The 57494-nt window shown below is 65.2% G+C and carries 54 protein-coding genes and 2 pseudogenes (1 of these 56 running past the window's edge); 25 read left to right on the top strand and 31 right to left on the bottom strand.

Annotated elements, in window-relative coordinates; all coding sequences use genetic code 11:
* Nucleotides 1-1268 carry the 3' portion of a DUF1214 domain-containing protein gene (locus tag AC1DWC_RS11630; protein WP_477908181.1) on the top strand. 115 nt of this gene lie to the left of the window's left edge, so 1268 of the gene's 1383 nt are visible here — the last part of the coding sequence; its start codon lies beyond the left edge, outside the window; the stop codon is at nt 1266-1268.
* A gap of 58 nt (nt 1269-1326) precedes the next feature.
* Here AC1DWC_RS11630 and AC1DWC_RS11625 read toward each other — a convergent pair whose 3' ends face one another.
* The 3 genes from AC1DWC_RS11625 to AC1DWC_RS11615 all read right to left on the bottom strand — a co-directional run bounded on the left by AC1DWC_RS11625 (nt 1327) and on the right by AC1DWC_RS11615 (nt 4626).
* A complete protein-coding gene (locus AC1DWC_RS11625) occupies nt 1327-1842 on the bottom strand; it encodes a hypothetical protein (RefSeq protein WP_477908179.1) in 516 nt (171 codons plus the stop codon).
* Nucleotides 1843-1948: 106 nt separating this feature from the next.
* Nucleotides 1949-3880 carry an FtsX-like permease family protein gene (locus AC1DWC_RS11620; protein WP_477908177.1) on the bottom strand — a complete coding sequence of 644 codons (1932 nt, stop codon included), beginning with the start codon at nt 3878-3880 and terminating at the stop codon, nt 1949-1951.
* A complete protein-coding gene (locus tag AC1DWC_RS11615) occupies nt 3877-4626 on the bottom strand; it encodes an ABC transporter ATP-binding protein (protein ID WP_477908175.1) in 750 nt (249 codons plus the stop codon). Before AC1DWC_RS11615 ends, AC1DWC_RS11620 begins: the two co-directional genes overlap by 4 nt.
* A gap of 109 nt (nt 4627-4735) precedes the next feature.
* Between AC1DWC_RS11615 and AC1DWC_RS11610 the strand changes: the two genes are divergently transcribed.
* Entirely contained in the window at nt 4736-6016 is a 1281-nt protein-coding gene (locus AC1DWC_RS11610) for a sensor histidine kinase (RefSeq protein ID WP_477908173.1), read from the top strand.
* Complete coding sequence (locus tag AC1DWC_RS11605; protein ID WP_477908171.1) at nt 6009-6710, top strand: response regulator transcription factor; 702 nt, start codon at nt 6009-6011, stop codon at nt 6708-6710. Before AC1DWC_RS11610 ends, AC1DWC_RS11605 begins: the two co-directional genes overlap by 8 nt.
* A gap of 3 nt (nt 6711-6713) precedes the next feature.
* On the opposite strand, the gene AC1DWC_RS11600 is transcribed toward AC1DWC_RS11605, so the two are convergent.
* Nucleotides 6714-7106 carry a hypothetical protein gene (locus AC1DWC_RS11600; protein ID WP_477908169.1) on the bottom strand — a complete coding sequence of 131 codons (393 nt, stop codon included), beginning with the start codon at nt 7104-7106 and terminating at the stop codon, nt 6714-6716.
* 183 nt (nt 7107-7289) lie between these two features.
* Here AC1DWC_RS11600 and AC1DWC_RS11595 point away from each other — a divergent pair, with 183 nt between their 5' ends.
* Nucleotides 7290-7832, top strand: a complete 543-nt coding sequence (locus tag AC1DWC_RS11595) for a putative immunity protein (RefSeq protein ID WP_477908167.1) — start codon at nt 7290-7292, stop codon at nt 7830-7832.
* A gap of 371 nt (nt 7833-8203) precedes the next feature.
* Here the strand turns inward: AC1DWC_RS11595 and AC1DWC_RS11590 are convergent, their stop codons facing one another.
* Nucleotides 8204-8638 carry a GNAT family N-acetyltransferase gene (locus tag AC1DWC_RS11590; RefSeq protein WP_477908165.1) on the bottom strand — a complete coding sequence of 145 codons (435 nt, stop codon included), beginning with the start codon at nt 8636-8638 and terminating at the stop codon, nt 8204-8206.
* A 53-nt stretch (nt 8639-8691) separates the two neighbouring features.
* On the opposite strand from AC1DWC_RS11590, the gene AC1DWC_RS11585 reads away from it, so the two are divergent.
* The 3 genes from AC1DWC_RS11585 (at nt 8692) to AC1DWC_RS11575 (ending at nt 10844) form a co-directional block, all read left to right on the top strand.
* Nucleotides 8692-8832: a hypothetical protein gene (locus tag AC1DWC_RS11585; protein ID WP_477908163.1), complete on the top strand. Its 141-nt coding sequence runs from the start codon at nt 8692-8694 to the stop codon at nt 8830-8832.
* 325 nt (nt 8833-9157) lie between these two features.
* Nucleotides 9158-9952 (top strand): thioesterase family protein, encoded by a 795-nt coding sequence (locus tag AC1DWC_RS11580; protein WP_477908161.1) that lies wholly within the window; start codon nt 9158-9160, stop codon nt 9950-9952.
* Between the two features lie 586 nt (nt 9953-10538).
* A complete protein-coding gene (locus tag AC1DWC_RS11575; RefSeq protein WP_477908159.1) occupies nt 10539-10844 on the top strand; it encodes a hypothetical protein in 306 nt (101 codons plus the stop codon).
* Between the two features lie 42 nt (nt 10845-10886).
* On the opposite strand, the gene AC1DWC_RS11570 is transcribed toward AC1DWC_RS11575, so the two are convergent.
* On the bottom strand, nt 10887-11327 hold the full coding sequence (locus AC1DWC_RS11570) for a hypothetical protein (protein ID WP_477908157.1): 441 nt from the start codon (nt 11325-11327) through the stop codon (nt 10887-10889).
* 564 nt (nt 11328-11891) lie between these two features.
* Between AC1DWC_RS11570 and AC1DWC_RS11565 the strand changes: the two genes are divergently transcribed.
* From AC1DWC_RS11565 to AC1DWC_RS11555, 3 genes are all read left to right on the top strand, one after another.
* Nucleotides 11892-13079: a glycosyltransferase gene (locus AC1DWC_RS11565; protein WP_477908155.1), complete on the top strand. Its 1188-nt coding sequence runs from the start codon at nt 11892-11894 to the stop codon at nt 13077-13079.
* A gap of 817 nt (nt 13080-13896) precedes the next feature.
* Nucleotides 13897-14397, top strand: a complete 501-nt coding sequence (locus AC1DWC_RS11560) for a hypothetical protein (protein WP_477908153.1) — start codon at nt 13897-13899, stop codon at nt 14395-14397.
* A gap of 64 nt (nt 14398-14461) precedes the next feature.
* Complete coding sequence (locus AC1DWC_RS11555) at nt 14462-14950, top strand: hypothetical protein (protein WP_477908151.1); 489 nt, start codon at nt 14462-14464, stop codon at nt 14948-14950.
* 940 nt (nt 14951-15890) lie between these two features.
* Here the strand turns inward: AC1DWC_RS11555 and AC1DWC_RS11550 are convergent.
* The 7 genes from AC1DWC_RS11550 to AC1DWC_RS11520 form a co-directional block, all read right to left on the bottom strand.
* Entirely contained in the window at nt 15891-16703 is an 813-nt protein-coding gene (locus tag AC1DWC_RS11550; RefSeq protein WP_477908149.1) for a tyrosine-protein phosphatase, read from the bottom strand.
* Nucleotides 16704-16977: 274 nt separating this feature from the next.
* Nucleotides 16978-18759 (bottom strand): alpha/beta hydrolase, encoded by a 1782-nt coding sequence (locus tag AC1DWC_RS11545; protein WP_477908147.1) that lies wholly within the window; start codon nt 18757-18759, stop codon nt 16978-16980.
* Between the two features lie 105 nt (nt 18760-18864).
* Complete coding sequence (locus AC1DWC_RS11540) at nt 18865-19506, bottom strand: hypothetical protein (RefSeq protein ID WP_477840874.1); 642 nt, start codon at nt 19504-19506, stop codon at nt 18865-18867.
* A gap of 133 nt (nt 19507-19639) precedes the next feature.
* Complete coding sequence (gene gad / locus AC1DWC_RS11535) at nt 19640-21016, bottom strand: glutamate decarboxylase (protein WP_477908145.1); 1377 nt, start codon at nt 21014-21016, stop codon at nt 19640-19642.
* A 96-nt stretch (nt 21017-21112) separates the two neighbouring features.
* A complete protein-coding gene (locus AC1DWC_RS11530) occupies nt 21113-23098 on the bottom strand; it encodes a YhgE/Pip family protein (protein WP_477908143.1) in 1986 nt (661 codons plus the stop codon).
* A 3-nt stretch (nt 23099-23101) separates the two neighbouring features.
* Complete coding sequence (locus tag AC1DWC_RS11525) at nt 23102-23521, bottom strand: hypothetical protein (protein WP_477908141.1); 420 nt, start codon at nt 23519-23521, stop codon at nt 23102-23104.
* A 413-nt stretch (nt 23522-23934) separates the two neighbouring features.
* Nucleotides 23935-25215, bottom strand: coding sequence for a metal-dependent hydrolase family protein (locus AC1DWC_RS11520; RefSeq protein WP_477908140.1), 1281 nt, complete (start codon nt 25213-25215; stop codon nt 23935-23937).
* Between the two features lie 269 nt (nt 25216-25484).
* On the opposite strand from AC1DWC_RS11520, the gene AC1DWC_RS11515 reads away from it, so the two are divergent.
* Nucleotides 25485-25691 carry a hypothetical protein gene (locus tag AC1DWC_RS11515; protein ID WP_477908138.1) on the top strand — a complete coding sequence of 69 codons (207 nt, stop codon included), beginning with the start codon at nt 25485-25487 and terminating at the stop codon, nt 25689-25691.
* A gap of 23 nt (nt 25692-25714) precedes the next feature.
* A complete protein-coding gene (locus tag AC1DWC_RS11510; protein ID WP_477908136.1) occupies nt 25715-25936 on the top strand; it encodes a hypothetical protein in 222 nt (73 codons plus the stop codon).
* A gap of 277 nt (nt 25937-26213) precedes the next feature.
* Here the strand turns inward: AC1DWC_RS11510 and AC1DWC_RS11505 are convergent, their stop codons facing one another.
* Both AC1DWC_RS11505 and ccsA read right to left on the bottom strand, forming a co-directional pair.
* Nucleotides 26214-26609, bottom strand: coding sequence for a hypothetical protein (locus AC1DWC_RS11505; RefSeq protein ID WP_477908134.1), 396 nt, complete (start codon nt 26607-26609; stop codon nt 26214-26216).
* 425 nt (nt 26610-27034) lie between these two features.
* Nucleotides 27035-27478: pseudogene (ccsA, locus tag AC1DWC_RS11500) on the bottom strand (cytochrome c biogenesis protein CcsA); the annotation flags it as partial.
* A 96-nt stretch (nt 27479-27574) separates the two neighbouring features.
* Between ccsA and AC1DWC_RS11495 the strand changes: the two are divergent.
* The 4 genes from AC1DWC_RS11495 to AC1DWC_RS11480 all read left to right on the top strand — a co-directional run bounded on the left by AC1DWC_RS11495 (nt 27575) and on the right by AC1DWC_RS11480 (nt 33335).
* The gene (locus AC1DWC_RS11495) at nt 27575-28285 is read left to right on the top strand and encodes a response regulator transcription factor (protein WP_477908202.1); all 711 of its coding nucleotides are present in this window, start codon (nt 27575-27577) and stop codon (nt 28283-28285) included.
* 26 nt (nt 28286-28311) lie between these two features.
* Nucleotides 28312-29721 carry a sensor histidine kinase gene (locus AC1DWC_RS11490; RefSeq protein ID WP_477908200.1) on the top strand — a complete coding sequence of 470 codons (1410 nt, stop codon included), beginning with the start codon at nt 28312-28314 and terminating at the stop codon, nt 29719-29721.
* A gap of 270 nt (nt 29722-29991) precedes the next feature.
* A complete protein-coding gene (locus AC1DWC_RS11485; RefSeq protein WP_477908132.1) occupies nt 29992-31227 on the top strand; it encodes a bifunctional glycosyltransferase family 2/GtrA family protein in 1236 nt (411 codons plus the stop codon).
* Nucleotides 31224-33335, top strand: a complete 2112-nt coding sequence (locus AC1DWC_RS11480; protein WP_477908130.1) for a glycosyltransferase family 39 protein — start codon at nt 31224-31226, stop codon at nt 33333-33335. Before AC1DWC_RS11485 ends, AC1DWC_RS11480 begins: the two co-directional genes overlap by 4 nt.
* A 400-nt stretch (nt 33336-33735) precedes the next feature.
* On the opposite strand, the pseudogene AC1DWC_RS11475 reads toward AC1DWC_RS11480, so the two are convergent.
* From AC1DWC_RS11475 to AC1DWC_RS11455, 5 genes and pseudogenes are all read right to left on the bottom strand, one after another.
* A pseudogene (locus AC1DWC_RS11475) lies at nt 33736-33893 on the bottom strand (alanine dehydrogenase); the annotation flags it as partial.
* Nucleotides 33894-34497: 604 nt separating this feature from the next.
* Nucleotides 34498-35154 (bottom strand): hypothetical protein, encoded by a 657-nt coding sequence (locus AC1DWC_RS11470; RefSeq protein ID WP_477908128.1) that lies wholly within the window; start codon nt 35152-35154, stop codon nt 34498-34500.
* Nucleotides 35155-35919: 765 nt separating this feature from the next.
* The gene (locus AC1DWC_RS11465) at nt 35920-36162 is read right to left on the bottom strand and encodes a hypothetical protein (RefSeq protein ID WP_477908126.1); all 243 of its coding nucleotides are present in this window, start codon (nt 36160-36162) and stop codon (nt 35920-35922) included.
* Nucleotides 36163-36418: 256 nt separating this feature from the next.
* Nucleotides 36419-36778 (bottom strand): MmcQ/YjbR family DNA-binding protein, encoded by a 360-nt coding sequence (locus tag AC1DWC_RS11460; protein ID WP_477908124.1) that lies wholly within the window; start codon nt 36776-36778, stop codon nt 36419-36421.
* Nucleotides 36775-37161, bottom strand: coding sequence for an MmcQ/YjbR family DNA-binding protein (locus tag AC1DWC_RS11455; protein WP_477908122.1), 387 nt, complete (start codon nt 37159-37161; stop codon nt 36775-36777). The genes AC1DWC_RS11460 and AC1DWC_RS11455 overlap by 4 nt, the downstream gene beginning before the upstream one ends.
* Nucleotides 37162-37196: 35 nt before the next feature.
* Here AC1DWC_RS11455 and AC1DWC_RS11450 point away from each other — a divergent pair, with 35 nt between their 5' ends.
* The gene (locus AC1DWC_RS11450) at nt 37197-37832 is read left to right on the top strand and encodes a TetR/AcrR family transcriptional regulator (protein ID WP_477908120.1); all 636 of its coding nucleotides are present in this window, start codon (nt 37197-37199) and stop codon (nt 37830-37832) included.
* 538 nt (nt 37833-38370) lie between these two features.
* Here AC1DWC_RS11450 and AC1DWC_RS11445 read toward each other — a convergent pair.
* From AC1DWC_RS11445 to AC1DWC_RS11430, 4 genes are all read right to left on the bottom strand, one after another.
* A complete protein-coding gene (locus tag AC1DWC_RS11445) occupies nt 38371-39222 on the bottom strand; it encodes an alpha/beta fold hydrolase (protein WP_477908118.1) in 852 nt (283 codons plus the stop codon).
* Nucleotides 39219-40253, bottom strand: a complete 1035-nt coding sequence (locus AC1DWC_RS11440) for an NADP-dependent oxidoreductase (RefSeq protein WP_477908198.1) — start codon at nt 40251-40253, stop codon at nt 39219-39221. Before AC1DWC_RS11440 ends, AC1DWC_RS11445 begins: the two co-directional genes overlap by 4 nt.
* Nucleotides 40254-40318: 65 nt before the next feature.
* Complete coding sequence (locus AC1DWC_RS11435) at nt 40319-41032, bottom strand: SDR family oxidoreductase (protein ID WP_477908116.1); 714 nt, start codon at nt 41030-41032, stop codon at nt 40319-40321.
* 30 nt (nt 41033-41062) lie between these two features.
* The gene (locus AC1DWC_RS11430; RefSeq protein WP_477908114.1) at nt 41063-42172 is read right to left on the bottom strand and encodes an alkene reductase; all 1110 of its coding nucleotides are present in this window, start codon (nt 42170-42172) and stop codon (nt 41063-41065) included.
* 117 nt (nt 42173-42289) lie between these two features.
* Between AC1DWC_RS11430 and AC1DWC_RS11425 the strand changes: the two genes are divergently transcribed.
* The gene (locus tag AC1DWC_RS11425) at nt 42290-42892 is read left to right on the top strand and encodes a TetR/AcrR family transcriptional regulator (protein WP_477908112.1); all 603 of its coding nucleotides are present in this window, start codon (nt 42290-42292) and stop codon (nt 42890-42892) included.
* Nucleotides 42893-43149: 257 nt separating this feature from the next.
* On the opposite strand, the gene AC1DWC_RS11420 is transcribed toward AC1DWC_RS11425, so the two are convergent.
* Both AC1DWC_RS11420 and AC1DWC_RS11415 read right to left on the bottom strand, forming a co-directional pair.
* Nucleotides 43150-43959 (bottom strand): hypothetical protein, encoded by an 810-nt coding sequence (locus AC1DWC_RS11420; RefSeq protein ID WP_477908110.1) that lies wholly within the window; start codon nt 43957-43959, stop codon nt 43150-43152.
* Nucleotides 43956-44546: a GNAT family N-acetyltransferase gene (locus AC1DWC_RS11415; RefSeq protein WP_477908108.1), complete on the bottom strand. Its 591-nt coding sequence runs from the start codon at nt 44544-44546 to the stop codon at nt 43956-43958. Before AC1DWC_RS11415 ends, AC1DWC_RS11420 begins: the two co-directional genes overlap by 4 nt.
* A gap of 29 nt (nt 44547-44575) precedes the next feature.
* On the opposite strand from AC1DWC_RS11415, the gene AC1DWC_RS11410 reads away from it, so the two are divergent.
* The 3 genes from AC1DWC_RS11410 (at nt 44576) to AC1DWC_RS11400 (ending at nt 47145) form a co-directional block, all read left to right on the top strand.
* Nucleotides 44576-45601, top strand: coding sequence for an alpha/beta hydrolase family protein (locus AC1DWC_RS11410; RefSeq protein ID WP_477908106.1), 1026 nt, complete (start codon nt 44576-44578; stop codon nt 45599-45601).
* 212 nt (nt 45602-45813) lie between these two features.
* Nucleotides 45814-46479 carry a 4'-phosphopantetheinyl transferase Npt gene (gene npt / locus AC1DWC_RS11405; protein ID WP_477908104.1) on the top strand — a complete coding sequence of 222 codons (666 nt, stop codon included), beginning with the start codon at nt 45814-45816 and terminating at the stop codon, nt 46477-46479.
* A 285-nt stretch (nt 46480-46764) separates the two neighbouring features.
* The gene (locus AC1DWC_RS11400; protein ID WP_477840906.1) at nt 46765-47145 is read left to right on the top strand and encodes a hypothetical protein; all 381 of its coding nucleotides are present in this window, start codon (nt 46765-46767) and stop codon (nt 47143-47145) included.
* A 1590-nt stretch (nt 47146-48735) separates the two neighbouring features.
* Here the strand turns inward: AC1DWC_RS11400 and istB are convergent.
* Nucleotides 48736-49557 (bottom strand): IS21-like element helper ATPase IstB, encoded by an 822-nt coding sequence (istB, locus tag AC1DWC_RS11395; protein WP_477908102.1) that lies wholly within the window; start codon nt 49555-49557, stop codon nt 48736-48738.
* The gene (istA, locus tag AC1DWC_RS11390) at nt 49554-51224 is read right to left on the bottom strand and encodes an IS21 family transposase (RefSeq protein ID WP_477908100.1); all 1671 of its coding nucleotides are present in this window, start codon (nt 51222-51224) and stop codon (nt 49554-49556) included. Before istA ends, istB begins: the two co-directional genes overlap by 4 nt.
* 381 nt (nt 51225-51605) lie before the next feature.
* Here istA and AC1DWC_RS11385 point away from each other — a divergent pair, with 381 nt between their 5' ends.
* On the top strand, nt 51606-51983 hold the full coding sequence (locus tag AC1DWC_RS11385) for a hypothetical protein (RefSeq protein ID WP_477908098.1): 378 nt from the start codon (nt 51606-51608) through the stop codon (nt 51981-51983).
* Nucleotides 51984-52588: 605 nt separating this feature from the next.
* Complete coding sequence (locus AC1DWC_RS11380; RefSeq protein ID WP_477908096.1) at nt 52589-53023, top strand: hypothetical protein; 435 nt, start codon at nt 52589-52591, stop codon at nt 53021-53023.
* Nucleotides 53024-53789: 766 nt separating this feature from the next.
* Here the strand turns inward: AC1DWC_RS11380 and AC1DWC_RS11375 are convergent.
* On the bottom strand, nt 53790-54086 hold the full coding sequence (locus tag AC1DWC_RS11375) for a MerR family transcriptional regulator (protein WP_477908094.1): 297 nt from the start codon (nt 54084-54086) through the stop codon (nt 53790-53792).
* 855 nt (nt 54087-54941) lie between these two features.
* Here AC1DWC_RS11375 and AC1DWC_RS11370 point away from each other — a divergent pair.
* Both AC1DWC_RS11370 and AC1DWC_RS11365 read left to right on the top strand, forming a co-directional pair.
* The gene (locus tag AC1DWC_RS11370; protein WP_477908092.1) at nt 54942-55442 is read left to right on the top strand and encodes a hypothetical protein; all 501 of its coding nucleotides are present in this window, start codon (nt 54942-54944) and stop codon (nt 55440-55442) included.
* Between the two features lie 722 nt (nt 55443-56164).
* Nucleotides 56165-56452 (top strand): hypothetical protein, encoded by a 288-nt coding sequence (locus AC1DWC_RS11365; protein ID WP_477641398.1) that lies wholly within the window; start codon nt 56165-56167, stop codon nt 56450-56452.
* Here the strand turns inward: AC1DWC_RS11365 and AC1DWC_RS11360 are convergent.
* Nucleotides 56449-57174 (bottom strand): hypothetical protein, encoded by a 726-nt coding sequence (locus tag AC1DWC_RS11360; protein WP_477908090.1) that lies wholly within the window; start codon nt 57172-57174, stop codon nt 56449-56451. The genes AC1DWC_RS11365 and AC1DWC_RS11360 overlap by 4 nt on opposite strands.
* A 182-nt stretch (nt 57175-57356) precedes the next feature.
* Nucleotides 57357-57494: integrase core domain-containing protein (locus AC1DWC_RS11355; RefSeq protein WP_477908196.1), on the bottom strand; the 138-nt coding region annotated here is incomplete at its 5' end.

The following is a 57494-nucleotide window of genomic DNA, read 5'->3' as shown; positions in this document are numbered from 1 at the left end:
GGCATCTGGTATTCGCGAAACTCCCGGGCCCGGGCCTGATCGACGGAGTCGTTCCCGCCTCCTCGCCCGGTCGGCTGAGCATGCTGCACGACTACATCTCCCCGGACCAGAAGCACGTGGCCTGCCCGAACCAGGATGTCGTGTACGGCGCCGGCATGCTCCACGCCGCGCTGGGGCCCTCCGTTCTCCAGGTTCCTGACTTCCAAGACCGGTTCTGGGTCTACCAGGGCGTCGACCAGCGCACCGAGTCATTCATCCGTCTCGGAACGATGTACGACACAAAGCCGGGCATGTACCTGCTCGCCCCGGCGGGCTGGTCCGGTGACGTTCCGCCCGGCATCGAGGAAGTCTTCACCTTCGACACGGCTGTCGCGATCGTGCTGCCGCGCGTCTTTCTCGACGACAACGCGACCGACCGGGCGGCGATCCAGCCGTTGCTCAACCAGGTCACCATGTATCCGCTGGCCGACTACACCGGGGAGATGCAGACCCACGACTGGTCCACCCTCCCGGCCTTCCCGGGCAGCAGCGGGGGCAACGCCGGTGAGCAGGAAACCCAGTTCGTCATCCCCGAACAGTTCTTCGCCGAGTTCCCTGCCATCCTCGACGAGGTCCCGGCGCGCCCGGGTGAGGAAGCGTTGTATGCCTGGTTCGCATCACTGACGACTGCCGCCGCCAAGTCCGAGCACATCGCGGACCTGTTGCGACAGACCGCGATCGAGGCCAACGACACCCTTGTCGCCGAACTGTTCCGGTTCCGCAACATCGGAGTCCCCAGCGCCCATCACTGGACTACCCAGCGAAACGGCGCATCCTTCGGCACCGACTACCTCTCCCGCACCGCGATGGACAAGGCAAACATCTTCGTCAACACCCCGAATGAGACCGCGTACTTCTACCAGGACCTCGACGACGCCGGGGAACGGATCAACGGTTCGCGCGCCTACTCGGTCACCTTCCCCGCGGGCGGTGGACTTCCTCCGGTCCGAGGGTTCTGGTCGCTGACCCTCTACAACGAGCACCACTTCTTCAACCCGAACAGCCTCGGGCGCTACTCCCTCGGCACCAAGAACGACGACCTCCGCTACAACGACGACGGGTCCCTGACCCTGATTGCGTCCGTCGAGCCGCCGTCCGACGAATCGATGCGTACCAACTGGCTGCCCGCCCCCGCCGACGACTTCTCGTTGTACCTGCGCGCCTACTGGCCCGACGAGGCGATTCTCGACGGCGACTGGACGCCACCTCCGGTGCGCCGCCTGGGCTGACGACGATTGTGGAAGCGAGAATGCCACTGGTGATTCTGTTCTCGCGCGCTGTTCCGACCTAGGGGACCGGGAAGACTCCGACCCCCGGGGTGACCGTGATCAGGTAGCCGCCGGACATGCCGACGGTCGCGGTCGCGGCGATCGTGCCGCTGCCGGTGGCCGCCGTCGCGGGGGCGTATCGGCACGAGTCCTCCGGCGCGACGGGCCGACTGTAGTCGGGTGTCACGCGTCGGAGCACGGTGGTGCCGGCGGCGCCGGAGGTCAGGTTCAGCCAGTGCACCGACACGTCGAGGCACCACAACCCGGGCGGAGGGGGCTCCGTCGCGAAGGTCGCCGCACCGGGTGCACTCGGCGCCGCAGTCGGCGTCACCGTCGTCAGCTGCGGCACGCAGATCCACACGGCCAGCCCGCATCCCGCGACGTACCTGACCGGAACCTGGAACGCCGTGGTCGTCACCGGATCCGGCGGCGGGTTCGCTGTTGCCGCGGCGGCCGAGCCGGGCGGAAGGGCCAGGATGGCCGCGGACGCGACGGCCCCGGCGAGGACCGAACGACGAATTCTGTTACAGCGCATGGCGTGACCCTCCGCGTGGGACCTGCCCCGACCCTGCTGTTGTGTCACGGTACTCGCGCCGGTGGTCCGGCGTCGATGCGTCCATCGGGGGCTGCGCGTGTACCTTTCATTCCTGGCGTCCGAGCGCCTGGATGGCCGGGGTCTTGATGGCAGATCGCGTGGCCACGATCGCTGTGATGGTGGTGAGTGCGGCCGTGAGCAGTGTGATGCCACCCAGCAGGGTCCAGTGGATCGCGATCACCGGGGTGCCATAGACGCGGTAGGTCGCGGCCCAGAGGCCCACGAGAGCAAGGACAGCGGCGATCGCGCCGAGGATGAGGCCGATTGTGGTCGCGGCGAGAGCTTCGACGACGGCGGTGTGTTGGATCTGACGCCGGGTGAGGCCGGCGAGTCGGAGTGTCGCCATCTCGCTCCGCCGTAGACCGATCGCGATTGCGATGGTGCTCAGCACGCTGATGAGGGCATACAGGCTACCGAGCCCAACGATCGCGGCCATCACTCCGCGGTTCTCGCTGTCCTTGACGCTGTCTTGTCTTTCGGAGGACTCTGCGGGCGTTTGCACCGTGGTCGCGCCTGCAGCGGTGAGTTCGCGTTCGACCACGCCGGTATCGGCTCCGGGCTCGAGTTGGATGAGGACGGTGGTAGGCCGGTCGAGCAGGTCGGGTGGCAGAACGGAGCGGTCGATGTAGAAGCCGTCGACCCCGGCGATGGTTTCTCCCAAGCGGGCTGCCTCATAGAGCGTGACGGTGTCTCCGGCGATGGTCACGGTGATCTCGTCGTAGTGAGGGTGGACCATCGTGCTGTCTAGGCCCGGGCCGAAGACGATGCTGTCGGAACCGAAGTCGGCGATGTCACCGATACCGGGTCGTTGAAGATGGGTGGCTCGGAAGGCGACGGGATCGACCGCGACGACGGTGCCCGGACCGTCAGTGGTGGCGCCGCCGCGGGTGAGCTGAACGGCGAGCGGCACGACGGTCTCGGGCGCGGCCAAGGAGACGCCGGCGATGGTGTGCAGCGCATCGAGGTCGATGCCGTCTCCTGTCGCGATCAGATCGGCACGCAGCAGGTGGGTGGCCTCGGTGGCGGCGGCTCTCGTCTGGGTGTCGAGGATCCCTTGTAGCCCCATGACGAGACTGACAAGCACGATCATCGGTGCGGCGCACGATGCGGTGCGGCGGACGGCGTCGCGCAGATTGGCGACAGCGAGGTCCGTGACTGGTGAGCGGCGTGCCAAGGGTGTGAGTGCTCGTGCAGCGGCCGGCACGAGCAACGGCGACAGCCGGCTCATCGCCACCGAAGCGGTGATGACGATTCCCATGCCGAGCAACAGCGGGATCAGCATTCCTCCAGCGGTCGCCGAGAAGTAGGTCTGGACAGCGGTCAGCGCGATGGCAACGACCGCGGCGGTCCATCGGCGGGTGGTCATCAGACGCTGCTCACTGTTGCTTCGGCGTAGGGCGTCCAGAGGACTGATCTTCGTGGCCCGGCGGGCGGGACCCCACGCGCCCGCAAGACAGACCGTGACTGCGACCACGAGATCGAGCACCAAGACCGCCGGCCGGACGGGCACCACCAGTCCGGTCGGAAAGGTGCCGAGCGAGGTCAGGATGACGCGTTGTACAGCGGTGAGTCCGATCCCGAGCAGAGCGCCGGCCACGGTGCCGAGGACGGCGGCGAGGAACGCCTCGGCGAGCAGAAGCCCACTTACCTGGCGGGAAGTGACACCGCTGAGCCTCAGGATCGCGAGGTCTCCTCGGCGTTGATCGACAGCGAAGCTGAAGGTCGAACCGACGACGAAGACCGTCAAGAATGCTCCGAGCATCACCATCATGCCGGTCAGGGTGCTGGCGCCGTTGGCGGCTTGCCGGAACGCCTCGGCCTGCTCAGGAGTCGAACCGCTTGGCGCCTCAGCCTTCTCGACTCCGAGGATGATTGTCATCCCGGCATGGACGATGGCGACACCGGCGGTCACCGCCAGGACTGTCCCGACGAAGAGTTGCCAGCGGTCGAAGAAGGTGCGGACGGCGAGGCGGATCACCGCAGGGTCTCGAGATCGGCCAGGGTCGACGCGATCTGATTCGCACTCGCGCCGTCCAAGGTCGTGACGAGGCGGCCATCGCGAAGAAATGCCACGTGGTCGGCACGCGCCGCGGCGTGGGGATCGTGGGTGACCATCAGAATCGTCTGCGCCTGCTGGTCGACGATGGCGCGAAGGAGGCCCAACACTGTGCCGGCGGACTTGCTGTCCAGCGCACCGGTCGGCTCGTCGGCGAACAGGATGCTCGGTCGGGTCGCGAGGGCTCGTGCGATGGCAACGCGCTGCTGCTGGCCGCCGGACAGCTCGCGTGGCTTGTGGTGCACGTGATCACGCAGGCCAAGGGCGTCCAGGGCTTCTGCCGCGGTAGCGTCTGCATCCGTGCGTCCCGCCAGTCGCAGCGGGAGAGTGACGTTCTGTGCCGCAGTCAGGGCTGCAACAAGGTTGAACTGCTGGAAGACGAAACCGATTGCGGTGCGCCGCATCCGGGTGAGCACGTCATCGCTGAGGCTCGCGATATCGCGGCCGCCGAGGAGTACCTGTCCCGAGTCAGGCGTGTCCAGTCCGGCCGCGCAGTTCAACAGGGTGGACTTTCCCGACCCCGACGGGCCCATGACCGCTGTCCAGGAACCACGACGGCAGCCGATCGTGATGCGGTCGAGTGCCGTGAGAGTGGACTTCCCAGACTGGTAGGTGCGTGTCACATCGCGGAGATGCAAGACGGTGCTGTGCGGGGCTGGTTCGTTCATGGCACTGAGCACACCGCGGTGCACCGGTGCGGCGCAGTAGGGCCGACCGGTCAATCAGGGTATGGCTGGCTCTACGGTGTCCTCGCGATCCTGTCCTTACGATGCGGAGGTGAGCCGTGTGGAGTTGGAACCGGATGCGCTGCCGACCATTGGGCGGTGGCGAGGGGTGCGCTACACCGCCGCCGCCGGCGCACGGGCACTCGCCTCGATAGCCGGAGTTGCGTTGCTGGGCACACCGATCGTCCTCGCAGTCACCGGTCCTGAGCGCGGCACCGGCGGCGTGGGGGCCCTCCTGGTCGCGGGCTTGGCGCTGCTCGGTCTGGGACTTCCGCTCATCGCGGTCGTCCTCGCGCGCACCGATTGGAGTGGGTCCGCGGCTCTGCTCGACCTGGCAGCAGGGGGCCGCCCCGAGACCCAATTGAGCGAGCCTCGAACCCTGGTCAGGCCGCTCGCCTACACGGTCGTCATGCTGACGCTCGGCGGCGCCGTTGCCGTGCTTGCCGCTCTGATCGTCGTGGGATTGTTGGTCGCGTTGATCAGCCCGTTCCTGGCGGCGATCGGTGACCAGGCCGTCGTCGGACCGTTCACGGTGAGCACCGTGCCCCAATCCTTGCTGGCAGCCGTCATTGCAGTGGTCGTGTTGGCAGGTCTCGTCTGCGCTACACCCGTGGTCGCGCGGGCTCACGCCTCGTTGGTCCTTCAGGTTCTGACCCGTCCGGAACAGCGCTTGCAGCGCGACCTGAGCGTGACGGCGCAATCGCGTGCCCGCCTGGTGCGGGCCTTCGATGTCGAGCGCCGGCGCATCGAACGCGATCTGCATGATGGCGTCCAACCGCAACTGCTGTCGGTGAGCATGACGCTGGGACTCGCCCTTGCGGCGATGCCGGCCGATGCACCCGGCCGCCACGACGTGGCCCGCGCCCAGGAGCAGGCTCGTCAGACTCTGGAATCTCTACGCCAGTTCGTGCGCAACATCCATCCGCAGGTACTCATCGATCACGGCCTCGGCGCGGCGGTCGGTGAACTCGTCGACACCTTTGCTGTCCCCATCACCGTCGACGATCAGCTCGGCGACCGACTGCCTGCCGACACTGAGACCAACCTGTACTTCTGCGTAGCGGAACTCCTCGCGAACGTCGTCAAACACAGCGGGGCCAACCACACCGGCGTCACTCTTCGCCGGCCTCAGCCCGAACTCGTACAGATCAGAGTCCACGACGACGGCTGCGGCGGAGCCGGCACTAGCCGGCACGAGAACGGTGGGCTCGACGGGATCGCTGACCGCATCGCCGCACTGGACGGAGACCTGGTGATCGACTCACCTCTCGGCGGACCGACGACCGTCGTCATCACACTTGCCGCGCACGGGGAAGGTCGGGCAAATGACTGAAGCCATCACCAGGACAGGCGCGTCGTCCTCGATACCGGAACCGCTCCGCGTCGTTCTCGCCGAGGACAACACGCTCCTGCGCGAGGGGCTCCAAATGCTGCTCGAACGCAACGGATTCGTCACCGTCGCTGCGGTGGGCACAGCCGAAGAGTTGATCGTCGCGGGCCGGGAAACCGATCCGGACCTCGTGATCACCGATGTTCGGATGCCGCCGTCGTACCGATCCGAAGGTCTCGTTGCCGCCGTCAGTTTGCGCGAGGAGAACCCGGCCCTTCCCGTGGTGGTCCTCAGCCAGTACGTCGAACAGAGCTACGTCGCCGAGCTGCTCGACAGCGCCGGCGGAGCAGGGATCGGATACCTGCTCAAGGATCGAGTCAGTGACATCAACGACTTCGCCGACACCCTCCGGCGTGTTCACGCCGGCGGCACAGCGGTCGACCCCGCCGTCATCAACCAAATGATCAGACGTCGCCGCGATCCACTCCAACGTCTCACCCCCCGCGAGCGAGAAGTCCTGGCAGTCACGGCCGAAGGACAATCCAACGCTGCCATCGCACGGCGCCTGTACGTCTCCGAAGCGGCGATCGTCAAGCACATCGGCAACATCATGATGAAACTCGACCTCCCGCCCAACGACGACCAGAACCGCCGCGTCGCGGCAGTGCTGACCTACCTACGCGGACAGGGGGACTGACGGTCAGCCGACCGTCGTCGGCCGACCGTTGACCATCACCTTCGTTCCCACGGGAACCCCGATCGAATAACTCGCCTCGCAGTACCCGACGACGCTGCCGCCGCACGGGCTGTCGAGGTTCAAGGTGTCATCGGTCAACGACCAGGCCGGAGTCCTTGGACGCTTTCCCAAGGTCTGGGTGCGGACCTCAACGATCACCTCACTGCCCTTCCCGACGGCGCCGGTGTGCGCCGACACCGTCACGGGCATGTTGGCATTGTCACGTACCACGTTGAGCGTCGTGCCGGTGAACGCGAACGACTCGTGCTCAGAGTGCTCAGTCGAGGAACACCCCGACAGGGCGAGGCTCGCGACGAGAACCGTTCCGATGGCGCAGCGGCGAAGAATCTTGTTCATGCCACCATTCCAACGAGGATCGGATGCGTGCGACATACGCCGAACCTGAGTCTTCTTGGTAGGGCCAGCCCGACCTCGAGTGACTGCCACGGGGTGTCCCCATGCTCTGAATGGGACTGCCCCCGCTTTGGTTGATGCGCAGACCAAACCGGGGAAGTCGCCGCCAAGTGGGAAGCTCTTGTCATGACGACCGTGTCCGGCGACTTTGAGTTGACCGCCGACGAACTTCGAGCTGTCGCGCGCTACGTGGCGGAAAGTGCCCAGGAAGTTCTAGCGGTGTTCGAGGCTGCGCAGCCCGATGATCCTCGGCCCCGCGCGGCGATCGATGCAGCGTGGGAGTTCGTGCACGGTGCGAGACGGACCAACCTGCAGCGCGTGACTTCGGTGGGCGCGCATCGCGCGGCGAAGGTGGCATCCACCGAGGCCGCGCGTCTCGCGGCACGCGCCGCTGGCGATGCGGCCGCTGCCGCTTACCTGCATCCGATCGCCAAGGCACACCAGGTCGGTCACATCCTGCGGGCAGCGGCGTGCGCGGCGCGCATCGGCGAGTTGAGCGCAGGTGACGATCCCGACGTCGGGAACCAGCTCATCGCACAGGCCGGACGCCGCGCCGCCCCCACTGTGGTTGATGTCCTTGGCCGGTATCCCGTGGCTCCAGCGGGCAAGGATCGCGTCGCGCAGCTCATGAGTTCCCTGGACGCGGCACTTCGGCAGCCGAGTGAGTAGAGGTTCCTCGCTGAGCTGGTGAGCTGGCAACTCGGCGGGGCGCGTTCGGCAGTCGCCGCTCGATTCGGAAACGAGCCCTGACTCAAGGTGCTGGCGGTGCCTTCACTGCCGCGACGGCGAGCGCGACGTCCTGCTCCAGTAGGTGGTGGTTGAGCGCGATGGCGGCCTTCGTGCCGGCCCCTGCGGCATTGATCATCTGAGCAGGTGAATCGGCGACGTTGCCGGCGGCCCACACCCCGGGAACGCTGGTACGGCCCGTTGGATCGGGTGGATGCCCGGGGCGAGTCCTGATCGCGGCGCGACGACACCCATCACAGAACCGCCATCTGGCCACGCGAGAACACCGCCACTTATCGCCGCGAGTCAGATCCTCAGCCGCCCAGCCCGATTCGTGTCCGAGAAAGGACGGTATCTGAAGCGAGTCGCGAGAAGACTTGATGGTCATGCCGTTCGCCGCGCACTACACGATGTCCTCGGTGGGTCCCTTCGCGATTCATCCCAGTCTTTTCGAGTACCCGGGCCGAGGCGATGTTGTCGACGTCGCACGTAGCGGCGATCCTCTCCAACCCGAGGCGCTCAATGCCGAGGCGGAAGAGCAGTCGAGCAGTCTCGGTCCCGTAGCCGCGGCCCCATTGATCTTTGCGTAGCACGTATCCGAGTTTGCCGGTTTTGTGCTCTGCGTCGGTGGTCCACACCGAAGCCGATCCGACAAGGTTCCCACCAACGAGAACCGCTAGGTCTAGACGATCAGGGCCGGCACCGATGCTGCGTGCGAGAAACTCTCTCGTGTCTGACTCCGATCGCATTCGCAGGGGCCTCGGCGGGCAGGCGCAGGCAGTGACCGAGTTCTAGTTCGGCCGTGACGAAGTTCGTCTGCAGCCACGACACGGTGGTGCTGACCTGCTCGAAGTTCCTGACCACCAGCGACTACGCGCCCCGGCTGCGCCAGCGCCTAGCCACCGAACACACGCTGATCGCCGACGCCTCCGCACGCGGCTAGGACCACGAGGTCGAACGCCACCAACGCACCGCCGATCGCCTCACCTCGATCTTGGCCGACCTCGGCGAGGAGCCAGGTGCCTGCACCCACGCCAGTCTGATCGCAGCGCGTCACTGAACAGGTGACTGAATAACCATGGTCTCGTCTCCGACGGGGTAACGGCGGGCCGATAGTCGGCGGGCCCGAATTGGTTCTCACCTCCATGATCGACCGGTTTGATGCCGATGAAACCGGTTTGATGCCGATGAAGAGGAACATGAGACAACGGTCGCCCCACGCGATAACGTGTTCTAGTTTTGCATGTCTGGACTATGGGAGGAACCGGATGGTCAGCTTCTTCAGCAAGCGTGGGGATCTGCTGGTGGCGGAAGAACTTGCCGTCAGTCCCTGGTCGAAGTCCCAGCTCAGTGGCACCGGCATATGCGGCCTGCTGGCACGTCAGCTCGAGACCCACTGCCCAACGGGATTCATTCCCGCCAGGCTGACCGTGGACCTGTTCAGCCCCGTTGTGAACGAACCGATCCAGGTAGGTAGCGAAATCGTCCGTCAGGGCACACGGATCACGGTCGCGGACGCGTCCATCGTGCAGGACGGAAAGGTGCGGGCACGGGCCTCGGTGGCGTTCCTGACCACAGGCGTCGAACCGGAAGGGCGGGTGTGGAGCCCCGCACCGGAACTGCCCATGCCGCCAGAAGGGTGCGTGTCCCCGGAGGGATCACCGCCGCTGTTCAAGAGTGGTGATCGCGATTGGACACACGACTTCGCAGCGAACCAGAACGCCGATCGCAAGATTTCGTGGCACACTCTTCCCCCACTCGTTGAAGGCGAGCCGATCTCGCCGTTCCAACGCGCCGCGTTCCTCAGCGATGCCGCCAACCACGTGTGCCATTGGGGCTCGCACGGCGCCGGGTACATAAATACCGACGCGACCCTCACGCTGTCGAGACTTCCACTCGGGTACGAGCTCGGGCTGCGGGCCGACAGCACCGTTGCCTCAGAAGGCATCTCGATCGGCACCGCCACCCTCTATGACCGCGTCGGCCCGCTGGGAACCTGCGTTGTCACCACAATGTCCAACGCCCGCCGTCAAATTGACTTCACCGCCCCGAGCCCATCCTGACCACTTCGTTCGAAGGCCGCTACAAGCGACGTCCCCTGTTGGCTATGTCGCTCGTTCAGCGATGGTTGGCAGCCGACGTCAGCGGTGCAAATAACTGACGCACCATCGGCCGAATTCGTGTCCGGGTGACGTTCGGACGGTCCCCTGACCGAATCGGCAGCCGCACCCGGACCGCCTGGAGGGCTGGGGTGAATCGCGTCGGGTTGTCGCCCGTGATGATCCCGTAGGTCACGCCCGTGGACTGCGACGGTGAGCAGTAGAGTGACCGAACCTGGTTCCTTCAGCTTTGTCGCCCCAGGGCCGACGACTCGCCGCCGGTTGAACGATTTGTCGGGCCTCGGATCAGTCCGACGACGGTCCGAACGACGCCGGGAACGAGGCAGGCCAACGCTTTCGCGTGCCGTAGTCTTCTCGAGTGATGAGACTGCTTCGCAGAGCACTGATTCCGGCGACCCTAGCGGCATCGACGCTGGTCCTATCGGCTCCCACCGCCTCCGCCCACCACCAGGAGTCGACACCCCTCCCGACTGCACACACCCTCGGCAGGGGCAACTCGGTCCCGTGCAGCGGTCAGATCACCGGCACTGTGCAGACGCCACACAATCGGCCGGGAATCGCGCTGGTCACGCTGTCCTGGACACCGTTGTTCAACAGTCCCTGCGAGATCACGGCCTACGTGAACTTCTGGAACTCCGCCACCCACCAGGGCGGCACGATGCTTGCGAACATGGCCAATGAATCCAGTGGCCTCGCCACACCCCGCGGGAACTGGACTCAGCAGGTCAGCATCCCCATCGGCTCCGGCCCCGCCGGTCTGACCGTGACCACCGAGGCGTTCAGCACCGGCAACGTCAACCCGAACCTGGTGATGACCCGGTTCGTGGTGGCCTGAGACGAGGTCAGCACCGCGGCAACCCCCGCTACCGGAACCCCATCATGGTGCGACAATGCAACCCGGACCGAGGGGAGTGGCGGGGTTGACGGTGACCGTCTGAATGGGTCCGCCGGCTGAGGTCTGATATGCCATCAGCGAATGCTCACCCGGCGCCGTCGGAGTCCACAATGTGACCTTGTGTCCGAGGATCACCGGCGTGCTGTAGTACGGGTCGATGTTCCAGGCGAGGTCCTGGGGAAACATGGTCGACTCGTTGGTGTAGTCGACAATGTCGGTGCGCGGCTCGGCCAGTTTTTCGGTGCGGGCCACCACCAGATATGTGCATCCGACGCCGAACGGGGTGGTCGGTCCCGCACTGAGGCCGGGGGCAATGGTCAGGTCGACGACCTCGGCGGAGGCCGTAGGCGCGGCCCCCAGCGCTGCAGCGGCACAGGCCGCAAGGGCAATGAGGGACAGGTGAGCCGGAGGCAAGATCTTCATACCGATGAGTCGGTTTCGGCGGGATGTGTGTTACTCGTAGCCGCATCGACGACGACGGGCTACGAGAGCATCGCCGGAACCGGCGCCTTTGTCGTGCCGTGAGCGCACAACGCCTAGCGTTCGAACGTTGAACTCGCCCTGCCAGCACGGTGGCGGCGATCAAGCTTGAAGCCGGGTCGTCGTGGCGCGCGTGCTCTCTGGGTGCCTCGCGGCGCGTGTGGTCGAATGTCGTGTCGGTATCGGGTGCCAGTACTGCGTGATGCAGAACCACCCGTTGGGTGGAGGAGCGGTAACGGGCATGCTCCTGCGCGGCCTTGGTGGTGATGATGGAGTGCCGGAGTTGCCGAGGATCAGTGCAAAAGGGCATCATCGCGCGGAATTTCGTGGACAGATGTCGTGGAAAGACCTTGAAATCCCCATGTTGCCAGGACAAGTAGATCCGGAACCTACAAGACGACGGGCGACACCGTGAGATTTGGACATGCGCCGTCGACTTGCCTGTAAGCCACGACATCCCAGCTCGGCCTCCGTCCGCTGCCTGATCAGCAGGACAGAATGGTGGGCGTGCAACGCGACAGAAGAGTCCTCGTCTCCTTCGCCGGCGGGGTTGGTCACCTTAATCCGATACTACCGATCGCTCGTGCACTCCGAGCTGTCGGCCACCGCGTGGGTGTGTGCGGTCAGGCAAACATCGTCGACGAGATCAGTGGGTTCGACGCCAGTTTTCCTGTCGGGACTTCGGGGTCAGTTCCCAGTGGCGAGTCGACGGGCAGGCTCGTCAAACCTGATCTCGACCATGAGTTGTCGGTGATCGGCTCACATTTTGCGGGCGCACTCGCCACCCGGCGCTTCGGCCACGTTCGCGGGGTCATCGATCAGTGGGAACCGGATCTGGTGATCTGCGACGAGATGGACTTCGGGGCCATGCTCGCGGCCGAACAGGCGTGGGTCCCGCGGGTCGTCGTCAATGTCATTGCTTCCGGCGCCTTGACCCGCATGGAACGGATCCGTGAGCCGTTGGCGCATCTCCGGGCAGTCCACGGACTGCAAGATGATCCTGCTGGCGCCGAACTGACTCGAGATCTCGTCGTTTCACCCTTTCCGTGTTCCTTCCGGCACCCCGACTTCCCGCTCCCCGCGACCGCGCTGTCGATCCAGTCCGAATCAGAGCCCGACACCGGACGATATGCTGCCGTCGACTGGCTTGCCGCCGGCGACGAGCCGCGGCGCGTGTACTTCACTCTCGGAACCGTCTTCAACACCGAGTCCGGCGACTTGTTCGCACGCGTACTGGAAGGACTGCGCACCTTGCCTGTGCGGGTCCTCGCGACCGTCGGCAGAAACATCGATCCCGCTACCATCCCGGTCGTCGCCAATAACATCCGGATCGAACAATTCACACCGCAATCGGTAGTGCTGCCGCACTGCGATCTTGTCGTCAACCACGCCGGGTCCGGAAGTGTCATTGGCGCGTTGGCCCACGGTGTCCCCGTGATCGCTCTGCCCATGGGGGCAGACCAAGAACTCAATGCCCAGCGCCTGACAGCCCTGGATGCCGGGATCGCTCTCAATCCGATCACAATGTCGCCCGACGAGCTCCGCGAAGCAGCACGTACCGCCCTCGCCTCGGAGACGCTGCGGGGCGGGGCCCAGCGTGTGCGCAACGAGATCGCAGAGCTGCCCTGCCCCGCATCGATAACAACAGACTTGGAGAACTTGATGGGTCCGCGGATACGAAGCAAATTGGCGTGAGGGCTGGCGCCCGGTGCGCCGGCCCGCCCTCAGACCTGCCCGACTACCGGCCAACTCTGTCGTGCAGGAGGTTACCTCCGACCGTGGCACCCGACGCAGGTTCAGTGTCCCGCTTGACGGTCCGTCAAACGGGACACCTCTGGGCCGCGCAGTCAGGATCTGTGCCCCTCAGAGTCAGGGGACCGTCCAGGCGGATCGAACGCCGCCCGCACCGTGGGGATACCACGGTGTGAAGGACACCTCGGATAACGGGGCGGCACGAAGAGTGAGACATCTCATGCGCACCGTCGACTACATCAAGGGTACGCATAACCCCAGCTCAGGGGAACCTCGGTTCGAATACGCGCCGACATGCCGTACAAGCCGGAAGCCGGCGCGTTTGCGCCGATCGCAGGGCCGCCTGAGACCCGGATGGGGTGGCAGGAACCGGCACCGAGTGTCGGCGGCGTCCGCGATGGTGGTCTCTCGGGGCTGCGGAAGGGTGACGGTGGAGACCGAGAGTCAGCGTGGCCGCGATGATCTGGCCTCGACTTGGACCAGGGCTGTGGAGAGGGACATCTTCGCCCGGAATTTCATGGACAAGTGTCGTGGAAGTTCTTGAAGATCTCAGGTGGCTCGGACAGGTAGGCCCGGAACCTACAGAAGCAGAGTAGGTTCCGGATCTAGTTGGCCTTTTCCGGACCCATATGTCCCGCACTTGTCATGATTCAAGCCTATTTGTCCCTTGGAACTGCAACTCTTCCATGTCGGCAAGCCCACGAGGCGATCGTCATTGTCTTCCTTGCGGAGGGACACGCGACGACACAGTATTCCGGGCATGGGATTCTCGCTGATCTTCGTCCGCGTCCAAGGAGACAAGCAGCGCGACGCGGATCGCGATGCCGTCGCCGCCTTCCTCGAGGCGCGCGGCCTGCGCGCGATGGACAGCGACGGCCAAGGTTCGCTTCTCGTCGATGCGGACGGGCAGGCGCTCTCGTTCGACGGCCACTGGACCGACCTGTACCTCGACCCGCTCGATCAGGAGGAGCCGCTGAGCGGTGGGATCGATCACGCCTCGCTGTCGGAGGAGGAGACGACATTCATCTATGAGCTGTGCGTCGCAGCGGGGTTCCTCATCGTCAATCCGCAGGGCAACCCGACCTATGTCGTCCCCGGCGCCAACCATGCCCCGGGAGACGTGCCGGACCCGGAGGACATGGACTGGGTGAACGGCGCTGCCGAGCTGCGGCAGGCGCTCGCCGGCAAGTTCGACGACTTCCGCGATTGGCGTGACCGCGTGGTCGCGCAGTACGCGGACGGGCGGGCCGACGGCGAGTAGCGCGCGCCAACCCGGCGGCTTCTCGATCCGGGGAACCGTCGTCCCCGGTCGTTAGGCTGTCGGGATGTCGATGAACTTCATGCTGGGCTTCGTGCCGAACACCGACCTCTCGGCCTTCGGAGCTGACGCCGAATCGGCCATCGACTTCGACGGCGCGAGCCGCAGCACCGCGGCCGGCCCGTCGGCCGCGCAGGTCGGCGCGCACGTGGTGCTCGTGGATCCAGGTCTCGATCTCCAGCAGCTTCCGCAGCTCTCCGAGCCGCCCGCGGGAACGGTGCTCGTCACCCTCGGTGGCACGAGTGACGTCTACGTGGTCCAGTCGTTCGGCGACGACCCCCGCCTCCGAGTGCTCGCCGAGCGCGAGGTGGCCGAAGACCGCGGCGCCCCGATCGACGCCGAGGCGGTGTTCGAGACCGAGGACGACCCGGAGGACGCGCATCTGGAGTTCGTCTGCCGCCTCGCCGGGATCACGGTCGAGGAGCTGTGGAATCTCGAGTGGGCGCCGCTCGCGTCGGGCAGGGGCGGGTTCTTCGGCCGTCTCTTCGGTCGCTGAGGCTCAGTTCGGATCGCGCTGAGTGACGCGGCCGGCGTCGGCCCGCGGTAGGCGCGCGAGGCGGCGATCACCTGTGCGCTCAGCTCTGCGAGTCGGTCGCCTCCCAGCGCGGCCCCGACATGGTCGGCTCAGGCATGCTGCTCGACGGTCATGGCGCTCAGGAACTCTCTGTTCAGCTCGAAGGCCGGGAGCACCAGTGCCGTCAGCGCGTCGGCCCAAAGAAGTGGCGCTCGCAGACGTGGCCAGGAACAGCGGGGGATCATGCCCGCTGGCGCGCCGAGTACGAGGCGCTGGAGGCACTGTGCCGAGCGCGTATCGCTGGATGGATGCGAACGGATGGGGCCCTGCTACTGAGTGTCCGGTTTGACGATCGGCGAGCGGGGAGAGACGGGCGTCGGAAATCTCGTAGCGCAGTGGCTTGGCGTCGGTTTGCGACGTCGCGGTTTTCCCGCCGCCGGTGACGGTGTCGTGCCCGCTGCGCTGCGCAAAGTCGGTGACCGCGTTCAGGCTCTCCGGCGACGATACGGCGACGGCCGCAGTGAATGACTGCTTGTTGAAGGAGCGGTAACGGTTCAACTTTCCGGGATGTTCAAGGGGTGATCCTTGTGCACTGAGATCCGCAGGACCTGTGGAAATGGACATCTCCGAGCGGACTTTCGTGGACAAGCATCGTGGAAGATCTTGAAAAATCCCAGGTCGCACCAACAAGTGGATCCGGAACCTACAACTACCCTCCTAAGCAGTGGCAGGACTGTAAGAGAAGTGTGCTCTTCGAGGTGGTCTGCCCGTGCCCGGCGGCGATCCGACACAGTTGCCGTTCGTCGGACTACCCGAAAGCCTGCTGGTGCCGACAGGTGCTCTCGGCGGCCGCCAAATCTCAGGTGCAGGTGCGGCGATACCGATCGAGTGCGTGGTCGTCGACTACGGCAGGGTGTTCATGTCAGCGAGGTTCGAGTAGTTGCTCTTTGAGTGCGGTGATCGCGTGCTCCTCGAGCTTCAGTCCATCTACGAAGTATCCTTCGATATTGCCGTATCGCTTGTCCATCTCGTCGAAAGCTGCATCGAGATAGGACCTGTCGACTCCGAGGACATGGCGTAGCACATCTGGATCGCCGCCGGCAGCTTCGAACTTGGCGAACACGGGATGCAGTGCAGGGATCAGTTGGTCATTGGTAAGCAGGTAGTCGCGGTAGACCTCGGATCGATCAACTCCCAGAATGCTCAGCAACGCTGCTGCAGCCCAACCTGTTCTGTCCTTGCCGGTGGTGCAGTGGAAGAGCGATGGGCTTGGATATCCGCCGGCCAGTCCCTCGAAAAGAGACCTGTAGGAAGCCAGTGCACTGGGCAGAGAAATTATCTGGCGGTAGGTGTCGACCATCATCTCACCTGCTCGACCACCGCCGAGCGCTTCTCCGATTCTTGGGATGGTGCCCTGGTCGTCGATCGCTGTGGCGAGATTTGCCGGGAGCGCAGTGGCGGAGTCGGCGAGTACGTCCAGGGCGCACGAGCTGACTCCGTCCAACTGCGGGTCGGGTGCCGCGATCCGCTCAGCGGCGGTGCGTAAATCGTAAATCGTTTTGATGCCGAGGAGGCCGAACTTGTGGTCGTCGGCGGGGAGGCGGTGTAATTCGATGGAACGGTAGACAATTGACGGGCGAACTCGCCAATTGTTTCCAGCGTGCGCTCCTCCGATGTCTCTCAAGTTGGGAAGTACGGCCAGGTTGTCGGAATGTGCGCCTTCGTCATTCGCCATACCCAATTGTTGCAGAGGGCTGGTGGCGGCGAATGCTGATTGGCGTGTGACTTATCTCGACGAGGTACCTGTCAGGAGTCAGCGTCCACAATCTCGATGAACCCACGGCTTCTGCAGCGGTACCGTGGCCCGCGAACTGATGGCCGTGACATGGCCTCGCTGTCCTACTGAATCAGGTGGTCCGATGGGCTACTCATGCGCCAGGTTCCCGAAATTTGATTGATCCTCGTAGAAGACGCAGGTCATAACTACCTGGCGGTTTGTTCATCAGTGCTTACTCGGAGTTCATTCTTTCAAAAATTCGATCGACGAGCCCGGAATCGTCGATTCCGAGGATATCCGCCCAGAAGAGTGCTGCTTCTGTCGTATAGGAGTGCCCGTGTCCCGCAGGAACCTCGGCGGCGAACACCATGTCCAACGTGACCTGCCAGAACGTCACGAAGGGGATCCATGACATGCCCTTGTCGATGTCGGAGCCGTGTTCCTCGGCAAGCCAGTCAGGGCGGTGGAAAATCAGGTCTGAAGACCACCACACGATGGGGTCGCTCGGGTGTTGCCAGTACACGATCCGGGGGGAATCCCATACGCCGAGACCGGCGGTATCGCCCAGATCAGCGGGTGTGGCCGCGAAACGTACGTTCCGACCTCCGTACACAACCGGCAGGATCTCGCGACTCCCCGGGTCGCGCGAATCCGTGATGCGACGCCACTGCTCGGTGAAATTGGGGGTTCCCACCCACAGAGCGCCATCCGTTCTGGTGATCATGTCCTGTACGCCGGAGAATGCCGACTGGCCGCCGTACGACCCGAGGGATTCACCGAAGGTGAGCAACTTCGGCCGCGATTGCGGTGGGAGCTGACTCCACCGGTCGTACACGGCCTCGAACAGAGCGCGCCCGGCAGTTCGCGGTGACACCCGGTCGGCGAGGAAAGCCAAAGGGCTGGCGAGGAACGAGTACTGCATGGCCGCGATCGCCGAATTGCCGCCCGCGAGGTACTCCAGAGCGGCGGCGACATCCTGATTGACCCAACCCCGTCCCGTGGTGGTGACCACGGCCAGGTACTCCCGTTCGAATGCGCGGGTGCGCTCGAGTTCCGCGACGACATGATCGGCGAGAATCTCCATCGACTCGTCACCAGGCTCGGCACCGGTTCCTTCGAGGGATCGATAGCCTGCGTAGACACGAATAGGTGTGAGTGCCGGTTCGCCGGTGACCTCGGAGAGTTCCTGCGGATCCGGGCCGCCGGCGACAAACGTGCGTCCTTCGCGGCCAAGCGAATCCCACCGTTCGAGCGAGGCAGCGGAGCCGGAACGTTCCGGGGCAGCTGGTTGAGTGACGCCGTCCGGGGTGCCCTCGTCTGCGGCGATTGCCGAACCATTTGCGATCCGAGCAATCTCGGTCGACACCAACCCCTCGACCATTAGAACCACGACAACGCCGACGACGACGACGCTCAGGCCTCGGGCGACAGGTGCGGGAAGAAACCGGATCGTGAGTCGATTCAGCAGGTGTGCCAGACGGCGAAGCCCGCGCCCAGCCATCAACAGGAGCAACGCGACAAGCACCGCCACGGCGAGCACTCCGGGATAATCCCAGTCGCTTCCCGGCTCCATACCGACGAACTCGCGACTGATGTCCTGCCACCACGAACCGAGAACAAGAAACAGCGGGACGATGACGAGGGCGATAGCGGCGAGCAGGTACCAACCGATCCTCTTCATGGAGGTGGACCAGGGCATGTGTACCCCGAGTTTGTGCACGATCCAGGCGATGAGAACACCCAGCCCGTACCCGGTGACCAGGCTGATTCCAGTGGCTACACCCTGCAGATACCAGACGCGCGGGAGCAGGGACGGAGAGAGCGACCAGCAATAGAACAGCAAGGCTCCGGCCAGGCCGACTGGGTGGAAACGCCTGAGCCACCTCAAGAACCGAGACAGGGTACGCGACGGTAGTCCCGGCGTTCGCGGGTCAGATGGACTCGGCGGTGTGCCCGTCTGTGGCACCGCCTTGTCCGGCGGATCCATCTCCGGCGTGGACGTCGTGATGGTCATGGGTGTTGATACCTCCGGCTCACTCTGATTCTGCTTGCTCTCGCGCTTACGAGACGCTCACGCCGACTCACTCAGCGGTGGATCAGGGCTGCGGGTGCGCGTCACTCAGGTCGCGGCGGTGAACTCCTCGGCCAGCCGCTCGTCCTTGCCGAGGAAGAGGGCCGAAGCCGCGAGGAAGCAGAGCGCACCGACGAACGTGCCGCCGGTAGCCAGGACGTCGTCCATTACGGTGCCGTTGCGGGTGATGAACGCGCCCACGGCGGACACTCCGAAGGCGATCGACCCGAGCATGTTCAGCCACACGCTCTGCCAGTCCTTCGACCGCGGTTCCCAGATCTGGTTGGCCCGCAGCAGCATCAGGACGGCCAGGGCGCTGCTGAGCAGGAAGGCGACCGATCCCTCGGCGTTGGGATTCCACACGAGGTGGGTCTCACTCTTGATCGTGTGTGCGTGCAGCGCAGCGCCGGTGCTGATGTTGAACAGCAGTGTGCCGAGCAATTGGATTGCCGCGGAGAGCCACTCGGCTCGAATCGCCGGTGTGCCGTGGTCGGTGGTGGTCGCCGCCCCGCTCAGCATCAACTGCACGAACGCCGCGCCGGTGAAGAACCACGAACCGACGAAGAAGGAGGTGTTCGCGGCGGCGGTGCCAATCGCCACTGATATCCAGGGTGCGGATCCGAGGGCGAACAGGAGAGATCCGATGACGAATCCCCAGCACTGTATGCGCAGAGTTGGATGAATCAGCATGTGGCACTCTCTTGAATAGAGGAACAGGTGGGTTGTCCGGCTTCCCCTGCACGTGCGGCGATCTCGTCCCTTACTCGCACGTCAGGGGAGGCGCAGGTGCTCATCCGCACCTGCGCCTCATCTGCCCGTCAGCTCAGTGCGCGAACCCCTTCGCGGTGTGCTCGGCACCTGCCTTGAGCCGAGCCGCGACGTCCCTGATCGCCAGTACCAGCTTGTAGGCCATGTCCCGGCTGAAGCCCTCTCGCAATACGATTCGCAGTACCGCGACATCCTCCGCATCGGCCGGCATGGTGTACGCAGGTACCTGGAAGCCGCGGGCCCGCAGTTCGTGGGAGATGTCGAACACGGAGAACCCCGGGTCGCCCTCGACCTCGAACGCCAGCACGGGAATCGCGCTGCCGTCGGTGATGATCCGCATGTGGTCGATCTTCGCGATCTCGGACGAGAGCATCAGTGCGGTGTCACGCAGCGACTCCATGATCTGGGTGTAGCCGGCGACACCGAGCCGGATGAAGTTGTAGTACTGCCCGATGACCTGGTTGCCCGGACGCGAGAAGTTCAGAGTGAAGGTCGGCATGTCACCGCCGAGGTAGTTGACCCGGAAGACCAGGTCCTCGGGCAGGTGCTCCTTCGAGCGCCACACGACGAAGCCGATGCCCGGGTACGTCATGCCGTACTTGTGGCCACTGACGTTGATCGAGACCACCCGGGGGAGGCGGAAGTCCCACTTGAGTTCCGGATGCAGGAAGGGCGCCACGAATCCGCCGCTTGCGGCGTCGACGTGCAGCGGGACGTCGGGGCCACCCTTCGCGGCGATCTCGTCGAGGACGTCGGAGATCTCGGCGACCGGCTCGAGTTCACCCGTGAACGTCGTACCGAGAATTGCGACCACACCGATGGTGTTCTCGTCCACGGCCTCCCGGACCTGTTCCGGCGTGATGACGTAGCGGCCCTTCTCCATCGGGAGGTACTTCGGTTCGACGTCGAAGTACCGGCAGAACTTCTCCCACACGACCTGGACGTTGCTGCCCATGATGAGGTTGGGGCGGGCCGAATCCTTGCCTGCCGCCCCCCGTGCCTCACGCCAACGCCACTTCAGCGCGAGGCCGGCCAGCATCACCGCCTCCGACGAGCCGACCGTGGACACCCCCGTTGCGGACGCGGGATCGGACTCGTCGAGCCCCTCCGCATTGAACAGGGCGGCAACCATGTTCACGCAGCGCGTCTCGATCTCGGCGGTTTGCGGGTACTCATCCTTGTCGATCATGTTCTTGTCGAACGTCTCTGCCATCAGGCGATCTGCCTGGGGGTCCATCCAGGTTGTGACGAATGTCGCCAGGTTCAACCGCGAGCTGCCGTCCAGCATCAGCTCGTCGTGGATGAACCGGTAGGCGGCCTCCGGATCGGTTTCGGCCTTCGGCATCCGCAGTGCCGGGATGGCGTCGGTTCCGAGCCGTCCCGTGTATGCGGGAGCGAGGGTTTCAGCGGGAGCCTCAAAGAAGTTCGACATCTTTTCTCCAATACTGAGTTCCAGTGATCACGAATGTTGGGGCATTCCCGGGCGCGATGACGCGCAGCCGCCCGGTTCTCGGGTGCGTCTGTTGGGTCACACCTCCACGGGTGGGTAGAGCCGCTCCATCGTGTACTGCCGGTTGCGGCGGACGGAGAGCGCGCTGGCGGTGAGACTGACGAGCAGGATCCCGACCAGCACCGCGATCGCGATCCACAGCCGGGAGTCGACGTGCTCGCCGACGGTCAGTTGCCGCAATCCGTTGACCGTGTAGGTCATCGGGTCGAACGGGTGGATGTACTGGAAGGGCTTGGCCGTTGTCTGCACGGGATAGATGCCGCCCGCGGAGACCAGTTGGAGCATCAGGAATGCGAGGGTGGCCACGCGTCCGACGGCGACCCCGAGCACCGCGTTGAAGGCCTGGATCATCGCGAGGTAGGTCGCCGAGATGAGCATCAGGAAGGCGACCGTGCCGAGGACGTGCTTCGCCTCGAGTCCGACCCCGAAATGGACGACGGTGTACATGATGAGCACCTGCAGGATCCCCACCAGCAACGCCGGCCAGTACGATGCGAGCACGGTTCGGTACAGTCCCACGCCACCGACTGTCGGCCGGGACTGCAACGGCGTCAGCAACATCCAGGTGATGATGCCGCCGACGAACAAGGCCAGGGAGAGGAAGAACGGAGCGAACCCGGTGCCGAAGGTGGGAGCAATGTTCGTGTAGTCCTGCTGGAGCTTGACCGGCGTCGAGAGTGTGTCGGCCGTAGCGGTCTTCTGCTCGTCCGTCCAGCTCGGTACCTGCCCGGCTCCCTGGTCCAGCGCGGTGGCGAGCTCGCCAGAACCGGACTGCAGTTCGACCATGCCGGATGCGAGCTGGTCGGCGCCGCCGGCGAGCTGATTGCTGCCTTCGGTCAGCTGGACCAGGCCCGAGCTGAGAGTCGCGGCACCGCTGCTGAGCTCGTTGGCGCCACTACGCAACTGGTTCAAGTCTGACGCGATCCCGCCGTTCTGCAGCAGTGCCAGACCCGACTGGAGAGGGCTGTTAGGGTCCGTGAGCTGGTATTCGACCGCGCGGGCGTCACCGCTGAGTCGACCGATCTCCGCCTGCAGCTCTGCGGTGTCACCGCGCACCTGCTGGGAGGTGAGCGGTGACAGTGCCGCCATCGCCCGCTGGACCAGGGGATCCGAGCTTTGCCTGAGGATGTCGAGCGCTTGCGTGACCGCGGTGGCTTGTGCGGGCTGCGCCGGCTCGGGCAGCCGGTTCCCGAGAGCCTCGAGGGATTGCCGGAGATCGGACACCTGGCCGCCGATATTCGGGACGGCGCCGCTGTCGAGGGCGTTGATCAACGGTGTGGTGGCCCCGTCGATCGCGGTCGCGAGTTGGGATGCGCCGCTGGCCAGTTGCGCCGATCCGGATTCCGCGGTAACCATGTTCGTCGCCAGTTCGTTCGCACCCGAACTGAGTTGGTCCGCACCGCTCTTGGCGGTGTCGATTCCGGCGGACAGCTGTTCGGCGCCGTCGGCAGCCTGCTTCAGGCCGGACCCGGCGCTCTGCAGACCGGTGAGGACCTGCCCGACCCCCTGCGCGCCGATGGTCGAGTTCACCTGGTTGATTACCTGCTCCGACGCATCCTGCCCGATGACGGTCGCCAGATAGTTGTTGGCGTCGTTGAAGGTGAAGATCAGCTCCGCCTGCTCCGGATTGTCCCCGTTCGGTGACTCGACCGCAGCGCTGAAGTTCTCGGGCAGGCTGATCGTGTAGTAGTACATTCCGGACGCGAGACCGTCGGCAGCCTCCTTCTCGGAAACCTCCGCCAAGTCCAGTTGTCCAGAGGCGATCAGCGACTTGACGACCTGGTCACCGGCATCGAGTTGTTGCCCGGTCGCGGTGCGCCCGGTGTCGTTGTTGACGATCGCAGCAGGGATCCTGTTCACCTCGCCGAACGGATTCCAGAACGCCCACAGGTACATCGCACCGTAGAGCAGGGGCATGAGAATGATGGTGATGATCGCGATCCGCGGCATGGCGCCGCGGAAGTACCGCTTCGAATCGCTGCCGAGGGACATTCCTGCAAGCATGGGTCACTTCCCCTCGGTCATGACGCCGACATCGCCTGCGCCGAGCAGTCCGTGCATGTCTACAACGGCGCGCACCCCACTGTCGGCCGGCAGCGGATTGACGTCGGCAGTGATCACCGACTGCCGTTCACCCAGCGCCACAAGGCGTTCGAGTAGACCGAGCCGTTCTTCGTCGTCGGCGATCCGGTCCATTCGCCCGACAACAAGCAGTGGTGGACGGTGGGTGTTGGCCACCGCGATCCGCAGCAGCAGTTGCTGGATCTCGGGAAGATCGTCGACGAAGGCGTTCAGCGACGGCAGGGGCACGTCACCGAAGACCTCCGCGCACATGCGCTCCACGCCGTCCTCGCGGACCCGCGGGACGAATTTCATCCACGGAGAGTTCCACCGCAGTTGCTCGGTGACGAGGTCGCGTACCGTCACCGAGGGACTGACGTCGTCGAGTTCGTTGAGGCATGCGATGGCAGACTGCGCGAAGACTTTCGCCGGTCTGTTCCTGTGCCTCAGCACGGTCAGCGACCCTCCCGACAGACGCATCCTGCCGCACAACGTCATGAGCAAGGCCGTTCGGGCGGCTCCCGCCTGCGCAGCGAGGACCGTCACCCCACCCTCGTCGATGTCGAGGTCCAGCGGACCGAATACGTGCCCCCACGGCCCGTGAAGCTCAATCGCCCTCGCGCACACGAGCGACCCGGGATCCCGTTCCCTGAAGTCCTCGTGTTCCGCCATCGCTGTTTCGACCAACTCACACCCCGCTCCTGCGCCGGCCATCGGATCGACGGCACGCGCGTTCGGCACTGACTTCGTGTTCGATACAGGTGACTCGGCGGACCGGGTCAGATTGCGTTCTTGACGATTTCGCCGTTCTTCACGATCACCGACAGGTTCTTGCCCGGGTCCCCGATCAGGCTGAGGTCCTCCATCGGATTGCCGTCGACCAGCAGGACGTCCGCCCACGCGCCCTCTGCGATAACCCCGAGCGGGGCCTCCCGGTAGGGGTCACGTTCACCTGCTAGCCGGAACAGTTCGGCGTTGCCGGACGTCAGCATCCGCAGCGCGTCGGCATTGCTGTAGTAGTCACCGAGTCGGGCCGCCATCTCGCTCTGCCTCGGGGCGATCTGGGGTTCGAGGAGTAGATCGGTTCCCCAGGCAACCTTCACCCCATGCTTTTTCGCCCAGCCGTACACGTTCTCGACACCGGTGCAGATCTCGCGATCCTTCCCGGCACGATTGGCGTCCGGATAGTGGTGGTCGCCGAGCGCGAACGGTTGCATGGACAGCCAGATGTCCCGCTCAGCCAAAAGCGCAATGGTCGGTTCGTCCGCGAGGTGGCCGTGCTCGATGGACCTGACACCGGCCTGGATCGCTCGGCGAATGCCGGTGACGTTGTAGACGTGGGTGGCGACGTAGGTCCCGTAGTCGGTGGCCGCGTTCACCGCCGCGCGCAACTCGCTGTCAGTGAACTGGACCGTGTACAGCGGGTCGTACATCGAGGCGGCCCCGCCTCCGACCATCACCTTGATCTGAGACGCGCCCTTCTTCAGCTGCTCGCGAACCGACGCCAGCACCTGCGCCTCCCCGTCCGCGACCCGCATAAATCCGATCTGCTCGGCACGCGACTCCTCGCCGCCCAGCGCAGTCGGCGCTTCGTAGACGAAGCCGAAGTCACCGTGTCCGCTGGTCTGCGAAATCGCGGCCTGGGACGGGTAGATCCGCGGGCCCGGAAACAGTCCACGATCGATTGCCGACTTGATGCTGGCCGTATCGCCGGCCATGTCCCGGACCGCGGTGAAACCGCGCAACAGCATGTTCTTTGCTTCGGCGAGACCATTGATCGCGATGTGACTCTCCGAGCCCGTCACCATGTCGACGTACGAGTTCGCGTTGCCCACCAGGTGTACGTGGGCGTCACACATACCTGGCATCAGCACCCTGCCGCCGCCGTCGATCACCTGCGTCTCTCTGCCCGGTTCCTCACCCACCGGGGATTCCGACACCGCAGCAACTCGGTCGCCATCAATCAGGACATCCCCGGCAACGAGCCGGTCGGACGTGCCGTCGAACACACGTACATCACGAAAAACAATCCGCCGCTTGGCTTTCGATGAAGTCGTCATACCAGCGAAGGGTAAGCGGACAGCAAAGGGGAATGTCTCAACAAGGATCGAGAGCAAAGAACAGTTATCTATTCGAGATTGAACACATCCCCGATGCGTAAAGGGGAGTTTTACGCTTAACACTAAACCGACCATCAGGAACTCGACGAGCCGCGTTGACGTCCGGCGCCAACACTGTGATTCCCCTCGTGCGACAGTGCGCCAGGCAGATCGCGGCGGCGACGTCGAGCGCGGCACCGACCAGCCAGGCGCCGCAGGGAGGGATCACGATGGGTACCCAGAGGCAAGCATGGCGCGGACTCACTCCCGCGAGCATCGCCGGCTCCGGCCAGGACATGCACGTCACCTGCGTCCTCGACATCGACGGCGTGGTGTTGAAGCGATCGTGCGCGACCGCACCGGATTCCGGTACCGCGGACGCGCTCGCGCAGCAGGCCGCGGCCGCGTTCATCCCGGGGCCGGAGAGCGCACGATGACGCGGCCCGACCACTCCAGGGCGATGACCGCGGCTACCCAGGTCGACGTGCAGGTCGTCCAGCTCGCGCCGTCGGTGCTGATCCGCCGGGCGATCGCCCACTACAACGGGCGTCTGGCGCTGGGGAAGCGGCCCGCCGAGGTCACCTCGAGCGAGGCGTTCCTCGAGCGGCTGTGCGTGAACTGGCTGCGGCACACGGGATCGAACTACGACGCCCACCGGAACGGCGTCCGTGCCAGCGGGTGACAACAGCTGTCCGACCGTGCGGGCACGGTCATCAAGCAGCGGGTGCTGGTCGAGATCGCCCAGGTCTACCCGTGGCTGTCCGATGAAGCGCGCCGGCGGTACAACGAGCTCGAGCATCCGCCCTGCCGCTGATCGCTCTGCCCGCACCGGAAGACGGGAATCCTGGGTCGCAGTCGCGGCGCGAACCTGAATGCCGTGGCCATCCGGGTGATCACGAGCAGCTTGCGACGTGCTCGTTCGACGGTCGCCCGGGGTGCGAACTACTACTGCGTAGGAGCTATTGCGGGCGGATGATCGGGACCGGTGAGTCGTGGCTGACCAGTGCGACCGCGACCTTGTGCTCGGCCGCGAGTTGGCAGAACACCGCGGTGGCGCGCTCGGCCAGCGCCCAGCTGAAGCAGGCGTAGATCATCGTTGATCCGATGCTGTGGCTGGTGAGGCCTCCCTCGAAGATTGGATCGGCGGCGAGCTTCTCGTAGCTGGGACCGTCGAGGTCGTCGAGTGGCGGGAAGACCTCAACGAGCGTGCGGAAGAAGGCCTGTAGTTCTGGTGTGGTCACCGCGACGTCGCGGTAGTTGTGCTCCTCGGCCCATTCGGTCTGCGCGTCGTACCAGTTGAGGAAGTCGCTGTCCGTCGTGGCGGCAGGGTCGAAGGCGACGATGTCGTAGCTCACGCGCGGAAACGCTACCGGCCGCGCCGTTCTCCCCGGCCTGCGACCGCGGCGGCGAGGGGTGCGCGGTCGGCGCCGCCGAGCAGTACCCGGTGCTACGGGCCGCCGGAATCAGCCCGGACCGGTGACAGGTCGGAGGGGGGTGTTCACCAACGGCGGTTCGTTCAGGGCTGCATGCGGATTGGATAGGTTGACCAGTCGGTAGTAACACCGAAGGACGGCTCCAGATCACACAAATCTGGAGGAGTTCCAGCCTTCCTGCGGTATTGGCGAGGCAAACTGGAGCATGTCCTCCTCGCCTATGTTTTCACTCGCCGGCAGAACTGCGCAGCCCAAGCCGGATCGGTCGCGTGGAGTGCGCGAGCTGACGCACGGTCTTAGTCGGTGACAGTCACGTCCCGCCTGTCCGACGCCGAGTCCGCTGAACGCTAGTTGAGGCCTGCGTAGGAGTGCAGGCCCGAGACGACGAAGTTGATGGCGAACATGTTGAACAGTGTGGTGGCGAGGGCCGCGACGTTGATCCACGATGCGCGAAGGTTCCCCCATCCGCTGGTAGCTCGGGCGTGCAGGTAGGCGGCGTAGAGCACCCACGCGATGAAGGAGACGGTTTCCTTCGGGTCCCAGCCCCAGAAGCGTCCCCATGCGGCTTCGGCCCAGATCGCGCCACAGATGACCCCGATTGTGTACAGCGGGAAGCCGACGATGGTGGTGCGGTAGGCGACCCGGTCGAGTAGTTCCGCGGAGGGAAGTCGGTCGGCGACCCACGCCAGTGTTCCGCGGGATCGCTTGTGTCCGTGGACGGCGACGACGTGGAGCAGGCTCGCTGTGCTGGCGAAGGTGAGGATCCCGCACGCGGACACGATGACTACCACCGGCTGGGACAAATCGAACGGGTCACCAGGATCCTTGTCGGGCACACAGGAAGTTCACAGCGAACGTACAGCCTGTAGTCAGGGGCCGTGCCGATCATGGGTGGGGTGAATGCTACCAAGGCAGAGGCCCGAGTCTTGATCGTTGATGATGAACCGACCATCGTCGAACTGTTGTCGACGAGCCTACGGTTTCAGCGCTTCGAGGTGGAGATCGCCGCCAACGGACACGAGGGGCTCGACCGCGTGCGCGCGTTCCGACCAGACGCGCTGATCGTCGACGTGACGATGCCGGGCATGGATGGCTTCGGCATGCTGCGTCGGCTGCGCGAAGACGGGGTGGACGCCCCTGTGCTGTTACTGACTGCACGCGACGGCGTCGACGACAAGATCACTGGCCTCACACTCGGCGCCGACGACTACGTGACCAAGCCGTTCAGCCTGGAGGAGGTCGTCGCGCGGCTGCGGGCGATCCTGCGCCGGGCCTCGCGCGACGAACCGGCCGAGTCCGGGCGGATCCGGTTCGCCGACCTCGAGCTCGACGACGAGACACATGAGGTGTTGAAGGCGGGGGAGCCAGTTACGTTGTCCCCCACCGAGTTCACCCTGCTGCGGTACTTCATGGTCAATGCCGGCGTGGTGCTGAGTAAGCCGCGGATTCTCGATCACGTATGGCACTACGACTTCGGCGGCGAGGTGGGCGTGGTCGAGTCGTACGTGTCGTACCTGCGCCGCAAGGTCGACACCGGGGAGAAACGGTTGATCCACACGTTGCGCGGGGTCGGCTACGTCATGCGCGAGCCGAGGTAGGCGTGGTGGGTCGCCGGGTCCGTCAGATCCCACTGCGGTTCACGCTGGTTGCCACGCTCGTGCTGCTCGCGGGTCTCGGGTTGTTCGCGTCGGGTGTGGCGGTAACCTCGTCGCTCGAGAACTCGCTGGTCACTCGCACCGACGCGATGCTGCGCGAAGCGGCTCACGGTTGGGCCAAGCCCGAGGCGCTGCCGATGCTGCCACCGATGCCGCAGCCTCCGCCATCGCTGCCCGCGCCCGGGCCCGGCCGGCCGCCGACCCAGTTCTTCGTCCTCGCCCAGGCCCCCGCCGGCCAGACCCAGTTGGTCATCAACGACGACTTCAAACAACCGGATCTGCCGCAGGACCTGGGTTCGGAGCCGGTCACGGTCGGCTCGGTCGGTGACCCAGGGCAGCGCTGGCGAGTGCTGGCCACATCCTCGCCGATGGGCAAGGTGACGGTTGCGGTGAGCCTGTCCGACGTCGATGACACCGTGCAGCGACTGGTGATCCTCCAGGTCGTGATCGGGGCCGTGGTGCTGCTGATCCTGGGGGTGCTCGGCTATTTCGTCGTGCGGCGGAGCCTGCGTCCACTCATCGAGGTCGAGCACACGGCCGCAGCTATCGCGGCGGGCGACCTGGACCGCCGGGTTCCCGACCGGAGCACCGGAACCGAGGTGGGGCGGCTGTCGGCCGCTCTCAACGGGATGCTGGCGCAGATCCAAACTGCGTTCGCGGCCACCGAGGCGTCGGAGGAGTCGGCCCGCCGGTCGGAGGAGAGGATGCGCCGGTTCGTCGCCGACGCCAGTCACGAGTTACGCACCCCGCTGACCACCATCCGCGGGTTCGCCGAGCTGTACCGGCAGGGCGCGATGACCGATACCGAGCTGGTGATGGCACGGATCGAAGGGCAGGCCGCCCGGATGGGCCTGCTGGTCGAGGATCTGCTGATGCTCGCACGCCTCGACGCCGAGCGCCCGATCGAGCGGGCCCCGGTAGATCTGCTCGCAGCGGCCTCGGACGCGGTCCACGACGCGCGGGCCGTGGCCCCCGGACGGCGGATCGGCCTCGAAGTGCTCGGCGGCCCGGGGCTGGCCGAGGTCCTCGGTGACGAGGCGCGGCTGCGTCAGGTGCTCGGCAACCTGGTCGGCAACGCCCTGACCCACACACCGGAGGCCGCCGAAGTAATGGTGCGGGTCGGTACCGAGGGTTCGAGCGCGGTACTCGAGGTCGCCGACACCGGGCCCGGCCTGACCCCGGAAGCCGCAGAGCGGGTGTTCGAGCGGTTCTACCGGGTCGATGCCTCGCGAAACCGGAGCAGCGGCGGTAGCGGGCTGGGCCTGTCCATCGTGGCGGCGCTGGTGTCAGCGCACGGTGGCACCGTCACCGTGGAGTCCGCCGAGGGCGAGGGCGCGGTGTTCCGGGTGCTACTGCCGCGGATCGAGCGGCAGGTCTGAGCGCACAGTCCGGGATAGTAGGCCCGGCACCCGCTCGCGCCGCCCGATCGTGGCCGGCGCCTCCGTTGAGGTACTCCTACGTCGCGTTTACTTCGAGAGCTGAAGTCTCCCAGGCTAATCGCCGGCCTACGTGCAGGTGCGGCATCTCGCGGCGGCGATGACGATTGTGCTCAACACCGACGCCAAGCGCACGCCTACGGCGAGTAGTGCACAGCAAGTTGCCAGCCGCGGTCCAGGGCCATCGCAGGTTCGCCCAGAACCATTGCGATCATGACGATGAACTCGCATGTCCGCCACAGAGATCGGCCGCCGCCCGACAGTGCGGTGACAGTGACGCTGGACGTGGTGATCCCGGTGTACAACGAGGAACGCGACCTCGAGCGCTGCGTGCGGCGGCTGCGTCAGCATCTCGACGCGTCGGTTCCGTACCCGAGCCGAATAACCGTCGCGGACAACGCGAGCACCGACTCGACTCTCGCGGTCGCGCGGCGGCTCGCCGCCGAGTTCGACGGGGTTCGCGTGGTGCATCTCGACGAGAAGGGTCGCGGCCGGGCTCTGAGCGCGGTGTGGGGCGGATCGGACGCGCAGGTTGTCGCGTACATGGACGTGGACCTGTCCACCGACCTCAATGCGTTGCTGCCGCTGGTGGCGCCGCTGCTGTCCGGGCACTCGGACCTCGCGATCGGATCGAGGCTCTCCCGCTCGTCGCGGGTGGTGCGCGGGCCCAAACGCGAGGTGATCTCCCGTTGCTACAACCTCATCCTGCGCGGCGCCCTGCGGGCGAGGTTCACCGACGCCCAGTGCGGTTTCAAGGCGATCCGCACGGACGTCGCGCGCCGGCTGCTGCCGCTGGTGCAGGACACCGGCTGGTTCTTCGACACCGAACTGCTGGTCCTGGCCGAGCGGGTGGGTCTGCGGATCCACGAGGTGCCAGTGGACTGGGTCGACGACCCCGACAGTTCCGTCGACCTCGTCGCGACCGCGCTCGCCGACCTCAGGGGGGTGGTGCGGGTGGGGCGGGCGCTGGCCACCGGCGCCCTGCCGGTCGCCGCGTTGCGGGAGGGGCTCGGTCGGGAGCCGCTGGTGCCGGGGGTGCCGCGCGGGATGGTCGGGCAACTGGCGCGGTTCGCGGTCGTCGGGGTCGCCTCGACCGTCGCCTACGCGCTGCTCTACCTGGCACTGCATCCCGTGATCGGCGCCCAGGCGGCGAATCTTGTCGCGCTGCTCGTCACCGCGGTGCTCAACACCGCCGCCAACCGGGCGTTCACCTTCGGGGTGCGCGGCCGGTCGGATGCCGCCAAACACCAGGCCCAGGGCCTCGCGGTCTTCGCGTTCGGGTTGCTGCTCACCAGTGGATCCCTGTTCGCCCTGCACCGCTGGCTGCCCGACGCCTCCAAACACCTCGAACTCGCGGTGCTCGTCGCCGCGAACCTCGTCGCCACCGTCACCCGGTTCGTCGCGCTGCGCTGGGTGTTCCGCAATCACCATGAAGGAGTCACGCCGTGACCACCACCACCGACGCCCCGCCGATCGTGACGGCGTCCCCCGATCCCGCGCCGCCGCGCCGCCTGCCGGAACCGTGGCTGCTCGCCGCGCTGCTGATCGGCACCGCCGTCGCCTACCTCTGGGGACTCGGCGCCTCCGGCTGGGCCAACTCGTTCTACTCCGCCGCGGTGCAGGCGGGTTCGGTGTCCTGGAAGGCGTTCTTCTTCGGCTCGTCCGACGCCGCGAACTCGATCACCGTGGACAAGCCGCCCGCCTCGTTGTGGGTGATGGCGCTGTCGGTGCGCGTGTTCGGCCTCAGCTCGTGGAGCATCCTCGTGCCGCAGGCGCTGATGGGAGTCGCGACCGTCGCCCTGTTGTGGGCGACGGTGCGCCGGTACTTCGGCGCCGCCGCCGGGTTGCTCGCCGGGCTCGTGCTGGCGCTCACACCGGTCGCGGTGCTGATGTTCCGGTTCAACAACCCGGACGCGTTGCTGGTGCTGCTCATGGTCGCCTCCGTCTGGGCGCTGCTGCGCGGCGTGTCCGACGGCCGGACCCGGTGGCTGGTGCTCGCGGGCGCGTTCGTCGGGCTGGGCTTCCTGACCAAGCAGCTGCAGGTGATGCTCGTGGTGCCGCCGCTCGCGCTGACCTACCTGCTGTTCGGACCGCCGAAGCTGGGCAGAAGGGTGCTGCAGCTGTTCGCCGCACTGGCCGCGATGGTCGCCGCAGCCGGCTGGTGGCTGCTGACCGTGGAGCTGTGGCCCGCCGACTCCCGGCCGTGGATCGGCGGCTCGCAGAACAACTCGATCCTCGAACTCACCCTCGGATACAACGGGTTGGGCCGGCTCAACGGCAACGAACCCGGCAGCGTCAGGCCTGAGATGGGACCGGGCGCGGACCCCGCCGGGATGCCGCCGTTCGTCGAACTGCCGGGCGGTGGCCCCGGCGGGATGGGGGGGAGCACCCGAATTACCCGGATGTTCGACTTTCAGCAGGGTGGTCAGATCTCCTGGCTGATACCCGCCGCGCTCATCCTCGGCGTGCTCGGAATTGTGTTGTGTGGCAGGAGTGCCCGCGTTGATCCCCGACGGGCTGCCTTCGTGCTGTTCGGGACCTGGCTGGTCGTCACCGGTCTGGTGTTCAGCTTCATGGCCGGGATCTTCCACTCGTACTACACAATCGCGCTGGCCCCGCAGGTCGGCGCTCTGGTCGGCGCGGGCGCGGTGCTGGCCTGGCGCCGGCGCGCCGACTGGCGGGTCCGCGTCGTGCTGGCGGGCACCCTTGCCACGACCGCCATACTGTCGTGGGAGCTGCTTGGTCGAAGCTCGTCCTTCCTGCCGTGGCTGCGCTGGGTCGTGCTGGTGGTCGGCGCCCTCGCGGCAGTGGCACTGTTGTGGCCGCGCCTGAGCGGGCGGGTGGCAGCGGCGGCCGCGGTGGCGGCCGTGTTCACCGGGCTGGCGGGCCCGGCCGCGTACGCGGCAGACACCATCAGTACCCCGCACGGGGGCGCGCTGCCCACCGCAGGGCCGAGCGCCGGCTTCGGCCTGCCGTTCGGGATGGGCGAATACGCCGGGGCGGGCTGGATGATCGTCCACGACGGCAAGGCGATGATGGGCCCGCCGCCCGCCGCCCCCGGGACCCCGGGCACTGTGACTGCGCCGTACGGCCCCGCCGGGAACCAACCCGGCGGCCCCGCCGGGAACCGGCCAGAGGGGCCGGAACAGATGAATGGGGGCGGCCCCGGCGGCGGGTTGCTGAACGGCAGCGAGCCCAGCGCTGAGATGACCGGGCTGCTCGAACAAGACGCAGACCGGTACACCTGGGTGGCCGCGACCATCCTCTCGAACAGCGCCGCCGGCTACCAGCTGGCCACCGGCCGCCCCGTGATGCCGATCGGCGGGTTCAACGGCAGCGATCCGTCGCCGACCCTCGAGCAGTTCCAGCAGTACGTGACCGATGGCCGGATCCACTACTTCATCGGCGACAGCATGGAGATGGGTGGGATGGGTCCCGGCGCCGGCGGTACGGGCGCACAGATCGCCGAGTGGGTGAAGCAGAACTTCGCGTCGATCACCGTCGACGGGATGCCGATGTACGACCTGACCGCGCTCCTGGCCGGCGCCGGGACGTAGTGCGTGGACACACGGACCTGGCGAGCAACCGCAGCTGTGGTGCTGTGCCACTGTGCAAGTAGTCGCGGAGCCGCTGGAAGTAGTCGGCCGGGCTAAGGCCGAACTCCACCAGGATGTCGCCCGCCGAACCTCCTCCCCAGTGCCGCCACTTCAGGGTGAATGCGAGGAGGTGGTCGTTATCGGTCATCATTCCTCCCGAAGAGGGCGTCTGTCAGTGTTGTTGTGCAGCTGACGGATTGTCGATTCCATGCTCGGTTCAGGTCAGCAATCGTGTCCGCGACTTTCGGACCCGTTTTCGGACAGGTGAATCGGGACGCCCGAAGCCTGCCGGGCGGCCCGATTCGGGCTCGCGCGTCGGGGTCACGCGAGCCGGTCATGGAAGGCCGTTCGGACTGGCGCGTCAGATAGTGGCGGCCGCGTACCCGCGGGCTTCCGCGACCTCGGCCGACAAGAGCCTGCCGTCGTGGGTGCTCAGGCCCTGGTCGAGCCGCAAATGGTACCGGTCGCTTCTTCCCAGCCCCGATCGGCGAGTGCGACGACATACGGGAGGGTCGCGTTATCGTGGTCCTGACCTCCGCTGCGTCGTTCGATGATCGAGCTTCCGACGGCGACCATCAGAACACCGGCCAACAGAAATACGCCCGAGAGGTACAGGGCATTGGCAGGGCGCGCGGGTGTGGATGGAATGGAGGAGCTGGAGCTTGGACGTGGGAGGGGTGTTCACCAATGACGGAGCATGTTGGGCTGCATGCGGATTGGATAGGTCTACCGGTCGGTAATCACACTTAAGGAGGGCTCCGGATCACACAAATCTGGAAAAGTTCCAGTTGTTGTCAGTCCGGGTGCGCCCGGGTCCGGTATAGGCCAGCTCTCCCGGATTGAGATGCAGGAGGGGATTCCGGGACGCCTGCGCCGGCCTCTGGTCGAGGTTGGATTTGCTACCAGAAGTGAGATGGCCGTCCGCCTTGGCGTTCGTCAAACAGGACGCACGTTGAGGCCGCGAATCCGGGGCGTGCACGGGTGGAACCGCTACTGGTATGCGAGGCGGAGTACCGCGAGCATACTGGCGGAGCCTTCGTCATCCGAGCTGGAAGGGACTGCGCGACAAGGTGCCCGGCGAGGTCAAAGTGCCATGACCGGGGCATGCCCGGGGCGTCCATGGTCAGCCGACGCTCGCATAGAAGGGCTCGAGTCCCGTCAGTAAATCGTCGATCAACGCGGCAACAGCGTCCACCTCGTTCAGGTGGACCACCTTCCGCGTCGTCGTCGGCTTGTCGAGCTTGTAGGTGAGTTCGGTGTAGGGATGCTTCGACATCCCCATGTAGACGCAGTACGGCCGATCTTCGATCCGGGTGTAGGTGACGTCGATGAAGAGCTTCCCACGAGTCGCCGAGAAGACCAGTTCCACGTCGTGGTGCGCAGCTTCTGTTTCAGTCAGATTGTTGACGACAACCGTCCAACTGGAGAGCCGGAGAGGAATCAGGTCCTTGTTGAGTGGGTTGAGGAACCGGGGGAGCAGGCCATAGATGGCCTCGATGTCGTGGCCGGCTGCGATCGTCGTGTGGACACTCCTGTCTTCGTCGTACATCCATCGGCCCAACGATCTCGACAGCAGAATCTGCTCGAGCGAGTAGCCGATGGCTGCGTTCTCATAGGAGAGGGAAACCGTCTCGCCGGTGATGCTGTTCACCGCGGTGAACAGCACGGTGTCATCGAACGGCACGTCCTGTGCGTTGTAGTGCTCGTCGACGAACGCATTGGAGTCGACACTCCACCCGCCGTCGACCTGGATCCCTCTTGTCCTGCTGATCTTCGTCACCGAGCTCCCTTGAGTCCGTACTGCGTCCGCGAGCGTAGCGGCGCCCGGCGCTCTCCACGGCTGCATCGACGGTCCCACGCCTAGGGCATGCGGCGGGCGGCCTGCTCAGCGATCGTCATACAGGACGCCAGATTCACGACTGATCGTTGCGATGACGGATCAGCCCGCAACGGAAAGTCAGGGAAGGCTTGCAAACCCTGGGCCGTCTCAGGATGTAGGTCGATCACGGTCTCATTTTCGTTGTTGTCCCAGGCGCTCGTCTCAGATGTTCGCGTCAGGCACCACTGTGCAAGAGAAAACAGCAGTAGCAGGGCATGCTGCTCGCACCATCGGATGATCCGGACCCTCGACTCAACACTCATGCAGACGGAAGCTATCCGCGGAAGCGCCGAATGTCGGCTGGTGCATCCGACGGAGCCACCAAGCATGAACAGCAACATCAGGCCGTAGGCAGCCGATGCCCTCGTGCGGGCCGAGGTTGGCGCCGAACATTCTCTTGCCCTCTTCGGGTGCGGACGCAGCCGCCAGGTACTCGCTGCGGTCAGCACGGAGGCTATTGGCTGCCTGGGGCCAACTCGACGGGCATGAGAAGTGAAACCCTATCGGGGAAGCGTGGATTGCGGATTGCCAGCGGGGCGGTGTTCTGTGATCGATTGGTGTCGTGACCGTTAGATGATGAGGGCTTGAGGCGGCCTCGACCACGTCGTCGGATACCGCCGCGAGCTGGTCGCCTTGAATGTCCTGGCACCTACCCGAAGGGGGTGCTTACGTCCGTTCGATCCCCTCGAAGATGTGCAGCACGTTCAGAGCATGGGTGGTTGGATCGGTCGGCTGATCACCGATACCGCGCGTAGTCGGTTGGGTGGTGACGGCATCCCATAGTGAGTTCGTGTTGCCTTCGGCGAGGGTGAGGAGGGTGTCGCGGACGAAAGTGTCGCGGGTGGCTTGCTCTGCGCTTTGGTCTGGGCGTTGTTGTCCGACGATGCCGTACATCTCGGTGCCGTGCACCGCGTGGGCGCCCTCAGCGGAGCCAACGCTCAGTCGGTATGCGGTGCCGCCGGCCGCAGCATAGGCGAGCGCTGCGCGGTTGGCTGGAAGGGTGAAGCAATAGTCGGTGTACAGCGCCCCGCGAACATGGGCGGGGGTGCGTCCGTCGGTTTCGTATTCCGCAACGATGGCACGGGCGCGACTGTGTGCGGTCGCAGCCGGTCGGCCAACGGCCGGGATTCGTCGTCGACCTCGAACAGGGACGGCGGTTGCCCGGTCATGACCGCCCGCTCGTTCGATGCTCGCCCGCGAGCTCGTAGGAGCCGTGCACCAGGTCCTCGATGAACGCGGCAGTGATTCCTGCGCCCGGGGCGACGGAGATCCAGTGGCGTTTGTCGAGGTAGTGCCCCGCCGTGATTGTGTCGTGGTCGCGGCGTAACGCCTCACCGTGATGCGGGTCGACCTTCACGGTGACGATCTGCAAGTCAGGATCGTCGTCGGTGACGATGAGGAACACCTTGTCGCGCACCTTCCATACGTCCAGGTGCGGGGTGAACGGACGCCCGTGGCTCACGTCGTCGAGCGATGCCGCTGTGTCGCGGGCGATTTGCTGCAGCCGCGCCCCGGAAAATGTCACCGGTTGTTCCGTCCGAACGTGGCAGGGTCGACCGGCCGCTTCGCGTGCGGGAGGTTCTCCACGACGAGCAGATACGAATCCGTGACCAGGTCATCGATCAGCTGTGTCTGCAGCTCTCCCGAGGGGTGCAGCGTGATCCAGTGCTTCTTGTTCATGTGGTACCCGGGAGTGATGTCGTCGTGCTGTTCCTGGAGCGCTTTGCTGTCCTCCGGGCCGGTCTTCAAGATCACGATCGGCTCACCGGTCACATCCGTCATCAGCATGAAGACCTTGTCCCGCACCTTGAATACCTCCCAGTCGGGTCCGAACGGATGCTCCAGAACGGCGCCGGGAAGCTCGTCAACTCGTGCCCGAGCGCGCTCCTGCAGTTTGTCGCCGTTCATGCAATCTCCCTCATCCTGGGCTACCGTGAAGCTTAATGCGTACGAGTGTACGCACTTGGTCTGACACTGGAGAAGATGTGCGCCGAGGGAAACCGAACGACCCGGCACGACGGTCCCGCATTCTGCAGGCGACGCTCGATGTGATCAGGGCTGATGGAATGCACGCGGCGTCGTATCGGCGTATCGCCTCGCACGCCGGGGTGCCGTTGGGGTCGATGACCTACTACTTCCCCAGCCTCGAGGGCCTCATCGTGAGCGCCCTCGACACGACCCGCGGCGAACTTGAGCCCCGCTACGCAGCCCCACTTCGTGACGCCCGCACCAGCGCAGACGTCGTCGACGCGCTCGTCGCCGCGACGATCGGTGCGACGAGCCCAAGCCTCGTCGACATTCGCCTCTACGAGGAGATACGCCACTACGGCGCCCGCAACCAGAAGGTGGAAGATGTCCTCCGCGCTGTCGAGGCGGAGTCACTCGCAATGCTTCACCGCGTACTCCCGGATCGCACAGCCCTTGCCGTCAATGCCCTGCTATGGGGCTGGTGGAGTCACCGCGTCGTGCACCCGGACAGTGCGCTCGACGAAGAGACCGTGCGCCAGGCCTACGAAGCTCTCGTCGCACTTCCCGCCGCCGATCACCCATTCCACAAGAATGAGCAGAACCATGCCTGACACGATGCGTGCGACTCACCGGTCCCGTCGACATCGACGGCCTCAGCGTCAGCGACGTGCCGATCCCCGAGGTGCGACCTGGGTGGGGCTGTCCCTCGTCCGCCCGCGCGGCACCGTTCTCGCCTTCGGCCGCGCCGGAGTCAAAGTGTCGACGAACTGATTGAGAACTATGTTGGCGTCACATCGTTTGGCAGCGCGGATAGCAAGTTTTCGAACTTGGGTAACGGACACAAACATGACGGGGCACTCTCGACTTTCGCCTCTAGACGCCAGACGGTAGCTGCCTGTCTCAGGTTCCGGCGCGAGCTGCAGCCGCCCTCGGCCGCCGCTTGGTACTACTTGCCGTCGGTGCGGAGGTTCTCCCGTCATCGCCGCCAGAAGGGCGCCTGGATTCCGATGCCGAGGTCGCCGAAAATCGTACCCGCTTTCACTTCCACCAACACCCAGGTCACCGCCCTGCCTCATCCGATCAACCGATATCGGCGCCTCCTTCGGTCGTATGCATCGGTGGTCTTGACCTGGAAGGGTTTCCGCGCGTTCAGCGCGCGAGGAACTCGACAGCAGCGGGGGCGAACGTGTAGTGGAACTGGAATATGCCGCCGTGTCCGGAATCGGGATAGATGATCAGTTCGCTTCCGGGGATTCGGTGGTGCAGATCTTCGGAAAGGTTCGACGGAACCATGCGATCGTGATCACCGTTGGCGATCAGGGTGGGCTGGCTGATCGACGACAGATCTACCGGTGTGGAGCGTCCCCACCGTTTGATCGCTTTGAGCTGGGTCAGGAATGCCTTGACCGATACGGGTGTATCCCGGTCGTCGGTCCTCTCCTCGAGTCGTTTGACGAATGTGCGGGCGGCCAGTTTGCCGGTGGCGTTGCGGTTGAAAAACAGGAACTCCTTCGGGTCGGACCGGGTCAGGGTCGCGCGCAGCATGTCGTAATACGTTGTGCCGGCGACCTTGTCGATGTCCTTACCGCCAGCGGCGCCGGTGCCGGTGAGGATGAGCCGACGGACGAGTTCGGGATGCTGGACTACGAGTTCCTGGGCAATCATTCCACCGAGAGAAAAGGAGAAGACGTCTACCTTCTCGAAGCCCAGGGCTTTGATGAAGGTGACGGCGTCATCGGCCATCGCCTCGATGGTGTCGGGAACTTTCCCGGTGGAGGCGCCGACACCGCGGTTGTCGAAGGTGATGACGTGGCGCTCTTTCGCGATGGGATCGATGATTCGTGGGTCCCAGTTGTCGAGGTTCGCTGCAAGGTGTACGAAAAAGACGACGGGGATTCCGCCCGTCGGCCCCAGTTCGCGGTACGCGTAAGTGACGTCGCCGGCGGTGATAGTTCGGGTCGGAGCCTTCGCATAAGATGTGACGACGGGGTCGGTACTCATCGTGATGTCCCTGTTTCGGTTGTGGGTTCGTTGCGTCGGGTATTACTGATGACAGCTTTGCCCCGGATACCACCCTTGCTCAGTGCCTGGAGGCCGTGGGGTGTCTCTTCGAACGGGAAGACCTGTCCGACCACAGGGCGGAGTGCGCCGTCGTCGACGAGTTGCGTGATCTTGCGGAGTTGGTCACCGCTGGCATGCATGAAGAGGAATTCGTAGCTCACGCCCAACTTGCGGGCCCGTCGGCGGACACCGGCACTGAGCCCGGTGATCGCTAGGCGCAGTAGCGGATTGAGTCCGATCTTGCGGGCGAAGGCTGGATCCGGGGGGCCCGAGATCCCGATTGCCTTCCCTCCAGGCTTGAGTACCCGGAGGGATTTATCGAGGTTCTCCCCGCCGAGGCTGTCGAGTACCAGATCGTAGTCGTGCACTACCTGTTCGAAGTCCTCGTTGCGGTAGTCGATTACGGTGTCGGCACCGAGTTCGCGAACGAAGTCCGCGTTGGAGGCGCTGGCCGTGGTTGCCACTGTCGCGCCGAGGTGCTTGGCGAGTTGGATCGCTATAGACCCGACTCCACCGGCCCCGGCGTGGATGAGGACCTTCTGTCCAGGCTGCACATTGCCGCGCTCGACCAGTGCCTGCCACGCGGTCAACGCCACCAGAGGCAAGGAAGCTGCTTCCGTCGTGCTGATCGAGGCCGGTTTGAGGGCCAGATCTGCCTCCGCGACGGAGATCCGCTCCGCAAACGTACCGATGCGATCCTTGTCGGGTCTGGCGTAGACCTCGTCCCCGAGCTTGAAGGAACGCACCTTTGCCCCGACCCGAATGACGACGCCGGCAACATCGTTGCCGAGTACCAACGGCAATGTGTAGGGCAGGATCTGCTTGAACTCGCCGGTGCGGATCTTCTCGTCGAGCTGGTTCAGTCCGGCCGCATCCACCTGCACCAGAACGTCGAGTTCGCCGACAACCGGCTCCGGTACATCGGATACATGAAGTGGCCCTTTGTATTTGGTGACGACAAACGCTCTCATGGCTTGTGGCTCCTTCTGCTCAGTGGACGTGGTGGTCATGACCGCGACAACTTCCGGTCAGCGATTCAGGCGTCTGTGGCCTTGAGTTGGGGGTACAGCGCCTCGATGGGTGCGCTGAGTCCCGCCTTGACCTGAGCGGACGCTTCATCGGCGAGGACTTCGTACTTGCCGGCCTCGACCGCGTCGAACACTCTGCGAACGAGTTCTGCGGGTTGAGTTTTGGGATCGGTGGAGTGTGCGGCCATGGCAGTGTCGACGTAGCCGACGTGCACGCCGACGACGTGGACGCCTTGTGGCGAGAGTTCGAGGCGTAGAGAGTTGGTCGCCGACCACAACGCCGCCTTGGTGGCGCTGTAGATACCGGCGACGGCGTACCAGCTCAGTAGAGAGTGGACGTCGATGATGACCGACTCGTTCTTGGCGGCAAGGATCGGTGCGAAAGCACGAGCGAGAAAGAGAGGACCGAGGAAGTTGGTCTCGACGTTGGCGCGGATCTCCTCATCGGTATGAGTGAGGATGCCGGCGCTGGACGGCGACGCGCCGGCATTGTTGATCAGAACGGTCACGTCCGGTGCGGCGGCGACGGCGGCCTGGATGGCCGCGGGATCGGTTACGTCGAGGGTGAGAGGGACAATCCGCTCGTCGTCCCAGTCGCGGGGGTTGCGTGCAGTGGCGTAGACCTTCGACGCGCCGCGGGCGAGGGCTTCGCGGACGAAGTGGGTTCCGATGCCGCCGTTCGCTCCGGTGACGAGGACGACGGACCCGTTGAGTGAGGGCATGTCAGGCTCCTTGGGTTGCGTTGCAGGTGGTCAGACGTGTGCGAGGGTCGGGTAGTCGGTGTACCCGGCTTCACCGCCGCCGTAGAGGTTGGTCGGGTCGACAGCGTTCAGCGGCGCGTCGAGGCGCAGGCGCTCGACGACATCGGGGTTCGCCAACGCGAACTGTCCCAGCGGCGCGATATCCGCCAGGCCGGCATCGATGTCGCCGACAATCTGCTCACGCGTGCGTCCGTAACGCACCACGAGTACTGCGGTCGGCCACACGTCGCGGAAAGAGCGAAGCAACTCGTCGTCACCGACGTGGTGCACGTGAAGATATGCAAGGTTCAGCGCCGCGAGTTCCCCGACCAGGTGCGTGTACTGGGCGCGGACACCGTCGATATCACCTTCGTTTACACCGCCCAACGGCATCGACGGCGACAGACGGATTCCTACCCGGTCCGCTCCGATCTCCTCGGCTACTGCCGCGGCGACCTCGATCACGAAGCGGGATCGGTTTTCCACCGATCCGCCATACTGATCTGTGCGGTGGTTCGAGTTGGGGGAGAGGAATTGGTGCAACAGATACCCGTTCGCGCCGTGGATCTCCACGCCGTCGGCGCCGGCCGCGATTGCGGAAGCGGCGGCGTGGCGGAAATCGGCGATCGTGGTCTCGATGTCCGCCGTGCTCAGCTCTCGCGGCACCGGAGTCTTCTGCGGTCCGGTCGCGGTGAAGATGTCCTGATCGGCAGAGATGGCCGACGGAGCTACCGGTTGATGGTGGTGGGTTGTGTTGTCGGGGTGCGACATCCGGCCGACGTGCATCAGCTGGATGAACAGTGCCCCGCCTTCGGTGTGGACTGCGGCGGCGACGTGCGACCAGCCCTCGATATGAGCCGGGGTGTAGATCCCAGGAGTGTTCGGGTAACCCTGCCCGTCGTCGGAAGGCTGTGTGCCCTCGGTGATGACCAGTCCGAGCGAGGCGCGCTGGCCGTAATAGGTTGCTGCGAGCGGGCCGGGTGTGCCGTCCGGGTGTGCCCGGTTGCGGGTCATCGGCGCCAAGGCAAGTCGGTGCTGGAGTTCGATGCGGCCGAGGGTGAACGGCTGCCAGAGGGAAGGTGAGGTCATGAGCTGGATGGTCCTTAGGTCGTAGTGTGTCACCGGTCCGGAGCAGATGTGAGGTCGCGTGGGACGATCGAGGGAACATCTGAACCGAATCAATAATGACTTCACTCAGAACTGAATGTACTCATAATCTATTCCCGAAGGGTATCCGTCATGTCATCCGTTCCCCAGCCGGCCGGACGGCGCGAGCGAAACAAGCAGCAAAAGCTCGACCGCATCACCGCCGCAGCCAGCGAACTCTTCGCCGAACACGGCGTCGACGAGGTCACGACCCAGCAGATCGCCGAGAAGGCCGACGTCGGCACAGGGACGGTATTCCTGTACGCCAAGACGAAGGGTGAGTTGCTCCTGCTCGTGCAGAACGCAAACTACAGCGAAGCGCTCCAACGAGGTCGTGCGAATGCGGAGAACATGCCCGACGTGCTCGACGCGGTTATGACGATCGTCCGTCCGATCGTGGAGTGCAACCGCACCCAGACCGACAACGGCCGCACTTACCTACGGGAGATGGTCTTCGGCAACCCCGAAGAACCCCACCACGCGGAAGCACTCGTCATCGTCGCCCAGACCGAGGAGGCCATCGCCGCCATACTGCGCCGAAACGAACGGATCGGTGAGGTCGATGCCGCGACGCTCGCGCACGTGGTCTCCGCGATCATGTTCCTCGCGATGGCAGCCACCATCAACATGACCAGTGGCGTCGACGATCTCACGCGAGATATCAGGGACCAGGTGTCCGCTCTCCTGCCGCATTGACCACCCTGCCGACTCCGCGGAGTGAGGTAGACCCCCGGAACCAATTCAACGATCTCATCGCGGGTTCGTTCAAAACGTAGGGCGACTTCTGTCTCACTAGCATTGTTATCCCAGGCACTCGTCTCAGATCTCCGCGTCAGCGGCAGTTGCTGCTGCTGCTGCGACTACCTATTGGGATTGCGCAGCTACGCATGACGCAGGTGGGTGTCGGATCCAGCGTGATCGACGAGCCAACGCTCGATAGATCGGGCTAAGCCTTAGCGGACTGCGTCCGTCGCCGGAGGCCACCAACCCTGGTAGGCAGGGCTTCTGCCATCCCCTTGGAGCGCGTCCCATCGGTCAGCCCACGCGGCACGGGTCGTGGTTGGCGGCCACGTGCTGCCTCGGAGCTCGAGCGGGAGGAGAGGGTCGTCTCGTATGGACCGTTCGAGTGCGTCGGCGAGGTGCAGCTGGCGCACGACGTCGGGTGTCGTGGTGTCAGCGGCGTCTTGCCGGAGGGCTTCGTCGATGGCCGTGTAGGCGGTGACGGTGTGGTCGTGGGGCCAGAGGGTCTCGGCGATCGCGAGGGGATCGGTGGTCCCTTGGATGGCGAGGTCGGCGGTGGTCGCGGTCGACAGGTACGGACCCGCGTCCACGCGCAACGCGTCGATGAGGTCGTGAGGGCTGACGTAGAGGCCGGTCGAGATGGCGACGGCGCCCAGGTCGCAGAGCTCGCGGCGTAGTGTGTCCCGCACCGTTCGGTCGCGCTCGGGGATGCTCACGGCGATCAGGCGCCAGCGGCCATCCCACGGCGCGTCCCCGGCGTCTTGAGCGAAGGCGAGAGCGAGGCTCTGCCGGTCGCGCTGCAGGCGATGACGCCCGGCGCTGGTGAGACTGAGGGTGCCCGCTCGACCCCGCCCGTGCTGTTCGGCGTCGCCGCTGGCGATGAGGCGACGGATCGCCAGACGCACCGGCTGGTCGGCGATCCCTGCGAGATTGGCGGTGTCGTAGATGTCGGCCAGCAGCGCTTCGCCAGAGACTGGCAGGAATGCCTCGATGACGGTTCGCGGAGCGATCTGGCGCGTCACTGGTCGACCGCGAGTTCCATCGTGGTGTAACCGTCGAAGCCGTACACCGGCGAGAGCGGGCCGAGGGTCCCGCGGTCTACCGGTACGAAACCTTGTCGCTCATATAGGCCGCGCGCTCGGGGATTGCCATCGATCACCGAGAGTCGGACGGTGCGCGCATCGTGCCGCCGGGCACCCTCGGAGGCTGCCCTCAACAGCGCTGTTCCGATGCCGACGCCACGCGCGGCGCGGTCGACGCAGATGCCGTCAAGCACGAGCGAGCCAGGACTGGCCGACCGCGACAGCACAGACAGGACGAAGCTCGCGCGCAGGGCCGCCGGGACCGAGAGCGTCCGTCGCAGGCGAGACCAGCTGAGGTCTGCCGCCCCAGCGCCAGCATCGTAGAAGCCGCAGACCCCGAGAACATCGTCACCGCGGCGGGCGACGAGCATGTGGTCGCGGCGCAGCGCAGCCCGCACGACCGCGATCCCGGTCGGCTCGTCGACGAATCCAGGTCGGAGCTTGCGGCCGAACGCTTCCCAGTACAAGGACGCGACGCGGCCGCGCTCGTCCTCAGTGAAACCTCGGCTTATGAGTACCTCGTCCATGGCCCAAACCTATCGCATAGACTACGAACGTGCAGATAAGGAAACGTAGGCGGCCAGTACTCACCATCGTCTTCACTCTCGTCACAGTCGCGGCGATCGTGACCGGCATCGCTCTCGTCGGCAACAGCTTCCGCTTCAGTCAGAGGGCCGTCACGATCCCCGGTCCTGACGGAGACCTCGCCGGCGTCCTGACACTCCCGAACGATGGAGCAGCGCGAGGTCTCGTGGCGATGGTCCACGGCGATGGGCCGGTCGAGGCGACCCAGGGTGGTCTCTACGCCCCATGGTTCGAAGGTGCGGCCGACGCTGGTTTCGCCACACTCTCGTGGAGTAAGCCCGGTTTCGGCGGTTCGGACGGGGATTGGCTGTCACAGTCGATGGATGATCGAGCAGCCGAAGTCTCTGCGGCCCTCGATTGGGCACTTGGTAACGACGACATTCCAACCGACACGATTGTGCTGTGGGGCGCAAGTCAGGCTGGGTGGGTGCTACCCAAAGTCATCAGTGCTCGTGACGACATCGACGGCGTCGTGGCCGTCGGGACCGCAATCAACTGGCTCCGTCAAGGCCGGTTCAATCTCCTCGCTCAGCTCGAGTACGACGGCGCGGACGCGCAGGAGCGAGAGGGCATCATCGCCGAGAGCGATCAGACGCGCCGACTTCTCGAGCACGGGGCGTCGTACGAGGAGTACCTCGCGACGACGACCAGCATCGATCCGATGACCGAAGATCGATGGGAGTTTGTCCTGCGCAACTTCGACGCCGACGCGACCGAAGACCTGATCGCCTCAGCACCTCGCGCGATCCCAGTGCACCTCATGGCAGGCACACACGACCGCAACGTCGACGTCACGGAGACCGAGAACACCTACCGCTCGATCTTCGGACCGTCCCTCACCGTCACGCACGTCGACGGCGCTCACTCCCTAGCTCGCCCAGTCATGGAGGACAACGACGCCATCGGCCTCCTCACCGGCATCATCTGGCCTCGAGCCCTTCTCGCCCCCGGGGCCGTCGATGACTGCAGGGCATTCCTCTCAGGAGTCGCGCGCTAACCCGTCCAGAAACGACCGATGAGGAGACACACGCACGCAATAGGGGGAGCTATCAATCCGGACGCCAGGCCGAGCGCTGCAATCCGGCGATCGCCGAGCGGGACGTTTCTGGCTCGGCGGCTATGCTCCGGTCCCGCCAGGTACAGATCCGACGTCATCTCCCTTCTATCCCGCAGGATGATGAGGTCAGCGAGCATTCCTTTGGGGGGACAGTGATTGAGGCAATTCTGCCGAACGGTGTGATGGCGGCCGAGCTGTTCGAGGATCCACCCGGTTTGTCCCCTCATCCGATGGAGGCGCCCCTGATCGCACGCGCAAGCGACAAACGGAGACGGGAATTCACCTCAGCACGTCATTGCGCTCGCCTCGCAATGGGCAAGCTGGGGCTCGATCCCGCGCCGATCATGCGAGGCCCTTCCGGCGCGCCGGCATGGCCAAAAGGCGTGGTCGGCAGTCTCACCCACTGCGACGGCTACCGGGCAGCGGTTCTCGCGTACTCGATGCAGGTCCGATCCGTCGGAATCGACGCCGAGCCTCATGGTCCGCTTCCTGACGGTGTGCTCGACGCCGTGAGCCTCGAGGTTGAACGCCAATGGCTCTCGACCGCAGATCGCAGCGACGTGCACTGGGATCGACTCCTCTTCTGCGCCAAGGAAGCCACCTACAAGGCATGGGAGCCTCTCACCGGCCGCTGGCTGGGATTTGAGGATGCGCACATCACGTTCGAGCGAACTGGGCATGACACCGAGGTGTTCGGCACCTTTCGCTCTACGATCCTGGTCCCCGGCGAAACGCACGGCGGGCCGCCGATACACGCGTTCGATGGGCGATGGCTGATCTCGGACGGCTTGGTGGTCACCGCAATCGCAGTCTCCTGAATCGGGGTTCGCATACAGACCCTCCAATGTGGACACGACCACAGCCGAGGATCGCGTGCGCTGTGACTTTCAGCGATAAGTGGCGCGGTTCTGATGACCGAAGGTGGCGGATATTGCAACTTCGCTTGTGGTGGCTATGTCAACCGTCAGTGGCCCCACCTGACGGTGGAATCTGGCCCCACCCGTGGTTGGGTGTCGAGTTGCGAGCCAAGGGGTCGGTGGTTCCCGAAGTGTTCCACTGCTGTGGTCGAGGTTGAGACGGCTGACCAGCGGTAGCGTGACGGCATGAGCGATCCAGGACGGGAACTACGCAACCTGACGTCACCTGCGTTCATCTCCAACGGTGACAACGGCATCCGGAGCTGGGTGTCGAGCGTCCTCGCGGAGCCCGGAGGGCTTCGATTCAGCATCGTCGCGATTCGCACAGATCCTGCCTCGGTTGACGAGCTGCTCGACTCGCCTGTGTCCGCCGAGCTGCGAATGGTCAACGAGGATGGATACTCGACGAATATCCAGGTCGGATGGGGTGGGCATGGGTCACCAGACCGGTACGTTGCCGAGTTCAATGTCCTGCGGTCGTGGATCGATGCGGCCGGTGCTGGCCGCCTCGTTCTCCGTGCCGGAGACACAACTGGTGGGTCGATCGAACTGGATCTCGCCAGATGACTCCCTAACTCGGGAGTGAGATAGCGGTGGAGAACCCCCGTGGCACACAGCCGCGGGGGTTCTCACCCATCTACGAGCCCGTCCCGCCTCCGTCCTACCTGTACGGCCGGGGGTCAATCCTTTGGAGCTGTTCATCGTTGTCGGATAGATGGCCGATCGGTCGGCATAGTGCTGGCCAAGGCTGCCGTCTGCAAGCGTGAGGCGCACTGGTCGACGGATACGCTGTTCAGGATGTGTCCACGACTATGTCCAATACGACGAGAAGCGGGAGAGAATGATGCGGACCCGGAGCCTTCTGGTTCTCCTCCTGGCCGCACTCGCCGTCGCTTCTGGATGCTCAAGCCCGGATCCGGTGCCCGATAGGACGCCGCAGTTCTCGCCCGGGACCTTCAAACTGACGTGGATGTCAACGCGCGACACGACCGGCATCAACATTGCGCACAACACTGTCACTGTAATGCGAAACGGCTTTGAAATCGGAAGGACTGAGACCTCTTCGTCACTGGTAACACCGAGGCGCGAGAACTCGCCAGTCCACGCCGTGTGGTTGGTTGGAGATGGGCCGAGCCCGCGACGCGTCGCAACCTTCAATTTGACCATGCTGGTCGATCGGGGCGTCCGGACAGTGGACTTGGACCCATGGAACGACGAACGGGAGGTCATGGTAACGACGGAGCTGTCGAGCGACGTGACGAAGCCAAGTCCCGACCCCTTCCTTTCGGTAACACTTGAGTAAAGAAGCGCCGCGCCTGGAGTAGCATTCCGCTCGGTCTGTTTAAGTTGCTCAGCGTACGAGACAAAGAGCACGACTCCGAACTCTGTGTGACAAAACAGAATTGAGAGGTCCTTGATGCTTCGACTCATTGACATGACACCCAGCAATCGCCGTTCACGGATGGGAGGACGGCTCGCGCTTGCTGGACTTGCAGCAGCAGCAACATTGGCCGGGCTCGGGACCGGATCCGCGGCTGCACAACCTTCCACGGTCAGCGGATACAGCGCGACGCAGGACGCGGCGGCGGCTGCGGCGTCGGCGACACTCGTGTCCGGAGGATGGAGCTACTCCGCTTGCCACGCAAAGGGGCAAGCCGGCCTGGGCCGCGTCTACAGCTGGTACGAGTGCCGCCCTGTCGGTGGGTCATACCAACTTTGGGTAGTTTTCGATTGCACGATCTGCCGTCCCGCGCCTGACGGCATCAAGGAGTCTGAGTAGTCGATCGGTCCAGGCCTTCGTGGGCTTTGGGCTATCGCTCCGCAATCCATCCTGCGTGGGTGAATTTCGCTGCGAGACGCTCATGCTCGATCGTCCAGCGACGATCGTAGTCCCCGAACGTCTACTACCGTGCCCTCTGCGCACTGTGCGCAGAGGGCACGGGGCAATGCACTCGCCGACCTTCAGCCCAGATCAACCGCCCAAGGACCAGTCAAAATTGGCCTGGTTCAGGCAGTCAAATGCGACGACAGTCCTGGTCAGCGAGACCATCCGAAATTCTGAGAACGAATTCGCCAGGAGATTGCTCCCAGTGATCAGGGATCTCGGCCGGGGTAGCTGATCGAGCACAGAAGGCGATGGGAAGGGCCCAGTGCCTTCTACGATTGGGCAGCAGCCTCTGCCGGTCGTGCGGCTTTGGTGTGGGCGAGTCGGTAGCTGTCGGTGCCTGTTTCGATGATGGTGCCGCCGAAGGTGAGTCGATCGACGATCGCCGCGCACAGGCGCGGGTCGGTGAAGGTCTTGGTCCATCCGGAGAACGACTCGTTCGAGGCGATCGCGACGGAGTTCTTCTCCTCCCGCTCGGTGAGCACCTGGAACAGCAGTTCGGCGCCGCGCCGGTCGAGTTCCATGTAGCCGAGCTCGTCGATGCACAGCAGGTCGACACGTCCGTAGCGGGCGATGGTCTTGGCCAGCTGTTTCTCGTCGGCGGCCTCGACCAACTCGTTGACCAGTTTCGTGGCCAAGGTGTACCGGACCCGGTAACCGGCTTCGGCTGCAGCGGTGCCCAGCCCGATGAGCAGGTGCGACTTGCCGGTGCCGGAATCGCCTATCAGGCAGAGGGGTTGGCCGGTGCGCACCCAGTGGCAGCCAGCGAGTGTGTTGATCGTGGCGGGGTTGATGTTCGGGTTGGCGTCGAAGTCGAAGTCGGCCAACCACTTCGTGCGCGGGAACCCTGCCGCCTTGACTCGGCGGATGCTGCGCCGCCGCGTGCGGTCGTCGCACTCGGCGAGCAGCAGTTCGGCGAGAAACCCCTCGTAGGTGAGTTGTTCGCGTTCGGCGACGGTGAGCATGTCGACGAACCTGGTGCGCACCGTCGGTAGCCGTAGGTCCCGGCAGGCCTGCTCGATCGCGGTGGCCGCGGCCTCGGGAGTCAGGCCCCGCCGGCGCCGCACGGCGGGTGCGGGTGGGGTGGTGGTCATGTCGATGCTCCTGACGAGGTGGTGGGCGCGGCGTCGCCGGGTGGATACTGCCGGCGGGTGAGGAGCTCGTCGTAGACCGAGATGGACGGCGCCGGCCGCTGGTCCGGCGGGAGGCCGGCGATGACCGCGCCGGGATCGACCAGCCGCCGCGCGGTGAGGCTGACGACCTTCTGCTCGACGGGAATCTGCGGGTGAACCCGATGGCCGTCCTCGGACCTTGTCGCTGCGGCTTTGCGGGCCTCGACGGCCACCACGTCCGCCGACGCGGCACCGATGCTCACAGCTGCGCGCAGCCCGGCGATGACGTCGGCATGGTCCATGTGTCGGTGCAGCAGCAGCACCTCGACCAGGGTGCGGGTGCCGTCCTTGTCCCCCGCGACGGTGCGGGCCAGCGCCCAGAACGTGTCGTGGGCGGTGGTGAACGCGCCCGACGCACGCGCCTGGCCGAGCGCGGTCGAGCCCGGGAGCGCGCCGGGTTTGTGGGCCAACACCTCGAGATAGTGGTCCAGGACCAGGGTTTGGGCGCCCTTACGGGTCAGGCGCTGATGACGAGCGATTTCGCGGCGGCCGTCGTAGATCACCACCTCACTCGCCTGGAGCGAGACTCGGACGGTGCGGCCGATCAGGTAGATCGGCACAGAGTAATGGCACTGGCGCACCGTCACCCGCCCGAACCGGTCCACCCGCGGTGTCAGCCACAACCCGGACTCGAAGTCCTCGACCGGCAGCGGCCGCAACAAGGGCTGTTCGAGCGCGAAGTCCTCGCCCACGGTCCGGATCCGCCCGTCGATCCGGCGACTGTCGTCGGCCTCGTCCGCGACGGCGAGGCGCGCGTTGAGTTCATCGAGCGAAGCGACCTTCGGGACCGGGACCAGGTGGTTGCGCCGGAAGCGGCCGACCTCACCCTCGACCCCGCCCTTCTCGTGCGCGCCCTCGATACCTGGGATGCAGTAGAACGAGTCGAACCCGTAGTGCGAGCGCAACAGGATCCAGCGGTCGGATTCCTTCCTGTTGCGCCCGAACAGCACCCGTGAGACCGCGGACCGGAGGTTGTCGTAGCGGATCTTCCCGAACGGAACCCCGCCCAACGTGTTGAACGCGATAACGTGCCCCTCGATGAACGCCTCCTGGCCCTGCGAGGCGAACACCCGATGGACCGCCTTGCCGGAACAGGAGAGCCGGAAGGTGAACAGGAAGCACTTCGTCATCGTCCCGGCCAGGTCGACCCACACGTCCCCGAAGTCGACCTCGGCCTCGGCGCCGGGCGGATGGCCCTGGAGCACGAATGCCATCTCTACCCGCGCGCCGGCCTCGGCGGCGATCTCGGGTCGGCGGCGGGCAACGTAGTCCCGCACCGTCGAATACGACACGTCGGCGAGTCCGTGTTCGTCGATGAGCCGGTCTCGGATTCGGGTTGCGGTGTGTTTCTGTTTGCGCGGTGCTGTCAGGTCGGCCCGGAGCATCTCGTCGATGACCGGTTTGAACCTCTCGAGCTTCGGGGCAGCGCTCGACCGCGGTTTGCGTGGAGGTGGGATCGGTGACTCCAACGCCGCACGGACCGTGCGGCGGTGCACACCGTGCCGGTCGGCCAGCGCCCGGATCGACAGATTCTCTCGCCGCGCGTCGCGGCGGATCGCCTCGAACAGTTGCACCCGATACGGCTCCAACCCGAACCCCTCACGGCGGCGGTGTGGTGGAACCGATCATCCGCCCGGTCGCGGCGCCAGGGCTCGTGGGCGCCGAAACCGTCGCCCCGGGCGTGTCGGAGGTGGGGCCAGTTATCTCCGTCACCACTCACCCGACTACCCGGGGGTGGGGCCAGATTTCTCCGTCATGTGGGGCCAACTAACCCTGGCAGAACCACTTGTCGACGCCGGGTGGACTCGACCAGGTGATTCATGGTCGGGGCCACCCGTATCGGACGTAGAATGGGAACTTCTTCGGCCGGCGCCGGTGTTCGGGGGTTGGAGCGGGCCGCCAGGCAGGGAGGTCCGTCGATGAGGCAACGTCACCGTCTACGCCAAGCATCCATCGTCGCCGGAGCCGGCGTGGCACTGCTTCTCGCGGCACACCCTGCCGCCGCCGCACCGATTAACACTGTCTTCCCTATTCCCGTCGCCGCTCTCGCCCTCAGCGTCGGTTCGTCCGAACTCCCGTGGTCGGGCTACACCTACGTGACCGCCACTACCGATACTGACACTCCGGGAGTGACCCGTCTGGGGCCGTATATCGGTGTTCACGTCCACTGGCGAAACATCTCCACCGGTGCAGCGGGTGTCGCATACCTCGGCAACCGCGACGGCACACCGGTCGAGACCGGTTCCGGGACGGTGATCGCCGTGGCCACGGCGCCCGGTGGGGTCGACGGGATCAACTACCGGATATACGTCATCACGCCCGGCGCCGGTGTCTGGACGGTCCCCTGACCGGCGTGGACGGTCGGGTCCGAACGGCAACCCCCGCTGTCATGGGACCGTCGTCCGTGCGACTTCGGCGGGCACTGCTCCTGAGGAGGCGATCTGGATGCTGGATCCCGGCTACTTCGGGCCGATCGGTGTGGCCGTCATGACTGCGATCTACTGGTGGACCCTGACATTTGGATGAGCACGCCGACAGCGGGCGGTAGGAGGCGATGGCGATGATCGCGTACCCGTACGACCTCGCATGGTGGGGGCCGCTCGTGCCCGTGGTGATTGCCGTGGTCGATTTCCTCAACTCCGTGACCAGGGGCTGATCGAGGTGGACTGGCCGTGGTTCTACTGGCTGATGTACCCGCCGTTCTTCAACGACCAGCAGCGGCAATGGGCCCTGGAGAACATGCCCTGCTGGCTTGGCAACTACTACAACTGCCGGTAGGGGAAGCGATTCCGCAACCAATCTCGCTAGGTGATCGAAATGGACCGGACTGTCTGGCTCTTGTGGATACCAGCACCCATCCTGGAGAAGCTGCTGCCAGCCCTCCCTTGCTACTTCACCGGGAACTGCTAGTGAGGTGATCGAAACCTGGCCCCGACTGTTCTTGGAGGTTGTCATGATCGATTTCGTTCGCCGAGCGGTCGCATGCGCGGCCGTCGTGGCCGGTTCGGTTCTGGCGCCGGCGGCCGTCGCCTCCGCCGCGGTCACCGTTCCGTTCCAGATCGACCCGGCGTCATTCGGAAACCCGAACGGCAGCTTCGATTTCCCCTCGGTCCGCTGCGTGGCCGTGGTCGGCGAACAGTCTGGGGCGGTGACGATCACCGGCCCGGAGGAACGCAGACGGGAAGGCAGATCGGGGTGCCTACAACTGTCCGAAGTGCGCTGGCTGAACCTGTCGAACGGAGCCTCCGGCTCCACCCCGATGTCGATCGGCTTGGACGGATACCCGGAAGCAGTCCTGCCGACCGGGACCGGGCAGGTTGTCGTCGTCGTCGTAGACACCGGCAGCTCGTTCGTCACACCGGGCGTCGCAACCTTCTACGTTCCGTAGGCGACGGCCCCACTGTCCGGGAGGGCGCGCGGGTCTCCCGCTCACCAAGTGGTCGCCGGCTTCGACTGTGATCTTCAGCGATAGATGGCACGATTCTGAGGGTTGAAAGTGGCAGGGTGTCCGGGACCGACGCCCGCGTCGGAGCCCGGGGAAAGCACTCGTGGAGTTACCGGCGCGATCGAATCAACCGTCCGAACTTTCATTTGTAAAGGCCAAGGTCCGCCAGCCAGTTGATTGCCACTAGCGCGAACGGGGTAAGCGGACCCAACCACACGCCGAGGCTCAACATCATCATCACCTCCTCGGTTACGGGCAGTGACCGCCGAAGTCGCATCCGATGATCGACCACAATGCAATCCGCCACTCGATGGGCAGTGGCAGTCGATATGTCCACCATGTCATGAACTGTGGGTTCGTTTCCGGTGTCATTGGCAAGCGGCCCATCGGCCCAAACCTCATGGCAGCGACCGTCCTGTTTGACGATCGGCAACCAGCGCACCCGACACCGGTTCCGGACTCGATCCCAGGCAGGGGAGACGCAGACAGGAAGTGTCCTGTTTATCCGTCCTGCACGCCAGTCCTGGATAGGCTTCCTATGACGCACTGGGGTTCCCTCGTGACCGAGTCCGGGAGTGAGGTCGACGGGGGTGGACCTCTAGCGAGAGCCTCCTCCGCGCGACCGTCAGGTATCGGTGCGATAACTAGGAATGGGACTACTCCCCGACCCCGTGTCGTGGGCCTGCGTCCATGGCGCTATATAGCCGGGTCAGTCGGTGGTGCCTTCAGTGTTCGTGGCCGGGTCTGGGTGCTGCTGTGCCTGGCGGAATTCGGTATTGATGCGTTGGGCTTCGATGAGTTGGTCTTCGAGGATGATGATGCGGCAGGCGGCGTCGAGTGCGGTGCCCTGGTCTATCAGTTCGCGAGCGCGGACGGCGATGCGTAGCTGGTATCGGGAGTAGCGTCGGTGGCCGCCTTCGGATCGCACCGGGGTGACCAGTTTCGCGGTGTCGAGGCTGCGGAGAAAGGCTTGTGTGACGCCGAGGAGTTCGGCGGCGCGTCCCATGCTGTACGCGCGCGGGGGCGCGGGGGGGTGTGGGGCGGCGGGGCGCCCCGAGGGGATTCACTTGAACAGACCAGCCATTCGGCCGGCTTCCTTACCGGTTCCCCGCCTCGGCGGACGGGACGCGATCGTGTAACAGCTGACCGTGCACCACCTCCTAGTCGGGACTTTTCAATGTTCCGGGGCGGCGATCTTGCAACCGCCCCGGGTGCGACGCCTGCGTGCGTCGCTTTTCCTGCAACTTCCTGTTCCCGCTCTACCAGGCTCGTCTGGCTGCCCGGTAGAGCGGCGGGACGCGTCGAGTCTTCCGAAACACACTCAACACATCTTCTCGACGCGTCCCGCCCTACTTACCGGTCTTCCTTCATGCGGGCAGTTCGTCCTCTGCCACGCCCATTGGATCCGTCTCTCATCTAACTGGAAGATTACAATGGCGACATTCGATTGTCTACAGTCACCGCTGCAGAATTTTCGTGATCGCGGTCACTCACCCGAACCTGCAGTTCAGAGCACCTGAAGCGGGTCTCATGGCGGCGCGCGCGCCATCCGAGGGCGCGTTGTGCGCACCCGGCCTCCCGGTTCCCTCCGGCGAACCCCGCACTGACAGAATGAAACCCATGCCACTACCCCTCGACGCGGCGTTCAGGCGCCGCGTATATGCGGATCGACAGCGCGTGAGAGACGACAGGGAACGGGTGGCCGGAACAGATCGACGGTGGCCGGACGACGGTGGGGCCGTGCAGGGGCGGGTGATCCCGCTCAGCCATGCCACCGCGATGAAATCCGCGCGCGCAGAACTCGCCACCCGCGCGCGCAGAACTCGCCACCCGCGCGCTGTTCCTGCTCACTCAGATCGGGGTGGACACCTCTTACTGGACGCACGTGTTCCCGGGCTTGGCGGCATTCGGCTTCGGCCTGGGCCTGCTGATGGTGCCGATGCAGAACCTGGCACTGCTGCGCGTCCCCAACCGCGATGCCGGCGCCGCCAGCGCCCTAGCGAACGCGGCGCTGCAGGTCGGCGGTGCGCTGTTCACCACGGTGTACGCGTCGGCCAAGGGCTCGTTCCAGGCCGACAACCCGGCGCCCACGCCGCCGCCCGGCTTCCCGGCGGACGCGATCCCGTCGGATCTGTCGAACGCCACGCCGCTGCCGCCCGAGCAGATCGCGGCCATGCCGGCGCCCGCGCAGGACTTCGTCGGCAAGGTCATGGACTGGGTCTTCGGCACCGAGGTATCGGGCTACGCGCACGCGTTCGGCTGGGCGGGTGCTCTCGTCCTGGCTATCAGCCCGCTGGTGATGGTTCTGGTCCGCGCCAAGAAGGGCGACCTGCCCGCCGAGGGTGCGGTCGGGATGCACTGACTGCACCCCACCCCGGGGAAGTTGAAGGGTCCCTTCGTTGAACGGTTCCCCGGAAGTTGGACTGAAGAAAGTCAGTTCCGATTTCCGGGAGCCGTGTCATGTGTGTACGAAGGTCGTTGTCAAAGCAGCAGCGCGTTGCGGCCGAGTGCCGACGGCGTCCGCGATGGTGTCTTTTTGGGGCTTCGGAAGGGTGACGGTGGAGACCGAGAGTCAGCGTGGCCGCGATGATCTGGCGTCGACTCGGATCACGGCTGTGGAAATGGACATCTTCGCACGGAATTTCGTGGACAAGTGTCGTGAAAGATCTTGAGAATCCCAGGTGGCTCGGACAAGTAGGCCCGGAACCTACAAGAAAAAAGCTGCTGCTGTAGAAATTCTACGGCGTAGAAAACGGGTTGGTCACTCCCGCTGGGACACCGCATCCGGCCCGTGACCTCGCGGTCGCGTTCTCACCGCGGTAGCCGGCACTGACTCCCGCGCTCGCCGTCCACCACCGCAGCCCGGCTGTACGAACTCACCGAGGACACGAACCCTCGGTGCTCACGGTCGACCGCGCGATCGGCGCCGTCGACGACGCCTTCGACGTGCCGTTGCAGTACGGCAGCCGGATCGGCCGGCGGCTGGGGCAGTAGATCCCGGCCCGGGCGCAGCTGTCCACCGTTCAGATGACATCGGCCGTGGCAGCGCCTATTTCGGCGCTTGAGTGGACGTAGTCTCCGCCCATGACACATCTCGTACCGGGCAAGGTCCAGGCCCCCACCCGGACCAACCTCTCCGCCCAGATCGGGTTGTTCTCCGCGTTGATCGGATTGATCCCGGTGGCGCTGGTGTTCGGATTTGTCGGCATTCACGAGGTGAGCCGCCGGCCGCACGAGAGCGGGTCTCGACTCGCCTGGGCCGCGGTCGCCCTCGCAGTGGTCGAGATCATCGTCATCGTCACCGTCGGCGTGATCTTGGCAGTGCAGAACGGCTCGCCTTCGTCCAGCAAGACCCGCTACCGCTACGACTAGCTCTTGGCGCCGACAGCTTTCGTCGCGAGGACGTTCCACCAGTTCCCGGCGACGTTGATGGTCGGCCCCTCGATCCGGCCCGGGGCCGTGAACTGTCCGGTGACGATGCGGCCGTCGACCTGGCCGACCCCGGTCAGCGTCGAGTACACCCGCTCCGGCGCACCCGAGACGGTGACGGTCGAGGTGAACAGTCGCGCGTCGGACAGCCCGTACCGCAACGGTTCTGCGTTGGTGGCCGTCGTGGTGACCTCGAGCGTCCGGCCGCCGGCGGTCGCGGTGTAGCGGGCGCAGTTCTGCGCGAAGTCGGTGACCGCGTTGAGGCTGTCGGCGGTGGACGCGGTGACGGTCGTGGTGAACGTCTGGCCGGCGGCGGTGTTCTCGCCGACCTGTCCGGCCCACTGCCCACCACCGCCGTCGACGATCGCCCATAGCGCCGCGCCGTGGGCGCCGTCGGGGCCGCAGTCCGTAGGGGAGTAGACCAGGTCCTCACTGCTGCCGGCGGCGGCGCCGATCGCGGGGATCGCAGAGCTCGGCCGGTCGGCTGGATCGGTGATCTCCCAGCCGTCGAAGACGGTGCGGGGGAAGTCGAGGGCGGTGACGGTGTTGGCGTGCAGATCCGCGGCGGCGTTGGTGTTGTCGGTGTCGGTGTTGCTGCAACCGGCGACGGTGAGGGCGAGAAGTGCGGCCGCCGTGACGGTCCGCAGGACGGGACGAGTGCTCACAGGTAGTCCTCGAGGGGTCGGGGGGAGTGGTGTGGACACCATTGCCGACCTGTTCTCCACCGAGTTGCAGCGGCGGGGCGGCTACCCGACCTGTCTGGTTGGTGTCGCTGTTCGTGCCCGGCCTGGGTCAGTCGAGTGGTGGGCCGGGCACGATCAGCACACTGGCTAGGCGTACCCGGCCATCAGGTTGGTGCCAGACGGCTGACCGGCGGGAGTCCGCCGAGTGCGCTGTGGCGGCGTCGAGTGTTGTAGTGCTCAAGCCAGGGCGCAAGTGCGGCGGTCCGCTCGGCGTTGGTGATGAAGACCTGCCGGTACGCCCA

The organism is Rhodococcus sp. P4_C10 (assembly GCF_056402135.1).
The sequence above is the reverse complement of the archived record's forward strand: the minus strand, read 5'-3'. Positions and strand labels throughout refer to the sequence as shown.

Coding starts and splice junctions, on each gene's coding strand:
- AC1DWC_RS11625 (WP_477908179.1), bottom strand. CDS start 1,842: ATGCGCTGTAACAGAATTCGTCGTTCGGTCCTCGCCGGGGCCGTCGCG.
- AC1DWC_RS11615 (WP_477908175.1), bottom strand. CDS start 4,626: ATGAACGAACCAGCCCCGCACAGCACCGTCTTGCATCTCCGCGATGTG.
- AC1DWC_RS11530 (WP_477908143.1), bottom strand. CDS start 23,098: ATGCTTGCAGGAATGTCCCTCGGCAGCGATTCGAAGCGGTACTTCCGC.
- AC1DWC_RS11540 (WP_477840874.1), bottom strand. CDS start 19,506: ATGCTGATTCATCCAACTCTGCGCATACAGTGCTGGGGATTCGTCATC.
- AC1DWC_RS11415 (WP_477908108.1), bottom strand. CDS start 44,546: ATGGACGAGGTACTCATAAGCCGAGGTTTCACTGAGGACGAGCGCGGC.
- AC1DWC_RS11440 (WP_477908198.1), bottom strand. CDS start 40,253: ATGAGAGCGTTTGTCGTCACCAAATACAAAGGGCCACTTCATGTATCC.
- AC1DWC_RS11375 (WP_477908094.1), bottom strand. CDS start 54,086: ATGGGACGCGCCGCCGAACTCCTCGGCGTCACACAAGCCTTTCTCCGC.
- AC1DWC_RS11380 (WP_477908096.1), top strand. CDS start 52,589: ATGATCGATTTCGTTCGCCGAGCGGTCGCATGCGCGGCCGTCGTGGCC.
- AC1DWC_RS11520 (WP_477908140.1), bottom strand. CDS start 25,215: ATGACGACTTCATCGAAAGCCAAGCGGCGGATTGTTTTTCGTGATGTA.
- AC1DWC_RS11495 (WP_477908202.1), top strand. CDS start 27,575: ATGGGTGGGGTGAATGCTACCAAGGCAGAGGCCCGAGTCTTGATCGTT.
- AC1DWC_RS11595 (WP_477908167.1), top strand. CDS start 7,290: ATGACGACCGTGTCCGGCGACTTTGAGTTGACCGCCGACGAACTTCGA.
- AC1DWC_RS11485 (WP_477908132.1), top strand. CDS start 29,992: ATGACGATGAACTCGCATGTCCGCCACAGAGATCGGCCGCCGCCCGAC.
- AC1DWC_RS11445 (WP_477908118.1), bottom strand. CDS start 39,222: ATGAGTACCGACCCCGTCGTCACATCTTATGCGAAGGCTCCGACCCGA.
- AC1DWC_RS11545 (WP_477908147.1), bottom strand. CDS start 18,759: ATGACCATCACGACGTCCACGCCGGAGATGGATCCGCCGGACAAGGCG.
- AC1DWC_RS11435 (WP_477908116.1), bottom strand. CDS start 41,032: ATGCCCTCACTCAACGGGTCCGTCGTCCTCGTCACCGGAGCGAACGGC.
- AC1DWC_RS11560 (WP_477908153.1), top strand. CDS start 13,897: ATGGGATTCTCGCTGATCTTCGTCCGCGTCCAAGGAGACAAGCAGCGC.
- AC1DWC_RS11555 (WP_477908151.1), top strand. CDS start 14,462: ATGTCGATGAACTTCATGCTGGGCTTCGTGCCGAACACCGACCTCTCG.
- AC1DWC_RS11450 (WP_477908120.1), top strand. CDS start 37,197: ATGCGTACGAGTGTACGCACTTGGTCTGACACTGGAGAAGATGTGCGC.
- AC1DWC_RS11570 (WP_477908157.1), bottom strand. CDS start 11,327: ATGAAGATCTTGCCTCCGGCTCACCTGTCCCTCATTGCCCTTGCGGCC.
- AC1DWC_RS11365 (WP_477641398.1), top strand. CDS start 56,165: ATGACACATCTCGTACCGGGCAAGGTCCAGGCCCCCACCCGGACCAAC.
- AC1DWC_RS11580 (WP_477908161.1), top strand. CDS start 9,158: ATGGTCAGCTTCTTCAGCAAGCGTGGGGATCTGCTGGTGGCGGAAGAA.
- AC1DWC_RS11400 (WP_477840906.1), top strand. CDS start 46,765: ATGAGCGATCCAGGACGGGAACTACGCAACCTGACGTCACCTGCGTTC.
- AC1DWC_RS11590 (WP_477908165.1), bottom strand. CDS start 8,638: ATGCGATCGGAGTCAGACACGAGAGAGTTTCTCGCACGCAGCATCGGT.
- AC1DWC_RS11515 (WP_477908138.1), top strand. CDS start 25,485: ATGGGTACCCAGAGGCAAGCATGGCGCGGACTCACTCCCGCGAGCATC.
- AC1DWC_RS11425 (WP_477908112.1), top strand. CDS start 42,290: ATGTCATCCGTTCCCCAGCCGGCCGGACGGCGCGAGCGAAACAAGCAG.
- AC1DWC_RS11455 (WP_477908122.1), bottom strand. CDS start 37,161: ATGAACGGCGACAAACTGCAGGAGCGCGCTCGGGCACGAGTTGACGAG.
- AC1DWC_RS11600 (WP_477908169.1), bottom strand. CDS start 7,106: ATGAACAAGATTCTTCGCCGCTGCGCCATCGGAACGGTTCTCGTCGCG.
- istB (WP_477908102.1), bottom strand. CDS start 49,557: ATGACCACCACCCCACCCGCACCCGCCGTGCGGCGCCGGCGGGGCCTG.
- AC1DWC_RS11510 (WP_477908136.1), top strand. CDS start 25,715: ATGACCGCGGCTACCCAGGTCGACGTGCAGGTCGTCCAGCTCGCGCCG.
- AC1DWC_RS11605 (WP_477908171.1), top strand. CDS start 6,009: ATGACTGAAGCCATCACCAGGACAGGCGCGTCGTCCTCGATACCGGAA.
- gad (WP_477908145.1), bottom strand. CDS start 21,016: ATGTCGAACTTCTTTGAGGCTCCCGCTGAAACCCTCGCTCCCGCATAC.
- AC1DWC_RS11550 (WP_477908149.1), bottom strand. CDS start 16,703: ATGGCGAATGACGAAGGCGCACATTCCGACAACCTGGCCGTACTTCCC.